This window comes from Serratia sp. CY47280 (assembly GCF_052168655.1).
Taxonomy (GTDB): Bacteria; Pseudomonadota; Gammaproteobacteria; order Enterobacterales; family Enterobacteriaceae; genus Serratia; species Serratia bockelmannii.
Genome location: NZ_JBJNMG010000009.1, coordinates 56751 through 113600 on the forward strand (window position 1 = coordinate 56751; position 56850 = coordinate 113600).

Consider the following 56850-nt stretch of genomic DNA (forward strand, 5'->3'; position numbering starts at 1 on the left):
ACTTCGCTGCGCCAACCTTCGACGCGCACCGTGTCCTTCCAGCCGCTGCGATGCGCCGCCGGCGGTTTGCCGTTTTCCGACAGGATACGGAACTGGGTGCCGTGAATGTGGAACGGGTGCAGCATCATGTCGCCCTCACCGGAAATGGTCCATTTTTCATACTGACCCCGTTTGGCGGCAAACATCGGTTTGTTCATGTCGAAGGCCTTGCCGTTGATCATGTTGCCGTGGCTGAAATCGAACGGTTTGGCTTTGCTCTGCGCGCCGCCGTGATCCATCCCGGCCATCTTGCCATGACCCATGCCCTTCATGTTGCCGTGGTCCATGCCCTGCATGCCGCCCTTCTCCATGCCTTTCATGTCTCCAGCGCCCGTCGCGCCATGATTCATGCTCATGCCGGCCATCGCCTGGTGACCATAACGATCCATCAGCGCCTGCATGCCGAGCATATCCAGCTGCGGATCCATCATCAGCTGCAGCCAACGCTCCTGGATACCAGTGGTGGCAGGCAATGTCGGCAGCTTCACCAGGCTGTCCGGCATGGTTTTGATACCCTGTGCCAACGACGGCTGAATGCGCAACACCGGCAGCGGCTGATCGAACGGAGCCAGCGTCATGCCCATCTGTTTCACCGGCAGCGTCACGATATCGAACGCTTTCCCGTCGGAGGCATCCACCAGCACTTCAAAGCGTTCGCCCATCAGCATCGGCAGCTCGGTCAGCTTCACCGGCTCAGCCAGGAAACCGCCGTCGCTGGCGATAACATACAGCGGACGGTTGTCACTGGCCGCCAGATTCAACGAGCGGGCGTTGCAACCGTTGAGAAAACGCAGACGCAGCCAGCCGCGTGGCGCCAGATGTTGCGGATACTGCGCGCCGTTGGTGAACATGCGATCGCCAAACCAGCCCACCGCCGCGCTCATCACGTCCAGGCGGTATTCGATCTGCGCGTCTTTGCCCAGCCGCTTATCCTGCAGGATCACCGGAATATCATCCTGCCCCCAGGTTTTCGGCAGCGGCAGTTTGGCGCTTTCATCGTCTTCCAGCAGCACCAACCCCGCCAGCCCCATCATCACCTGGCTGCCGGTTTTACCGTGCGTGTGCGGGTGGAACCAGCAGGTAGCGGCCGGTTGTTCGACGGTGAAATTCACCGTGCGCGTCGCGCCGGGGTGGATCAGCGCCTGCGGGCCGCCATCGACGTCGCCGGGAATTTCCAGCCCGTGCCAGTGGACGGTACTGGCCTCCGCCAGGCTGTTTTTGATATCGACCGTCACCGGCTGGCCACGCTGCAGCTTCACCGCCGGCCCGAGCAGCGCGCCGTTGAATCCCCAGGTTTTGGTGGCGGCACCGGGCAACCAGCGGGTTTCACCCGCCTGCAGCGCCAGCGCAATCTTTCCCTGCGCGTCCGGCATCAACAGCGGCGGTACCGGCAAGGCCGGCCGATCGGCCGCCCAGGCGGCCCGGCTCCATAACGGCAATGCGCTCGCCGCGCCCAGCGCAGCGGTTAATTTAATAAAATCACGGCGTAACATCGCTGACTCCCTTTTCTCAGTGACATAACTCAATGCCGTCAGCCTAAACCTTCCCCCAGGCGGAAGGTCAAGCCTTTCCTGGCGGTATTTTAAGCTATGCCTCACAATCAAGAGAGTAGGACCGGCACGCGCGACGCCGGCCCGGCAGCAATAAAATTTGGTGCCTTTACAGGCAAGTGTGGTAACGTCAGCAGACGACAAACAGGCCTATTTCATGATGAAAAAAACAACGTTATCGATGCTGTTGCTGGCGATGCTGGGCTTCTCCAACGCCAGTCTGGCGCTGAATGAATCCGAGGCGGAAGATCTGGCCGATCTGACGGCGGTATTTATTTATTTGAAAAATGATTGCGGCTACAACGATTTGCCAAATGCGCAAATCAAACGCGCCATTGTCTATTTCGCGCAACAAAACCGCTGGGATTTGAGCAACTACAACAGCTTTAACATGAAGGCGCTGGGCGAAGACAGCTATCGCGATCTCAGCGGCATCGCCATTCCAACGCCTAAGAAGTGCAAATCGCTGGCGCGCGACTCTTTGAGCCTGCTGGCCTACGCCAACTAATTCCGCCCCTCTCCCCCACCCGCCTTTCGCTCTCTCTGTCTGAAATTCAACCGTGCATCGCCAGACAGAGTTAGCTATGATGTTGCGCCGATTTTTCATGGCTGTTATTACGGAGTTTCCCGCACATGACCCAGAAAGAAATTTGGTACGAAACGCTGCATACGGGCTTCGGCCAGTATTTCTCGGTAGAGAAGGTGCTGTACCGCGAGAAGACCGATCATCAGGATCTGGTGATCTTCGAGAACCCGGTCCTGGGGCGCGTGATGGCGCTCGACGGCGTGGTGCAAACCACCGAGCGTGACGAGTTCATCTATCACGAAATGCTGACCCACGTGCCGCTGCTGGCGCATGGCCAGGCGAAGAAAGTGCTGATCATCGGCGGCGGCGACGGCGGCATGCTGCGCGAAGTCAGCCGGCATCCTGGCGTGGAGCAGATCACCATGGTCGAGATCGACGCCGGTGTCGTCGAGTTCTGCCGCCAATACCTGCCCAACCACAGCGCCGGCGCCTATGACGATCCGCGCTTCAAGTTGGTGATCGACGACGGCGTCAACTTCGTGAATCAAACCGACGAAACGTTCGATGTGATCATCTCCGACTGCACCGATCCGATCGGCCCCGGCGAAAGCCTGTTCACCTCGGCGTTTTATGAAGGCTGCGCCCGCTGCCTGAATGAGGGCGGCATTTTCGTTGCGCAGAACGGCGTCTGCTTCCTGCAACAGGACGAGGCAATCAACAGCCACGCCAAACTGAGCCGCTACTTTAGCGACGTCAGCTTCTATCAGGCGGCGATCCCGACCTATTACGGCGGCATCATGACCTTTGCCTGGGCGAGCCAGAACCCGGCACTGCGCCAGATCGATCTGCCGACTCTGCAACAACGCTTTAACCAAAGCGGCCTACACTGCCGTTATTACAACCCGGCAATTCACGTCGGCAGCTTTGCCCTGCCGCAATATTTGCTCAATGCCCTGAACGTAACACGTTAAGCGAGAAGATAAAGGAGGTGGCCTAAATTGCATAAGCTAAAACTGCACGGCTTCAACAACCTGACCAAGAGCCTGAGTTTTTGTATTTACGATATTTGTTATGCCAAAACCGCGGACGATCGCGACGGCTATATCGCCTACATAGACGAACAATATAACGCCAACCGGCTGACCGAGATCCTGAGCGAGACCTGCTCGATCATCGGCGCCAATATTCTGAACATCGCGCGTCAGGACTACGAGCCGCAGGGCGCCAGCGTCACCATCCTGGTCAGCGAAGAGCCCATCGATCCGAAAGACGTCGATACGTCGGAACACCCAGGCCCGTTGCCGAATACGGTCGTCGCGCACCTGGACAAAAGCCATATCTGCGTACATACCTACCCGGAAAGCCATCCGGAAGGCGGGCTATGCACCTTTCGCGCCGATATCGAGGTCTCGACCTGCGGCGTCATTTCGCCCCTCAAGGCGCTGAACTACTTAATTCACCAGCTGGAATCCGACATCGTCACCATGGACTATCGCGTGCGCGGTTTTACCCGCGACGTGAACGGCGTGAAACATTACATCGATCACGAGATCAATTCGATCCAGAACTTTATGTCGGAAGACATCAAGGCGCTGTACCACATGATGGACGTGAACGTTTACCAGGAAAATATCTTCCATACCAAGATGTTGCTGAAAGATTTCGATCTGAAGCACTACCTGTTTAACGCGGAGCCGGAGGCGTTGAGCGCAGCCGAACGCAAGCAGATCACCGATCTGTTATGGAAAGAGATGCAGGAAATCTATTACGGCCGCAATATTCCGCATCTGTGATGGAAAGGGCGCGGCACGCCGCGCCCTGATGCTTAGTACTTCAGCATGAAAGAACGATAGGCCTTCAACACCAGCAGGAAGTCCTCAACGCCGCAGAATGAGAGGCTTTCTTCGTCGTAGTAGTTCATCCCCTCTTCCATTTCATCGCCCTCAAACTCCAGCTGATTGGCGCGGATCATCACTTCTTCACCATCCATCAGCAGCGTATATTCATGGCCTTCCAGCTGCCATTGACGCTCGCTGCCTTTGACCTCGGCCGCACCGGCTTCAATCCGGTCCAGCAGGTTGAAATCGCCTTTAACTTCTTCGTTGATCCAGTGGCCAATCGCTTCATGCCCCATCGAAAATCTGACGATCACCTGACCGGTGACGTCACGCAGAAATTCGTAATCCATAGCATGCCCTCCTGAGCCCTTTTTCTTAGTGTAAACATAAATGGCGGACTAACTCAGTGAGCGCTCGCAAAGTTGGCAACTGAGCAAAATAAAACGGGAGGCCAAGGCCTCCCGTTAAACAGTTGCGCAATATAGCGGCTTACACGGCGGTTTGGAAGATCACGCCGTCGGCTTTTTCGGTGTACTGCCCCAGCTGGTCAAAGTTCAGGTAGCGGTAGGTATCCGCCGCCGTCTTGTCGACCTGCGCCATATAGGTCTGGTACTCGTCCGGCGTCGGCAGGCGACCCAACAGGGACGCTACCGCGGCCAGTTCGGCAGACGCCAGATAGACGTTGGCACCGGTGCCCAGACGGTTCGGGAAGTTACGGGTCGAGGTGGAGACCACCGTCGCGCCGTCCGCCACGCGCGCCTGGTTGCCCATGCACAGCGAGCAGCCCGGGATCTCGATACGCGCACCGCTCTTGCCGAAGACGCTGTAGTAGCCTTCTTCGGTCAGCTGAGCCGCATCCATCTTGGTTGGCGGCGCCACCCACAGACGGGTCGGCAGCTGGCCCTTGTGCTGATCCAGCAGCTTGCCGGCCGCGCGGAAGTGGCCGATGTTGGTCATGCAAGAACCGATGAACACTTCATCGATTTTGCTGTTGGCCACGTCGGACAGCAGGCGTGCGTCGTCAGGATCGTTCGGCGCGCACAGGATCGGCTCTTTGATCTCGTTCAGATCGATGTCGATCACCGCTGCGTATTCCGCATCCGCATCGCCTTCCAGCAGTTGCGGATCCGCCAGCCATTTTTCCATGCCCTGAATACGGCGCTCCAGCGTACGGCGATCGCCGTAGCCTTCGGAGATCATCCACTTCAGCAGCACGATGTTGGAGTTCAGGTACTCTTCAATCGGCGCCTTATCCAGCTTGATGGTACAACCGGCGGCGGAACGTTCGGCGGACGCATCGGTCAGCTCAAACGCCTGCTCGACCTTCAGATCCGGCAGGCCTTCGATCTCCAGAATGCGGCCGGAGAAGATGTTTTTCTTGCCCTTCTTCTCGACGGTCAGCAGACCCTGCTGGATCGCGTAGTAAGGGATGGCGTGCACCAGATCGCGCAGGGTGATGCCCGGCTGCATTTTGCCTTTGAAGCGCACCAGCACCGACTCAGGCATATCCAGCGGCATCACGCCGGTCGCGGCGGCAAACGCCACCAGGCCGGAACCGGCCGGGAAGGAGATGCCGATCGGGAAGCGGGTGTGGGAATCGCCGCCGGTGCCGACGGTGTCAGGCAGCAGCATACGGTTCAGCCAGGAGTGGATCACGCCGTCGCCCGGACGCAGCGAGACGCCGCCGCGGTTCATGATGAAGTCAGGCAGCGTGTGGTGCGTGGTCACGTCGACCGGTTTCGGGTACGCGGCGGTGTGGCAGAACGACTGCATGACCAGGTCGGCGGAGAAGCCGAGGCAGGCCAGGTCTTTCAGCTCATCACGGGTCATCGGGCCGGTGGTGTCCTGAGAACCGACGGAGGTCATCTTCGGTTCGCAGTATTCGCCAGGGCGAATACCGGCGACGCCGCAGGCGCGGCCGACCATTTTCTGCGCCAGCGAGAAGCCTTTGCTGCTCGCGGCAACCGGTTTGGCGATACGGAACACGTCGCTGTGCGGCAGGCCCAGCGCTTCGCGCGCCTTGGTGGTCAGGCCGCGGCCGATGATCAGTGGGATACGGCCGCCGGCGCGCACTTCATCCAGCAGCACGTCGGTTTTCAGCTCGAAGTTGGCGATCAGCGCGCCGGTTTCGTGGTTGCGCACTTCACCTTTGTACGGGTAAACGTCGATCACGTCGCCCATGTTCAGCTCGGACACGTCCACTTCGATCGGCAAGGCGCCGGCATCTTCCATCGTGTTGAAGAAGATAGGCGCAATCTTGCCGCCCAGCACCACGCCGCCGCCGCGCTTGTTCGGCACGTGCGGGATGTCGTCACCCATGAACCACAGCACCGAGTTGGTGGCGGATTTACGGGAGGATCCGGTGCCGACCACGTCGCCGACGTAGGCCAGCGGGAAGCCTTTCTTGTTCAGCAGCTCGATCTGTTTGATCGGGCCGACGCTGCCCGGCTGATCCGGCACGATGCCTTCACGTTCGTTTTTCAGCATCGCCAGCGCGTGCAGCGGGATATCCGGGCGCGACCAGGCGTCCGGCGCCGGGGACAGGTCATCGGTATTGGTTTCGCCGGTCACTTTGAACACGGTGACGGTGATCTTTTCCGCCAGCTCCGGGCGCGACAGGTACCATTCGGCATCGGCCCAGGACTGCATGATCTGCTTGGCGTGCGCGTTGCCGGCTTTCGCCTTCTCTTCCACATCGTAGAAGTTGTCGAACATCAGCAGCGTGTGGGACAGCGCTTTAGCGGCGATCGGCGCCAGCTTTTCGTTGTCCAGGGCTTCGATCAGCGGATGAATGTTATAGCCGCCCTGCATGGTGCCTAACAGTTCAATGGCTTTCTCGGGGGTAACCAGGGGGGATGTCGCTTCACCTTTGGCGATGGCCGCCAGGAAACCTGCTTTGACGTAGGCGGCTTCGTCGACGCCCGGTGGAACACGGTTAATCAGCAGGTCTAACAGGAATTCTTCTTCGCCTTTTGGCGGATTCTTCAGTAGTTCGACCAGCGCGGCCATTTGGGTGGCGTCTAGCGGCTTAGGGGCGATGCCCTCAGCAGCACGCTCGGCTACGTGCTTACGGTATTCTTCTAGCACGACGTTCTCCTCGCTCTCATTGTCATTTATTGTGCCTGGCGTATATGCAAACCGGGTTTATACCCTTGGGGTTTCACTCTGTGGCTAGGCGATCGGCCCGTAAAGGCCCCGAAACGGTGATTGGGGCAAACAAGCACGGTCAAACAGCGTTACAGCATGAAAGACTGATGGGTAGAGCGCACGGCGATATTGATGCCATCTATCCTGACGGGGCACTGCTGTCGATGTCCTGGACTGTAAGGTACAGTGCCCGGTTCCGCTCAGCCAGCATATCAGGATTTGAAACGGTTGTTAATTCGTTCACATAAAAGCAACATTAAATCTTTGCTGAATCGTTGAGCGCAGCGTAATCGGCTGCCGGACAAACAGGGCATTATATCCACATAATTAAAACGGATATAAGCATGAGGATCGGAATTTGGCGCAGCGGCCACAAAAAACCGCGTTCTGCATCTGAGCAAAAAAAAAACGGCCCCTTCTCAGGAGCCGCTTGTTAACCGGTCAAACCAGCAGAATTACTTCTTCTTGGCTTTCGGGTTAGGCAGGTCGGTGATGCTGCCTTCGTAGATTTCCGCCGCCAGGCCCACGGATTCGTGCAGGGTCGGGTGAGCGTGGATGGTCAGCGCGATGTCTTCCGCGTCGCAGCCCATCTCGATAGCCAGACCGATTTCACCCAGCAGTTCACCGCCGTTGGTGCCGACAATCGCGCCACCGATGATGCGGTGAGTTTCTTTGTCGAAGATCAGTTTGGTCATGCCGTCTGCACAGTCGGAAGCGATCGCACGGCCGGAAGCCGCCCACGGGAAGGTGGAGGTTTCGTAGCTGATGCCTTTCTCTTTCGCTTCTTTCTCGGTCAGACCCACCCATGCCACTTCCGGCTCGGTGTAAGCGATGGATGGGATCACTTTCGGATCGAAGTAGTGCTTCATGCCGGCGATAACTTCTGCGGCAACGTGGCCTTCGTGCACGCCTTTGTGCGCCAGCATCGGCTGACCGACGATGTCGCCGATAGCGAAGATGTGCGGCACGTTGGTACGCAGCTGTTTGTCGACGTTGATGAAGCCACGCTCGTCAACTTCAACACCGGCTTTGCCAGCATCCAGCAGTTTGCCGTTCGGCACGCGGCCGATCGCCACCAGCACCGCGTCGTAACGCTGTGGTTCTGCTGGCGCTTTTTTACCTTCCATCGTGACGTAGATGCCGTCTTCTTTGGCTTCTACCGCGGTCACTTTGGTTTCCAGCATCAGGTTGAACTGCTTGCTGATACGCTTGGTGAAGACTTTCACCACGTCTTTATCTGCCGCCGGGATAACCTGATCGAACATTTCAACGACGTCGATCTGTGAACCCAGTGCATGGTATACGGTGCCCATTTCCAGGCCGATGATGCCGCCGCCCATAACCAGCAGACGCTCTGGGACGGTTTTCAGCTCCAGCGCATCGGTGGAATCCCACACGCGTGGATCTTCATGAGGAATGAATGGCAATTGGATCGGACGAGAACCTGCAGCGATGATGGCGTTGTCGAAGTTGATGGTGGTTGGGCCGTTTTCGCCTTCCACAACCAGGGTGTTAGCGCCGGTGAACTTGCCCAAGCCGTTGACCACTTTCACTTTACGGCCTTTCGCCATGCCAGCCAGACCGCCGGTCAGCTGAGTGATGACTTTTTCTTTCCAGACGCGCACTTTGTCGATGTCGGTTTTCGGCTCGCCGAAAACGATGCCGTGTTCGGCCAGCGCTTTGGCTTCTTCGATCACTTTGGCAACGTGCAGCAGTGCTTTGGAAGGGATACATCCCACGTTCAGGCAAACCCCGCCCAGAGTGGAATAACGTTCAACCAGAACGGTTTCAAGACCTAAGTCAGCGCAACGAAAGGCTGCAGAGTAACCTGCCGGGCCCGCCCCAAGTACCACGACCTGAGTTTTAATTTCAGTACTCATCATGACCTCTTAATTGATTGTCCGGCGGGTCAGACGTCATTTTTATTGCTAATCGATCTCATAACGCCCTTCATCCACCGGGACGCTTACACCGCGAGCAGTTTACAGAATTGTTAATAATCTGCAAAGCGTGTTCGAGTGACCCGTGTCTCAACAATTTTGTCGAGTTGTGCAAAATCCGACAAAACTGCTACAGAATCATCAGGGGCGCAGCATGCTGCGCCCCTTTTGCATTACATCACCAGACGGCGAATGTCGGACAACATGTTGTTGATGATGGTGATGAAGCGCGCACCATCGGCACCGTCGATAACGCGGTGGTCGAAGGACAGCGACATCGGCATCATCAGGCGCGGCATGAACTCTTTACCGTTCCAGACCGGCTCCATCGCAGACTTGGAGACGCCCAGGATAGCCACTTCCGGCGCGTTGACGATCGGCGCGAAGTGAGTCGTCCCGATGCCACCCAGGCTGGAGATGGTGAAGCAGCCGCCCTGCATCTCGCCCGCGGTCAGCTTGCCGTCGCGCGCTTTCTTGGAGATGGCCATCAGTTCGCGAGACAGCTCGGTGATGCTCTTCTTGTTCACGTCCTTGAACACCGGAACCACCAGGCCGTTCGGGGTATCTACCGCCACGCCGATATTGATGTATTTCTTCAGCGTCAGCTTCTGGCCATCTTCGGACAGCGAGCTGTTGAAGCGCGGCATCTGCTCCAGAGCGGCAGCAACGGCTTTCATGATGAACACGACAGGCGTGAACTTCACGTCCAGCTTGCGCTTGGCCGCTTCTTCGTTCTGTTGCTTGCGGAACGCTTCCAGATCGGTGATGTCGGTTTTGTCGAAGTGAGTCACGTGCGGGATCATCACCCAGTTGCGGCTCAGGTTCGCGCCAGAGATCTTCTGGATGCGGCCCATTTCGACTTCTTCGATCTCGCCGAACTTGCTGAAGTCCACTTTCGGCCATGGCAACATGCCTGGCAGACCGCCGCCAGCAGCAGCCGGAGCTGCTTCAGCGCGTTTCACCGCGTCTTTCACGTAAGTCTGAACGTCTTCGCGCAGGATGCGGCCTTTACGACCGGTGCCTTTCACTTTCGCCAGGTTAACGCCGAATTCACGCGCCAGACGACGAATGACCGGGGTCGCGTGCACGTATGCCGCGTTCTCGGCGAACTCGCCTTTGTCGTCAGCTTTCGCAGCCGGAGCGGCGGCTTTAGCGGCGGCCGGCGCCGGCGCAGCGTCCGCTTTAGCGGCTGGAGCGGCGGCAGCGGCAGGCGCAGCGCCTTCCACTTCGAACACCATGATCAGGGAGCCGGTTTTCACTTTGTCGCCGGTCGCGATCTTGATCTCTTTCACGGTACCCGCGAACGGCGCTGGCACTTCCATGGAGGCCTTGTCGCCTTCCACGGTGATCAGAGACTGCTCGGCGGCAACCTTGTCGCCCACCTTAACCATCACCTCGGTCACTTCGACTTCGTCACCGCCGATATCCGGCACGGCGACGTCTTTGGCCGCAGAGGCCGCAGGCGCTGCAGCGGCGGCAGGAGCTTCAGCCGCAGCCGGGGCGGCAGCGGAAGCGGCGCCAGCCACTTCGAACACCATGATCAGGGAACCGGTTTTCACTTTGTCGCCGGTCGCGATCTTGATCTCTTTCACGGTGCCCGCGAACGGCGCAGGGACTTCCATGGAAGCCTTGTCGCCTTCCACAGTGATCAGGGACTGCTCGGCTTCCACCTTGTCGCCCACTTTCACCAGGATCTCGGTCACTTCGACTTCGTCGGCGCCGATGTCCGGCACGGCAACGTCTTTGGCCGCAGCGGCAGCCGGAGCAGCTGCTGCTGCCGCCGGTTTTTCTTCCGCTTTCGCCGCCGGTGCAGCTTCCGCTGCGCCTGCCGCTTCGAAGATCATGATCAGTTTGCCGGTTTCGGTTTTATCGCCGACCGCCACTTTAATCTCTTTCACCACGCCCGCCTGAGGGGATGGCACTTCCATGGAAGCCTTGTCGCCTTCCACGGTGATCAGCGATTGTTCCGCTTCAACTTTATCGCCGACCTTCACCAGAATCTCGGTGATTTCGACTTCATCTGCACCGATGTCCGGTACGTTGATTTCGATAGACATTATTCAGTACCTCTTAGGCCAGACGCGGGTTAACTTTTTCCGGGTTGATGTCGAATTTCTTGATTGCATCAGCAACCACAGAAGCTTCGATCTCACCGCGTTTAGCCAGTTCACCCAGAGCAGCAACCACCACGTAAGATGCATCGACTTCGAAGTGGTGACGCAGGTTTTCGCGGCTGTCCGAACGACCGAAGCCGTCGGTGCCCAGTACGCGATAATCGCTGGCCGGCACATAAGTACGAACCTGTTCAGCGAACAGTTTCATGTAGTCGGTAGACGCTACCGCTGGCGCGTCGCTCATCACCTGAGCGATGTAAGGCACGCGTGGCGTTTCGGTTGGGTGCAGCATGTTCCAACGCTCGCAATCCTGGCCGTCGCGCGCCAGTTCGGTGAACGAGGTCACGCTGTAGGTGTCGGAACCCACGCCGTAGTCCTTCGCCAGGATCTGCGCAGCTTCGCGCACGTGGCGCAGGATAGCGCCGGAGCCCAGCAGCTGTACCTTGCCTTTGCTGCCTTCCAGCGTTTCCAGCTTGTAGATACCCTTGCGGATACCTTCTTCCGCACCCTGCGGCATCGCAGGCATGTGGTAGTTTTCGTTCAGCGTGGTCAGGTAGTAGTACACGTTTTCTGGGTTGTCGCCATACATGCGCACCAGACCGTCGTGCATGATCACCGCCACTTCGTACGCGTAAGCCGGATCGTAAGAGATGCAGTTAGGGATGGTCAGAGACTGAATGTGGCTGTGGCCATCTTCGTGCTGCAGACCTTCGCCGTTCAGGGTAGTACGGCCCGAGGTCCCGCCGATCAGGAAGCCACGCGCCTGTTGGTCGCCCGCTGCCCAGCACAGGTCGCCGATACGTTGGAAACCGAACATCGAGTAGTAGATGTAGAACGGAATCATCGGCAGATCGTTGGTGCTGTAGGAAGTCGCTGCGGCCAGCCAGGAAGAGGCTGCGCCCAGTTCGTTGATGCCTTCCTGCAGGATTTGACCTTTCTCGTCTTCTTTGTAGTAAGCAACCTGCTCACGGTCCTGCGGGGTGTACTGCTGGCCGTTCGGGCTGTAGATACCGATCTGACGGAACAGACCTTCCATACCGAAAGTACGCGCTTCGTCGGCGATGATTGGCACCAGGCGATCTTTGATCGACTTGTTCTTCAGCATCACGTTCAGGGCACGCACGAAGGCGATAGTGGTGGAGATCTCTTTGTTCTGCTCTTCCAGCAGCGAGCTGAAATCTTCCAGCGCCGGCATTTCCAGCTTCTGGGTGAACTCCGGCAGACGGGTTGGCACGTAGCCTTTCAGCGCCTGGCGACGTTCGTGCAGGTATTTGTATTCTTCGGACTCTTTCTCGAAGGTGATGTACGGCAGTTTTTCGATGTCAGCATCGGCAACCGGCACATTGAAACGATCGCGGAAGTGGTGAACCCCTTCCATGTTCATTTTCTTCACCTGGTGAGCGATGTTTTTACCTTCCGCGGTTTCACCCATGCCGTAACCTTTGATGGTGTGGGCCAGGATAACGGTCGGTTTGCCTTTGGTGTCCTGCGCTTTTTTCAGTGCAGCGAAGATTTTCTTCGGATCGTGACCACCACGGTTCAGCGCCCAGATTTCGTCGTCGGTCATGTCTTTGACCAGCGCCGCGGTTTCCGGGTAACGGCCGAAGAAGTGCTCGCGCACGTAAGCGCCGTCTTTGGATTTGAAGGTCTGGTAGTCGCCGTCCAGGGTCTCGTTCATCAGCTGAACCAGTTTACCGCTGGTGTCTTTGCGCAGCAGCTCGTCCCAACGGCCGCCCCAGATCACTTTCAGCACCTGCCAGCCTGCGCCGGAGAAGATGCCTTCCAGTTCGTTGATGATCTTGCCGTTACCGGTGACCGGGCCGTCCAGGCGCTGCAGGTTGCAGTTGATGACGAACACCAGGTTGTCCAGCTTCTCGCGAGTCGCGATGGTGATGGCGCCTTTGGATTCCGGCTCATCCATCTCACCGTCGCCCAGGAAGGCGTAAACGGTCTGCTCAGAGGTGTCTTTCAGGCCGCGGTGTTCCAGGTATTTCAGGAACTTCGCCTGATAGATGGCGCTGATTGGGCCCAGGCCCATGGATACGGTCGGGAACTGCCAGAATTCCGGCATCAGCTTAGGATGCGGGTAAGAGGACAGGCCGTTGCCGTGCACTTCCTGACGGAAGTTGTTCATCTGTTCTTCGGTCAGGCGGCCTTCAAGGAAGGCACGCGCGTAAACGCCCGGAGAGATGTGGCCCTGGAAGTACACCAGGTCGCCGCCGTCTTTCTCGTTGCGTGCGCGGAAGAAGTGGTTAAAGCAGACTTCATAGAAGGTCGCGGAAGACTGGAAGGAAGCCATGTGGCCGCCCAGCTCCAGGTCTTTTTTGGATGCGCGCAGAACGGTCATGATCGCGTTCCAACGGATCGCAGAGCGAATGCGGCGTTCCAGATCCAGGTTGCCTGGGTAGGCCGGTTCGTCTTCTACCGCGATGGTGTTGACGTAGTTGTGCGCTGCAGCACCGGCCGCAACGTTAACGCCGCCTTTGCGGGCTTCTCCCAATACCTGATCAATCAGAAACTGAGCTCGCTCAACACCCTCTTCACGGATGACCGATTCGATCGCCTGCAGCCAGTCGCGGGTTTCGATCGGATCCACGTCATTGTTTAAACGTTCTGACATGGTGGTATTCCTTATCTGTCTAATGGTTTGTTTGGAGCCTGTCTTCCTGTGCTCTGTGCAAAAACACACGAAGACAGGCCCATCAGTTTAGTTGCCGCTTAAGTACTTAACTAAGTACCTCGAACTTAACCCCCGCAGGCTGGTGTACCCTGAAGAGGACAGCTCTTAATCCTTGCGTTGCTGGAGACGCCGTAGCGATCTCTCGCGCCGAGTATGCTCCCGGCTGAGATCCAGCAAGATTTCCTCGATAAACGCCAAGTGGCGATGCGAGGCTTCACGGGCCTTTTCCGGCTCGCGTGCCACAATCGCCTCAAAAATTCCGGCGCGGTGGCTGCTCACTTTTGCCAACATCTCACGGCGCGAGTAGAGCAATTCAAAGTTCTGACGCACGTTCTGTTCCAGCATCGGCCCCATGCAGCGTAGCAGGTGAAGTAACACAACGTTGTGAGCGGCTTCAGTCACGGCGATTTGATACTGCATGACCGCATCGGCCTCGGCGTCGAGATCGCCGCTGTCTTGAGCCTGTTGAATCACGATGTGGCAATCGCGGATGCGCGCCAGATCTTCATCGGTGCCGCGCAGCGCCGCGTAATAGGCGGCAATGCCTTCCAGCGCGTGACGGGTTTCCAGCAGATCGAACTGTGATTCGGGATGGTCGGCCAGCAGCTCGGCCAGCGGATCGCTGAAGCTCTGCCACAGATTAGTTTGCACGAAGGTGCCGCCGCCCTGACGGCGCAGGAGCAGCCCTTTCGCTTCAAGGCGCTGAATGGCCTCTCTCAGAGAAGGACGGGAGACATCAAATTGTTTCGCCAGCTCGCGCTCCGGAGGCAGTTTTTCGCCTGGGCGCAGTGTCCCCTCGAGGATCAGGTATTCGAGCTGTTGCTCGATAACATCTGACAACTTGGGTTGGCGGATTTTGCTGTAGGCCATGAGTGAATTCTTCTCTGCGAATGGCGCGGAGTCAATTGGTAATACCAATTTCAAAAACGTGACGGTAAAGTAACAAAGTATTCACCTCCTGTCCATACGGGCCTTGATCGAAATCAGGTTACCCGCACATTTTAACACCCCGCTGAAAACCCCGCTGCAAACCGGTAACGCCGTGATGGTATTACCATTTACGCGGCGGGTTGGGGATTTAACTTTTACCAAACCTTACGCAAGGCAGAGTGCAAACTTTTTGCCCGAGTTTTATTGCATGGTTATGACGCTTTAATGAATGGCTATTTGGCGAGCAGCGCAACGGCGGTTCGTTCATTATTTGAACGCACCCCACCGTTCAGATCTACGTTATTTTTGCGCATTATGTGATTTGTTGCTTATTTCATGCACTGAATCCCCCCCGCCGTCACACAACCCGCATTTTGTTTCCTAAACTGCTGCAATCTTAATCACTCACACGACAAAGCAGGTGCAAACCGACGCGCATAACATTATTCTCTGCCAAACGGTAGCGGCGCCGTGGAATTAATAGCTATAACGCCGTAAATAAAACAAAACACACATCGTAACCACTGCTTTACAGGCAGGTGGGCATTCACAACGACAGAGGGTTAGATTGATGGATGGTCAACAGCAGGGTGACCAGCTGAAACGCGGCCTGAAAAACCGCCATATTCAGCTCATCGCCTTAGGTGGCGCAATCGGTACCGGGTTATTTCTCGGTATCGCTCAAACAATAAAAATGGCCGGCCCGTCAGTGCTTCTCGGCTACGCCATCGGCGGCTTCATCGCGTTTCTGATCATGCGCCAGCTGGGGGAAATGGTGGTGGAAGAGCCGGTCGCCGGTTCCTTCAGCCACTTCGCCTACAAATACTGGGGCAACTTCGCCGGCTTCGCCTCCGGCTGGAACTACTGGGTGCTGTATGTCCTGGTGGCGATGGCGGAGCTGACCGCGGTCGGCATCTACGTGCAGTACTGGTGGCCGGAGATCCCGACCTGGGTCTCCGCCGCGGTATTCTTCCTGGCGATCAACGCCATCAACCTCGCCAACGTTAAAGTTTACGGCGAGATGGAGTTCTGGTTCGCCATCATCAAGGTGGTGGCGATTATCGGCATGATCGTGTTCGGCGCCTACCTGCTGTTCAGCGGCATGGGCGGCCCGGAAGCCACCGTCACCAACCTGTGGGCGCAGGGCGGGTTCTTCCCGAACGGCGTCATGGGCCTGGTGATGGCGATGGCGGTGATCATGTTCTCCTTCGGCGGCCTCGAACTGGTTGGCATCACCGCCGCCGAAGCCGACAACCCGCAAAAGAGCATTCCGAAAGCCACCAATCAGGTGATCTACCGCATCCTGATCTTCTATATCGGTTCGCTGGCTATTCTGCTGTCGCTGTACCCGTGGGGCAAAGTGGTCGAAGGCGGCAGCCCGTTCGTACTGATCTTCCACGCGCTGAACAGCAACCTGGTGGCGACCGTGCTAAACGTCGTGGTGCTCACCGCCGCGCTGTCGGTGTACAACAGCTGCGTCTACTGCAACAGCCGCATGCTGTACGGTCTGGCGCAGCAGGGCAACGGCCCGAAAAGCCTGCTGAAGGTCGACGGCCGCGGCGTGCCGGTGGTGGCCATCGGCATCTCCGCCCTCGCCACCGCGCTGTGCGTGCTGATTAACTACCTGATCCCGGGCCGTGCCTTCGAACTGCTGATGGCGTTGGTGGTGTCGGCGCTGGTGATCAACTGGGCGATGATCAGCCTGGCGCACCTGAAGTTCCGCGCCGCTAAAAACCGCGAAGGCGTGGTGCCGAAGTTCAAAGCGTTCTGGTACCCGTTCAGCAACTACCTGTGCCTGCTGTTCATGGCCGGCATCCTGGTGATCATGTACCTGACGCCGGGCATTCAAATCTCGGTGCTGCTGATCCCGGTATGGGTGGCGATCCTGGCCGTCGGTTACGCCATCAAACAGCGCAGCCAACGCGTCGACGGCGTCACCAGCCGTTGAATCCCGTGACCGCGCAATAAAATGGCCCGCAGATGCGGGCCATTTTTTTCGTCTGAACGCCGCTTACTTGCGCAGCGCTTTCACCTGCTCGGCGGTGACGTCCGCCGGCAAACCGCCCCAGGTCACCCGCAGGTAATTTACCAGTTCCGCCACGTCGGCATCGCTCAGACGCTCGCCGAAGCCCGGCATGCTCTGCATGCTTTCACCGTTCGGGAACTGCTGGGCCGGCAAGCCGTCCAGCACCGACACGATCAGGTTCTGGCCGTCCGCCTGGCGCAGCGTGGCGTTATCGCGCATCGCCGGTGCGACGTGCGGTTTGCCTTCGCCTTCGCGCGCATGACAGCCGGCACACTGATCCAGATAGGTCATGCGCCCGGCATCGCTGCCCTGCCCCATTTTCACCGGCACCGCCGCTGGCGGCTGCTCGCCCATCAGATAGAGCGCCAGCGCCTGATGGTCTTCTGGCGTCAAATGACGGGTGCTGAGATCCACCACCATATGCATCTCACTGAAGGCCGAACCCTGCGGCGCGAGGCCGGTGCCAAGGAAGCGGCTGACGTCCTGCGGCGTCCAGCCGCGCTGCGCCAGGCCGTGCGGCGTAATGTCCGGCGCCATGAAGCGGCCGAGATCGCCGCCCTGCATCGGCTTAGCGAGATCCATCTGCCCCAGTGCGCCGCGCGGCGTGTGGCATTCGCCACAGTGGCCCAGCACGTCGGCCAGATAGCGGCCGCGCTGCCATTGCGGCGAATTGCCCTGCGAACTGGCCGGCAGCGGATCCTGGCTACGGAACAGCAGGTTCCAGCCGATCAGCGCCATGCGCTGGTTGAACGGGAACGGCATCTCATTGGCCGGAATGGCGACGTCCACCGCCGGGCGCGTCATCAGGTAAGCGTAGATGTCGTCGGCATCCTGACGCGATATGCCCTTGTACGAGGTGTAAGGCATCGCCGGGTACAGGTGTCGCCCGCCCGGCGCCACGCCCTGCGTCAGCGCCAGGAAGAAGTCGTCCTTGGTCCAGCGCCCGATGCCGTGGTCGCCCGATGGCGTCAGGTTGCTGCCGTAAATCGTGCCGAACGGCGTGTCCAGCGGATAGCCGCCGGCCAACGGCGCCCCGCCGCTGGCGGTATGGCAGGCGGCGCAGTCGGCGGCCTGCGCCAGATAGCGGCCGCGCGCGATCTGTTCGGCGCTGGCGGTCACCTGCTGCACCGGGCCGTCGTAACGGCGGTTTTCCCGCCACCACAGCAGCGCAATCACCACGATCGCCACCAGCACAATCAACACTGCGAGACGTTTTTTCATTGCGCCGTCTCCTTCAGCAGGCCCGGCGTTTTCAGCACCACGTCGCGCACCGCTTCGTAGTAGCGCACGTAGCCGGTGCAGCGGCAGATGTGGCTGTCCAGCGCCTGCTCGATGGCGTTTTCCAGCTGTTCGCGGGCGATCGGCTCACGCTTGAGCTTTTCCACGAAAATGGTGGCGGCGTTGACGAAGCCCGGCGTGCAGTAGCCGCACTGGAAGCTGTAGTGCTCCAGAAACGCCTGCTGGATCGGCGACAGTTCAACCACCTCGCCCTGCTCGTCCACCTTGGCGTGGCCTTCGACGGTACGCACTTTCTTGCCGTTGAAGAAATGCGCGCCGGTGATGCAGGTGCGCACCTCTTCGCTGGTGCCGCTCGAGTGATCGACGATCGCCACGCAGGCGTGGCAAATGCCCTGCCCGCAGCCGAGGCGCGAACCGGTCAGATCAAGGTACTCGTGCAGGAAATCGATCATCATCAAGCCTTCCGGCACCTCGATCGGGCCGTATTGCTTCTCGTTGATGGTCAGGGAGATCGGCTGGGTTTTAATGCTCATTGTAATACCTCACGAATATTTTCTGCACGAACGGGCAAATCACGGAAACGGTGGCCGGTGGCGTCGGCGATGGCGTTGACCAGCGCGGCCACGATCGGGATCATCACCACCTCCGCCATGCCTTTCGGCGGATCGGTTTCCGACAGCGCCGGCAGGATGTCGCCGCTCTGTTTCCACACCGCCACGTCGCTGGCGCGCGGCAGGTGGTAACGGTTGAAGTTCCAGGTGCCGTTGCCCGGGCCGTCTTCGTACAGCGGTAAATATTCGTGCAGCGCATGGCCGATCCCCATCGCCAGCCCGCCCTGCAGTTGGCCGGAAACCAGTTCCGGCACGATCAGGTTGCCACATTCCATGATCGAATGGTGATTCAGCAATTCCACCTGGCCGGTGGCGATATCCACCGCCACTTCCGCCAGCGTGCCAACGGCGCTGTAGTAGGTCACCGCCGCATTGTTGCGCTGGGTCGGCGGATAATAGACCTGCCCGCGCGCCAGCGGTTTGAATTCGCCGCCGGCGTTGCGCAGCGCCATGCCGTCGACCGGCAGGCGCTCGCTTTTGCCGTTCAACGTGAAATCGGCCTCCGCCCACTGCCAGCGGTTAAACACGTGCACCGCCGCGCCGGTGACGCCGCCCATCTGATAAGCCGTCTTGGCCAGCAGCTCGAGGCTCAGCACCGACATGCCCGCCGCCGTCAGGCCGCCTTCGACCCAACGCGCATCTTCGCGCCGCACCACCAGCGGCGCCGCCTGGCCGCCGCCGATACCGGCCTGCCACAGCGCCATCGCCGCCGGCCACAGGCCGTGATCGAAGATCAGGCGCGCCGCTTCGCGGGTGCTGTGCGAGAAGTAATAGGCCGAATTGCTGGCGCTCGACGGCGAACAGTAGCTCGGCGTCCAGTTGGGGTTGGTTTGCAGCTTGTCCTGCTCTTCTTGCGACATCAGGTAAGGATCGCCGCTGGTGACCATCGGCAGTACCGACCAGTCGGTGACCGAGAAGTGCGCTTCGTCGGCCGGTTTGCCCAGCCACTGCGCGCACAGTACCGACTGCGAGGTCGACATGCCGGTGCCCATCTCCGCGCCGCTGTGATGTAGGGTGATGCGCCCGTCTTCGCTCAGCTCCACCCGGGCGAACGAGGTTTCCGCCCCGGTGCCGAAGTCTTTCTGCACGCAGCCGAAGCCAACGCCATAGCGCTTGCCGGGATAGCGACTCTCAAACTCGGCCTTGCGTTCGGCGCGCTTGAGCCACATCTCATGCTTCGCCGCCTTCTCCAGCACTTCATCGGCGCGGATCGCACCGGCCGGGATCGCCCCTTGGGTGTTTTTCATGCCGGATTTCAGCACGTTGCGCAGGCGGAACTCGATCGGGTCGATCTTCAGCTCGGCGGCCAGCTCATCCACCATCATCTCGGTGGCGGCCATGCTCTGCAGCGTGCCGTAACCGCGCGCCGAACCGGCGTCGATGGCGCGTGAGGCCAGCCCGACCGACGACAGATCGCTTTTTGGGAAGTAGTAAATCGACTGGGCGGCGGTCGCGCCGACCATCACCACCGAAGGGGTAAAGTTGCTGCGGCCGCCGCCGTCCGCCGTCATGTCACCGAGGAACGACTGCATAACGCCGGTCTGGCGATTCACCGCGATGCGATAGTTCATGTCGAACGCGTGGCGCTTCAGCGCCGTCTGGAACTGCTCGAAGCGGTCATTGGCCAGGCGCACCGGGTGGCCGTCGCCGTACATCGCCGCCACTGCGCCGTAATAGGGGAAGTTGTAGTGATCTTTCGAGCCGTAGCCCACGGTGTAGCACGGGTGCAGGATTAGCTGTTTCACCGGCGGGTTGCGCTTGGCCAGCATGCGCGGCATCTCGTCGGCCACTTCCTGCGGCGACTGGGTCGGCACCACCAGATGCAGGGTTTGCGTCTGCGCGTCGAACCAGCCGTTGGCGTTGTCCGGCTCCAGCGCCGAGGTATCGATCGACTGCGTGGTGTAGCGGCGTGACATCACCAGCCAGTCGGCCGGCGGGTTGGCCATCTCGTCGGCGATCTGGCCCGCATAGCGCATGCCTTCCTGATCCAGCTTGCCGCCCTCGCGCCCTTCCGGCCACACCGGCAGGTGCTTTTTCATCGATACCGGGAAGATTGGCGTGTCCTTCAGGCTGGAGAAGCGATCGTCGTCGAACGGTTGATCGCCCCCCACCCGCACATAGCGGAAGCTGCCCCAGGGATCGCGCTCCAGCGGGCCGGTGACCGCGCCGAATTTGATGGTCTCTTCACGGAATTTCAGCTTGTCCTTGGCAAAGCGGAATCGGGCGAAGTCGTGATAGATCAGGATCGCCACCGCCTGGCCGAGGTAGGCCGGGGTTTTGCCGCTCGGCAGCAGCATGTCGTCACCGTAGAACGCCGGGAAGGCCAGGCCATCGCGCGCCAGATCTTCCGCCGTCACCAGGCGATCCGGCTGCAGGTCGTCCCCCAACAGCGACAGATCGACCCCTTCGAACAGCCGGTCGGCTTTGGTGACGCGCAGAATGAAGGCGTGCGCCTGTTTCTGCGGCCAGTGCGGCATGTCCACCGCGCGGATATCGCGCGCGAACACCTTCTGCCCCATGACCTTGGCGCGGCCATCGATGCGGAAACGGACGCGTTTGGTCTGCGGATCCCAGTTGGGCGACTGGAGGATTTTTTGCTCGAACAGCGCGGCGTAGGCGCGGCTGTACAGGGGGGCGAGATACACAGACACCCCCGCAATCACGGCGCTTTTGATAAAGCGGCGCCGCGACGGGTTGAAATTGCTCATAAATAAGTCCTTCACGTCTTTCTTGTAATTGGTTTTTGTTCGCGGTGTTGTTGCGCAAACGCTGACGACCTTGCCGTAGACGTCATAAGCATATGCTTATAACTAAAATTATGTGATGATTAACAGGCTGTTTTCAACAAAAAAACATTTGCAAAACACAGGTAGTTTGTAGGCTAATAAATAATTTGCGCAAACGCGGACTTCAAGCATGACCACGGGCATTGTCATTACCGCCGCCGGACGCGGGGAGCGCTTTATCCAGGCCGGCGGCCAGGGCAACAAATTGAACGCCGGATTCGCCGATGCAGCGGGCGAGCAGCGATCGCTGTTCGAACACACTCTGCGCCAGGCGCTGGCTTCCGGCCTGCCGGTACAGGTGGTAACCCGGCCGGATAATCTGCCGGTGCTGGCAGCCTGCGCCGCCAAGCAAGTGCCGGTCACCCTGCTCGCCAGCGCGGGCCTCGGCGACTCGATCGCCGCGGGCGTTGCGGCCACGCCGCACTGGCAGGGCTGGCTGATCCACCTGGCCGATATGCCGTTCGTCGGCGCCGACGTTTTCCGACAGGTGGCGGATGCCTTACGGCAACACGCGATCGTGCGCCCCTGCTATGCGCAACAGCCCGGTCACCCGGTCGGCTTTTCCGCCCGATTGCGCAAACCGCTTTGCCAACTGCGCGGCGATAATGGCGCGCGTGAACTGCTGCAAGGCGCGGCAGTGCACCTGCTGCCGCTTGAGCACCCCGGCGTCGTGCAGGATATTGATCTTCCATCGCAACTCCCGGCCAGCGAGTAAATTCACCTATGCAACATCTTGATGTCACCGTGGTCAGCCAGGCGATAAGCTGGCTGCAGCAACAGCCGGTCTGGTTATGCACCGTGCTCAGTACCTACGGCTCTTCGCCGCGGTCGCCGGGCGCGTTGATGGCCGCGACCCGAGACGGCCGCTACAGCGGTTCATTGTCGGGCGGGTGCGTGGAGGAGGACTTTCTACGGCGCGTAGCCGCCGGGGAGTATCAGGCGGCCAGCCAGGTGATCCGTTATGGCGAAGGCGGCATGACGCCCAACGTGGCGCTGCCCTGCGGCGGCGTGCTGGACGTGCTGATCGAGTATCTGCCGGCGGGAGAAGCCAGCGTCGCTTATATGCAACGCATCGCCGGCGCGCTGGAAGGGCATCACGCGTTGATCAAACACCTGACGCTGCCCCACGCCTGCCACAGCCTTGAGCAGAGCCACTTCACCAGCGCCACCCAGGTCGAACGCCGGCTCGAGCAGATCACCCTGCACATCGCGGCCGCGCCGCGCCTGCTGATCGCCGGGTTGTCCAGCGTGGCGCTGTACTGCGCCGACTTCGCCGTGGCGCTGGGGTTTGAGGTGCTGGTGTGCGAGAGCCGCCCGGAGGCGCTGGATAACTTCGCCGCCGAGCTGAAACCGGGCGTGACGCTGCTGCGCCAGTTTCCGGCCAAGTTCATTGAGGACGGCGGTTGCCACGCCAATACCGCCGTCGTGGCGCTGACCCACGATCCGCGTATGGATGACCTGACGCTGATGGAAGCGATCCACACTCCGGCGTTTTACATCGGCGCCATGGGCTCGCTGAGAAACAGCGCGCGGCGGCGCCAGCGGTTGCAGCAGATTGCCGAATTCACGCCGCAGGAGTTGAAACGCATTCATGCGCCGATCGGCCTGCCGCTGGGCAGCAAAACGCCGGCGGAGATCGCCCTGGCAGTGATGGCGGCGATCGTGCAGCAGAAAAACCGGCGGCCGGCCGCCGACGGGATCAGTGCAACGGCACCACCGGCACCAGATGCTGCAGCTCCAGATACAGCTCCTCTTTCCCGCTCAGCGAATAGCTGAATACCGTCATGTCCGGCCCGTCACCGCGGGCCAGCCCCATTTCGGGCAGTACCTGCGTGTAAATTTTAATGATGTGATCATTGAGCGCCACCGGCTTGCCGGAATAGCGAAAACGGCAAAACTCGCCGTGGATCTCCGGCAGCGGCTCCAGCGCCACGCCTTCGCGCAGCGGGTAGTCCGTCGTCACGCCCAGGGTATAATCGACCCTGACCCGCTCGCCGTCCGGCACCAGCTGGGTAAACGAATAGGTTTGTGCCGGGCGCTCACCCAGCAAGGTATAGAACTGCCCTCGCAGCGCGCTGCGCTGCGGCAGGTGCGACTTGTCCAGCTTCTCGATATCCAGATGGTACGCGTAATGTTTGCCGTGAAAAGCGTACTGCCCTCTGGCGATGCTGACGCGTTCGACCTGAATATCGCCGGGCTGGCTGGCCGCCAGCGAACGCACCAGATTGCTGAAGTCCTGCTTGCGGGCATGACGATACACGCTGGGCGATTCGGCGAAGTGCTTTTTGAAACAGCGCGAGAATGTCTGCTGATTATCGAATTGATATTCAACCGAAATGTCTAAAATGCTCTTCTGCGTGAAGCGCAAGGCGAAGGCGGCGAGGTAGAGGCGGCGAGCGCGGATATACGAGGCTAACGATAATCCAGTCTGCTTTTTGAACATGCGCTGCAGGTACCATTTCGTGTAGCCTGACTTGGCAGAAACGATATCCAACGACAGCGGATTGGTCAGGTTATCTTCAATCCAGACCAGCAATTCCTTGATGTGACTTTCCTGCGTTCCCATGTGCTTGCCGAACCTTCTGTTGCCGATATTCCATTAGTCGAATTTTAGTGCTATCCGCGTAGGGTATACAGGTTAAAACTCGACGTCCAGCAAGCTACAGGACTTTACACACTCCCCTTCACCGCCGGCAGGCGGCGAAGGGGGCCGCGATTATTTCAGGCAGCTGGAGCACTGACCGGCCTGGATCTTCTGGAAGAAGTCATTGCCTTTGTCATCCACCAGGATAAACGCCGGGAAATCTTCCACTTCGATTTTCCAGATCGCTTCCATGCCCAGCTCAGGGTACTCCACGCACTCCAGGCTCTTGATGCTCTGCTGCGCCAGCACCGCCGCCGGGCCGCCGATGCTGCCGAGGTAAAAGCCGCCGTGCTTGTGGCAGGCATCCGTCACCTGCTGGCTGCGGTTGCCTTTCGCCAGCATGATCATGCTGCCGCCGTGGGATTGCAGCAGATCGACGTAGGAGTCCATACGCCCAGCGGTGGTTGGCCCCAAGGAACCGGACGCGTAGCCTTCCGGCGTTTTGGCCGGGCCGGCGTAGTAGATCGGGTGATCCTTGACGTACTGCGGCAAGCCTTCACCGCGATCCAGGCGCTCTTTCAGCTTGGCGTGCGCGATATCGCGGCCGACGATGATGGTGCCGCTCAGCGACAGGCGGGTGGAAACCGGGTACTGCGACAGCTGTTTGAGGATCTCGGCCATTGGACGGTTGAGATCGACTTTGATCGCCTCGCCTTCCCCGGCCTGGCGCAGCTCCTGAGGAATGAATTTACCCGGATTGTGCTCCAGTTTTTCCAGCCAGATGCCGTCGCGGTTAATCTTGCCTTTGATGTTGCGGTCTGCCGAGCAGGAAACGCCCATGCCGACCGGGCAGGACGCGCCGTGGCGCGGCAGGCGCACCACGCGGATATCGTGCGCGAAGTATTTGCCGCCGAACTGCGCGCCCAGCCCCAAGTTCTGCGCTTCTTGCAGCAGTTCCGCTTCGAGTTCCAGATCGCGGAACGCCTGACCATGCTCGTTGCCTTCGGTCGGCAGGCCATCGTAATACTTGGTCGAGGCCAGTTTGACGGTTTTCAGCGTCGCTTCCGCCGAGGTGCCGCCGATGACGAACGCCACGTGGTACGGCGGGCAGGCCGCAGTGCCCAGCGTGCGCATCTTGTCGACCAGGTAGTTTTTCAGCTTGCCCGGCGACAGCAGCGCCTTGGTTTCCTGATACAGATAGGTTTTGTTGGCAGAACCACCGCCCTTGGCGATGCACAGGAATTTGTATTCTTCGCCGTCCACGCTGTAGAGATCGATCTGCGCCGGCAGGTTGCTGCCGGTATTGACCTCTTTGTACATATCCAGCGCGGCGTTCTGCGAATAGCGCAGGTTCTCTTCGATGTAGGTGTTGTACACCCCGCGCGACAGCGCTTCTTCATCGCCGCCGCCGGTCCAGACGCGCTGGCCCTTTTTGCCGACGATGATCGCCGTACCGGTATCCTGGCAGGTCGGTAAAATACCCTTGGCGGCGATTTCTGAGTTACGCAGAAATTGCAGCGCAACGTATTTGTCGTTTTCGCTGGCGTCCGGATCGTCGAGGATATCGGCCACCTGCTGTTGATGCGCCGGGCGCAGCATGAACGAGGCGTCGTGGAACGCATGCTGGGCAAGCAGGGTTAACGCTTCAGGGGCAACTTTCAGTATTTCCTGGCCTTCAAACTCGCTCACGGAAACGTGGTCGCGGCTCAGCAGATAATATTCGGTATCGTCTTTCTTCAGCGGGAACGGATCTTGATAGTGGAACGGTTTATTCGACATTGATCTCTCACTTGCAACATCAGCTGCGTTAAATTCACACTTGTGGTGGCGCGCGAGGCGGCGCCTTATCAAAAAACTGCCTCCACCTTACGTATTTTTAATCAGTCAGTTATTGCGCCAAATCGCAAAATAACCGCTCTTTGCGTAAGGGATTACCACAGGCGGCGTTTCAACCTTGCTCGGTGAGAACTGCGGGTACAGGCTCATCATGCACGCTTTATTATCCCGCAGTTAACACATTGATTACAATCCATCGACGGCGATCGCTTTATCAATGTGGCGAAAAAACGCGGATGCGGATTTGCGTCGGAGCATATTGTCAGCCGCCGTGCCATTGCTTAAGCTAGCCGCAATGAACAAACCAAGAATCCCCATCGCGCTGCAACAAGCGGTGATGCGCTGCCTGCGAGAAAAGCTGCAGTTGGCACGCCAGCATTTTGCCGTCGAGTTCCCCGAACCCAGCATCGTCTATCAGCAACGCGGCACCAGCGCGGGCACCGCCTGGCTGCAAAGCTGGGAAATCCGTCTGAACCCGGTGCTGCTGCTGGAAAACCAACAGCCGTTTATCGATGAGGTGGTGCCGCATGAGTTGGCGCACCTGCTGGTGTTTCGCCAATTCGGCCGGGTGGCGCCGCACGGCCGCGAATGGCGCTGGATGATGGAAAGCGTGCTACTGACCCCCGCCAGCCGCACTCACCGTTTCGAAACCGCCTCGGTGCAAAGCAAAACCTTCCCCTACCGCTGCGGCTGCGGGCAGCACCAGCTCACCATTCGCCGCCATAACCGCGTGCTGCGCGGCGAAAGCGAATACCGCTGCCGCCGGTGCGGCGAAAAACTGAAATTTCTTGCTAGCGAGAACCTTTAGTTAAACGATTTATACGTTAAAACAAGCAAATATCGCCATTTGCCACTGCCGGCAAGTTCCGTTACCCTGCCTGCTTTTCCAATTTTGAGCTGTTTTGGAATATGCTTCGCAGAATTTTGTTTATGGCGGTTTTCGCCGCAGGCGCCGTACAGGCGCACGGCATCAATAACTTCTCTCAGGCCAAAGCGGCGGCGGCCAAGATTAATCAGGATGCGCCGGGCAGCTTTTACTGCGGCTGCCGCATCGACTGGCAAGGCAAGAAGGGTATCCCGGATCTCGCCGGCTGCGGCTATCAGGTGCGTAAAAACGTCCAGCGCGCACAGCGCATCGAATGGGAACACGTAGTGCCGGCCTGGCAGTTCGGTCACCAGCTGCAGTGCTGGCAGGACGGCGGGCGCAAAAATTGCAACAAGGACGCCACCTATCGCCAGATAGAAACCGATCTGCACAACCTGCAGCCGGCGATCGGCGAAGTGAACGGCGACCGCAACAACTTCATGTACAGCCAATGGAACGGCGGCGCAGGCCAGTACGGGCAATGCCCAATGAAGGTGGACTTCAAGAATAAACAGGCGGAGCCGCCCGCCCGCGCCCGCGGCGCCATTGCCCGCACCTACTTCTACATGCGCGATCGCTACCAGCTGCGGCTGTCACGCCAGCAAACCCAGTTGTTCGAGGTGTGGAACCGGCAATATCCGGTGAGCCAATGGGAATGTCAGCGTGAAGCACGTATCGCCAAGGTGCAGGGCAACCACAACCCCTATATTCAACAGGCTTGTCAGCAGCGGAAAAGCTAACCTACTATAGCCTTTATCTTTCATGGCGCCGCCAACCCGCGGCGCCGTTTCGTCAGGATCAGACTACCCATGCGCATACCCCGCATTTACCATCCGCAGCCGTTGACCGATCGGGCGGAGATCGCCCTCAGCGAGGACGCCGCCAACCACGTCGGGCGCGTGCTGCGCATGAGCGCCGGCCAGGCGCTGCAGCTGTTCGACGGCAGTAACCAGGTGTTCGACGCCGAGATAGTCCGGGTGGACAAAAAGAGCGTGCTGGTGCGCCTCGGCGACGGCCGCGTGGAGGACATCGAATCGCCGCTCAACCTGCATCTGGGCCAGGTGATCTCGCGCGGCGAGAAGATGGAGTTCACCATCCAGAAATCCATCGAGCTGGGCGTCAACGTCATCACCCCGCTGTTTTCCGAGCGCTGCGGCGTCAAGTTGGACGGCGAGCGTCTGGCGAAGAAAATCCAACAATGGCAAAAAATCGCCATCGCCGCCTGCGAGCAGTGCGGCCGCAACCGCATTCCCGAAATCCGCGAGGCGATGTCGCTGGAGGCCTGGTGCGCCGAGCAGGACGGCAGCCTGAAGCTCAACCTGCATCCGCGCGCCAGCCACAGCATCAACACGCTGCCGCAGCCGGTAGACCGCGTCCGCCTGCTGATCGGCCCGGAAGGCGGTTTGTCCGCCGACGAAATCGCCATGACCACCGACCACGGATTTACTGATATTCTGCTGGGACCACGCGTTCTGCGTACCGAAACCACAGCGCTCACCGCCATTACCGCTCTGCAGGTCCGCTTCGGCGACCTGGGTTAAAGGAGAAAAGATGATTAAGCTCGGCATCGTGATGGATCCTATCGATTCCATCAACATCAAGAAAGACACCAGCTTCGCCATGCTGCTCGAAGCGCAGCGCCGCGGTTACGAATTGCACTACATGGAGATGAACGATCTCTATCTGCACGCCGGCGACGGGCGCGCCCGTACCCGCCTGCTGAGCGTGAAGGAAGACAAGGAGAGCTGGTTCAGCTTCGGCGCCGAGCAGGATCTGGCGCTGCACGATCTGGACGTGATCCTGATGCGCAAGGATCCGCCGTTCGATACCGAATACATCTACGCGACCTACATTCTGGAACGCGCCGAAGTCAAAGGCACGCTGGTGGTCAACAAGCCGCAAAGCCTGCGCGACTGCAATGAGAAGCTGTTCACCGCCTGGTTCTCGGAACTGACGCCGGATACGCTGGTCAGCCGCAGCGCCGCACACATCCGCAAATTCCACCAACAGCACGGCGACATCATCCTGAAACCGCTGGACGGCATGGGCGGCGCGTCTATCTTCCGCGTGAAGCAGGACGATCCTAACCTGTCGGTGATCATCGAAACCCTGACCGAACACGGCAGCCGTTTCTGCATGGCGCAGAACTTCCTGCCGGCGATCAAGGACGGCGACAAGCGCATCCTGGTGGTGGACGGCGAGCCGGTGCCTTACTGCCTGGCGCGCATTCCGGCGCAGGGCGAGACCCGCGGCAACCTGGCGGCCGGCGGCCGCGGCGAAGCGCGTCCACTGAGCGAGAGCGACTGGAAAATCGCCCGTACCGTCGCCCCGACGCTGAAAGAGAAAGGGCTGATCTTCGTTGGTCTGGACGTGATCGGCGATCGCCTGACCGAGATCAACGTGACCAGCCCAACCTGCGCACGCGAGATCGAGGCGGCATTCCCTATCTCGATTACCGGCATGCTGATGGACGCGATTGAAAAGCGCCTGGCGGCGAAGTAATGCGTCATGCGGGCGGCATGCCGCCCGCTATCCTGTATCGCGCCCGCCAAAGCCCGCCTTTCCGGCAGCGGCTTGAAAGGCGGCGGGTATAGCCGCATACTGGCGGCTGTTTATTTTCTCACCCATTGATTACCTTATACTAACGCCATGAATTTACAGCACCATTTTCTGATCGCCATGCCAACGCTGCAGGATCCTCGCTTCAAGCGCTCGGTGATTTACATTTGCGAGCACAATGAAGAAGGCGCCATGGGTTTGGTGATCAATAAACCGGTGGAGCAGTTCACGGTAGCCACGGTGCTGAGCAAGCTGAAGATCATGCCGCCTGCGCGCGATCCGGCCATCAGCCTGGACAAGCCGGTGTTCGCCGGCGGCCCCCTGGCGGACGATCGCGGGTTTATCCTGCATACGCCGCGCCACGGCTTCGGCGCCAGCATTCAAATTTCGCCCAACACCATGATCACCACCTCGAAAGACGTGCTGGAAACGCTCGGCACGCCAGAGCAACCGGACGACGTGCTGGTGGCGCTGGGTTATGCGGGCTGGGAAAAGGGCCAGTTGGAGCAGGAAGTATTGGAAAACGCCTGGCTGACCATCGAAGCCAACACCGACATTTTGTTCCGCACGCCGATCGCCAGCCGCTGGCGCGAGGCGGGGAACCTATTGGGTATCGACATTCGCAGCATCGCCAACCACGCAGGACACGCCTGATGAGCAACCGCACCATTATCGCCTTCGACTTCGGCACCAAAAGCATTGGCGCGGCCATCGGCCAGGAGTTGACCGGCAGCGCCCGCGCCCTGCCGGCCTTCAAAGCGCAGGACGGCTCGCCGGACTGGCTGAAAATTGAAAAACTGCTAAAGGAGTGGCAGCCGGATTTGGTGGTGGTCGGCCTGCCGCTGAACATGGACGGCACCGAACAACCCGTTACCGCCCAGGCGCGCAAGTTCGCCAACCGCCTGCACGGCCGCTTCGGCATCCAGATCGATCTGCATGACGAGCGCCTGAGCACCGTGGAAGCGCGCGCCAACCTGTTCGACCGCGGCGGCTTCCGCGCCCTTGATAAAGGCAGCGTGGATTCCGCCTCCGCGGTAGTGATCCTCGAGAGCTGGTTCGAACGGCAGCTGGGCTAAACACCCGTTCCCTCCCCCGCACAGTCCCCCAACACACCGGCGTCAATCCGCTGCTGCAAACCTTGCTCAAAGGTTTGCATGCCGGACTGTGCGCCGGTTTGCAACACGCTCGCCAACTGATGCGTTTTCCCTTCGCGGATCAGGTTGCTGACCGCCGCCGTCGCCGTCAGCACTTCGAAGATCGCCACGCGTCCGCCGCCGGGCCGCCTCATCAGCTTTTGCGCGATCACCGCCTGCAGACTGCCGGCCAGCTGGGCGCGCACATAGGGTTTTTCTTCCGCCGGAAACACGTCCACTAACCGTTCCACTGCCTGCGACGCGCTGCGGGTGTGCAGCGTCGCCAGCACCAGGTGGCCGGTCTCCGCCGCGGTGAGCGCCAGCCGGATGGTGGTGGTATCGCGCAGCTCGCCCAGCAGGATCACATCAGGATCTTCGCGCAGCGCGGCGCGCAACGCCGCATCAAAGCTGTGGCTGTCGCGGCCGATCTCCCGCTGCTGGATCAGCGATCGCCGGCTGCGGTGCAGGAATTCAATCGGATCCTCCAGCGTCAAAATGTGCCGCTGCTGGTGCCGGTTGATCTCGTCGATCATCGCTGCCAGCGTGGTGGACTTGCCGCTGCCGGTGGCGCCGGTGACCAGGAGAAGCCCATCGTCGCGCCGCAGCAGCGCCGGCACGATGGCCGGCGCTGCCAGCTCGGCAAGCGAAGGCGATTGCCTGGCAATACGCCGCAACGCGAGAGACATCCCCGCGCTTTGTTGAAAAATGTTGGCGCGCAACCGCTCCCCGCCCGGCCTGTGCAACGCCAGATCGACCTGCCCCAGCCGCCGCAGGCTCTCGCGCTGCTGCGCATTCAGCAATCCATCGCAGAGGGCCTGCGCGCCTTGCGCCGTCAGCGTTTGCGCCGCCGCCAGCGGCTGCAGTTCACCGTCGATGCGCAACATCGGCGGATGACCGGCACAAAGGTGCAGATCGGAAGCATTATGCTTTACACTAAGGGCCACGAATTCATCGATATCCATATCACTCTCCCGGGTCAATAATGAGCACTATCCAACAGAACCTGCAGGATGTCAGAAACCGCATCGCGGCCGCCGCGCAAAACTGCGCACGGGCGCCGGAAGAAGTTGCTCTGCTTGCAGTCAGCAAAACCAAACCTGTGGCGGCGATCGAAGAAGCCATCGCCGCCGGCCAGCGCGCCTTCGGCGAGAACTACGTGCAGGAAGGGGTAGACAAGATCCGGCATTTCGCCGAGTCGCCTCAGGGCGGTGAGTTGGTGTGGCACTTTATCGGCCCGCTGCAATCCAATAAGAGTCGGCTGGTGGCGGAACACTTCGCCTGGTGCCATACCGTGGATCGGCTGCGCATCGCCCAGCGCCTGAGCGATCAGCGCCCGGCCGACCTGCCGCCGCTCAACGTGCTGATTCAAATCAACATCAGCGATGAGCAGAGCAAATCCGGCATTGCATTAAGCGAACTGCCGGCGCTGGCCGAGGCGATCGCTGCGCTGCCGAACCTGACGCTGCGCGGCCTGATGGCCATCCCGGCGCCGGAAACGGATTATCAGCGGCAGCTGGCGGTATTCAGCCGGATGAACGACGCCTTTCTCGCCCTGCGTCAGCGTTATCCGCAGGCCGATACGCTGTCGATGGGCATGACGGACGATATGGCGGCGGCGATCGCCGCAGGCAGCACCCTGGTGCGCATCGGCACCGCAATTTTTGGCGCCCGCGACTACTCGCAGGCCTGACAAACAGACGAGGGATTTGATGCAACATCGCAAGATTACCTTTATCGGCGCCGGCAACATGGCGCGTGCAATCATCGCCGGCCTGGTGGCGGGCGGCTATCCGGCCAAATCCATCAGCGTCTGCGCCCCTTCGCCGAAAAACCGTGACGCGCTGGCGGCGGACTACGGCATCGTCAGCAGCGGCGACAACGTCGCCTGCGCGCGTGAAGCCGAGGTGGTGGTGCTGGCGGTCAAACCGCAGATGATGGCCGACGTGTGTCAGCCGCTGCGCGAACAGGTCGATTTCGGCGGCAAACTGGTGCTGTCGATCGCCGCCGGTATTCAGGTCAGCCGTTTCTATCAGCTGCTCGGCGACCAACTGGACATCGTGCGCATCATGCCCAACACCCCGTCGCTGGTCGGCAAGGGCATGAGCGGGCTGTACGCGCCGGCGCAGGTCAGCCAGCGGGATCGCGACTACACCGGCGATTTAATGGCGTCGGTCGGTAAAGTTTGCTGGGTAGATGACGAAAATGGCATCAACGGCGTGATCGCCGCAGCGGGCAGCGCCCCGGCTTATTTCTTCCTGTTTATGGAAGCGATGCAAAAAGAGGCCGAACGCATGGGCTTCGACAGCCAGACCGCACGCGATCTGGTGCAGCAGGCCGCTTCCGGTGCTGCCGCCTTGGTGGAAGCCAACCCGGATACGCCGCTGGGCACGCTGCGCGAGCAGGTGACTTCCAAAGGCGGCACCACCGCCGAAGCGCTGCGGGTGTTCAACGAACGCCAACTGCCGGAAACCGTGGCGCAAGCAATGCAGGCCGCCGTTTCTCGTGCGCAAGAAATGGAAAAATTATTTTAAATAACCATGAGTTAAGGAGAAGGACCACTTCATGCTAACGCTGACTTTCCTGGTCAAGACCGTTATTGATCTGTACGTGATGGTGCTGTTGCTGCGCATTTGGATGCAATGGACGCGCACCGATTTTTATAACCCGTTCTCGCAGTTTGTGGTGAAGATCACCCAACCGGTGGTCGGCCCGCTGCGCCGCATCATCCCATCGCTGGGGCCTATCGACAGCGCTTCTCTGCTGCTGGCGTTCCTGTTGATGACCATCAAGTACCCGCTGCTGCTGCTGATCCAGGGCGGCGCGATATCGCTCAGCCCGTATAACCTGCTGTTCGGTCTGATCTCGCTGGTCAAGTCCGCCGGCTACCTGATCTTCTGGGTGATGATCATTCGTGCGCTGATGAGCTGGGTAAGCCAGGGCCGCAGCCCGATCGACTACGTGATGTACCAGCTGACCGAACCGTTGATGGCGCCGATCCGTCGCATCATTCCGGCGATGGGCGGTATCGACTTTTCCGCCATGGTGGTGATCCTGATCCTCTATCTGATCAACTACCTGGGCATGGATCTGTTCGGCGAGATCTGGTTCCTGCTGTGAGTGCCGTCACTCCAGTGCTGGACGGGCTGGCGATCAGGCTATATATTCAGCCGAAAGCCAGCCGCGACCAAATTATCGGCTTGCATGGCGACGAACTAAAAGTCGCCATCACCGCCCCGCCGGTCGACGGCCAAGCCAACGCCCATTTGATCAAGTTTATCGCCAAGCAGTTCAAAGTGGCGAAAAGCAACGTCACCATCGAGAAAGGCGAACTGGGGCGGCATAAACAGTTACGCATCGTGAATCCGCAACAGATCCCCGCCGTGGTCGCGGCGCTCATCGAATAATTTTCAAGGTAGTCATTATGCAAAAAGTCGTTCTTGCCACCGGTAACCCGGGCAAAGTGCGCGAACTTGCCGACCTATTGGCCGATTTCGGCCTGGACGTGGTCGCGCAAACCGATCTGGGCGTGGAATCCGCCGAAGAAACCGGACTGACGTTTATTGAAAACGCCATTCTCAAAGCGCGCCATGCGGCACAGGTCACCGGCCTGCCGGCGATCGCCGACGACTCCGGCCTGGCGGTCGACGCGCTGGGCGGCGCGCCGGGCATCTACTCTGCACGCTATGCCGGTGAAGACGCCGACGATCGGCAGAACCTCGATAAGCTGCTGGCGGCGTTGGAAGACGTGGCGCCGGGCAAGCGCGGCGCGCAATTCCATTGCGTGCTGGTCTATCTGCGCCATGCGGCAGACCCGACGCCGCTGGTGTTCCACGGCAGTTGGGCCGGCGAAATCACCGAACAGGCCGCCGGTGAAGGTGGCTTCGGTTACGATCCTGTCTTCTACGTACCGGAGCTGGGCCGCACCGCCGCCGAGCTGAGCCGCGACGAGAAGCGGGCGATTTCGCACCGCGGCAAGGCGCTGAAGCTGATGTTGGAAGCCATGCGCAATGCTTAAGCTGCCCCCGCTGAGTCTCTACATCCACATCCCGTGGTGCGTGCAGAAATGCCCGTACTGCGACTTCAACTCCCATGCGCTGAAGGGTGACGTGCCGCATCAGGAGTACGTCGATCATCTGTTGGCGGATCTGGATGCCGACCTGCCGCTGGCAGGCGGCCGGGAGATAAGCACCATCTTCATCGGCGGCGGCACCCCCAGCCTGCTGAGCGCCGAGGCGATGCAAGCCTTACTGGACGGCGTGCGGGCGCGCATTCACGTCGCCGACGACGCCGAAATCACCATGGAGGCCAACCCCGGCACCGTGGAAGCCGATCGCTTCAGCGGCTACCAGCGCGCCGGCGTCAACCGCATCTCCATTGGGGTGCAAAGCTTCAGCGCCGAGAAGCTGACCCGCCTGGGGCGCATCCACGGCCCGGAAGAAGCCAAACGCGCGGCGACGCTGGCGACCGGCCTTGGCCTGCGCAGCTTCAACCTCGATCTGATGCACGGCCTGCCGGATCAGTCGCTGGAAGAGGCGCTGGACGATCTGCGCCAGGCGATCGCCCTCAATCCGCCGCACCTGTCGTGGTATCAGCTGACCATCGAGCCGAACACCCTGTTCAGCTCACGCCCGCCGGTCTTGCCGGACGACGACGCGCTGTGGGACATCTTCGAGCGCGGCCACCAGCTGCTGAGCGCCGCCGGATACCAGCAGTATGAAACCTCGGCCTACGCCAAGCCGGGCTACCAATGCCAGCACAATCTCAACTACTGGCGCTTCGGCGACTATCTGGGGATCGGCTGCGGCGCGCACGGCAAGGTGACCTTCAGCGACGGACGCATCCTGCGCACCGCCAAGACCAAGCACCCGCGCGGCTTTATGCGCGGCGACTACATGGACAAGCAGCATGAGGTGGCGGCGGCGGATCGGCCGTTCGAGTTCTTCATGAACCGCTTCCGCCTGCTGGAAGCCGCGCCGCGCGCCGACTTCGTCAACTACACCGGGCTGGCGGAAAGCGTTATTCGCCCGCAGCTGGACGAAGCGCTGGCCAAAGGCTATTTGGAAGAAACCGCGGAGCATTGGCAAATTACCGAGAAGGGCAAGCTGTTCCTCAACTCGCTGCTGGAACTGTTCCTGGCGGACGACGAGTAAAAAAAAAGCGCTGAATGATCAGCGCTTTTTTTCATGTTCAGGCGGCATTATGAGGGCGGTGCGTCACGTCGCCACGCCCCTTCAGCAATCCCTCAACGGAAACATCCTCGTCCAACGCGTCCCAATGGATGCCGCGAGCGCTGAGCTCATACCCCGCCCGCTGTTCTTCCGTCGCGTTCAACAAACGGGGAAACCAGGCCAGCGGCACGCCAATAATTCTGGCGTCACTTAGTTCGACCCACATCGTCGTATCGTCAAAGCTGACGCGTTTAGCCGAAATACTCATGCCAAGCCTCCAAAAACAATGCCTGATAGGTATCAACCAGACCAGCCAACTCTTTTAGCGTTCTGGCGTTAAAGCCATCATTACGCGCCAACTGCACGCCAGGAACCAACCAAAATTTCGCTTCAGCCTCAGCGTCTCTGATATGAACATGCGGCGGCTCAAGCGGGTCACCCTCATTTGAATAAAAAAAGAACCTATAGCCTTTATAACGGAATATCACTGGCATCAATGCAAAATCCTTTTGCCCATTGATTATAGTTTAGCCAGTTTCTCAGATAGCCGTCGTGAGGTCAAAGAACGCACGGCGGCTATGCCTATCCGTTACTTCAACGCCTTCAGCAGATCCTTGCGCTGGGTTTCCAGTGCGGTGACGCGGTTGCACACGTCATGACCGAAGTTCTGGAAGTCCTGCTCCTGGTTGTTCCATTCGTTCTGGATCGCCTTCTGCAAGCCGCCCAGGTTGCCCATGATCGCCTGCAGCGGGTTGCCGCCGCTGTTGGCGGCCTGTTTGACGCCCATCTCGTTCAGGCTGTCCTGCAGCACCCCGCCCATGCTCTGCTGCACGATGTTGCGGCCGTCCTGTTCCACCTGGTCAATCGCCTGGTGGTGGAAGGTCAGACCGTCGCTGCGGTGTTCGATGATGCGGTTCATCTGCTGTTTCAGTTGGCCATTCAGGGTGGTCAGCCGGTTGCGCACGTTACTGTTGCTGCCCAGCTCTTTAACGATCACCTTATCCAGCGCCGAGCGGGCTTTCTCCAGGTGTTTCTGCGCGCCGTCGTCGATCCACGGCAGCTGCTTGCGCAAGGCGCTCTGGTAACTGAAGGCTTTCTGCCGCTGGCTGTCGTTCAAGCTTAGCGCCTGGCCGTTGCGGATCACGTCGCCATCCGGCGATATTTGCAGGTCGCCACTGGCGCCTTTCACCTGCACGCTCTGCGGGCTGATGATCACATCATCCTGGGGTTTAACGCTGCATTGGTACTCAGCGTGGGCCTGTGCGGCAGTCGCCGCCAGCAGCAGTAAGGCTAACCCGGTTTTCTTCAACATAGCTTCTCCTGACTCCCATCCAGATTGGGATTAAAAAATCGAACGACCGATACGTTGAGACAACAGTTCCAGCGCCGCAGTTCCCGCCAGTGAGTTGCCGGAGGCATCCAGCTCCGGCGACCAGACGACGATCGACAGCTCGCCCGGCACGATGGCCACGATGCCGCCGCCCACGCCGGACTTGCCCGGCATCCCCACCCGATAGGCGAATTCGCCGGCGCCGTCGTACATGCCGCTGGTCATCATCAGGGCGTTGATCTGCCGGGCCTGCAGCGGGCTGATCACCGCCTCGCCGCTGAGATCGCGGCCGTGATTGGCCAGATAGACGAAGCTGCGCGCCAGCTCCACGCAGCTCATGCGCAGCGCGCAGTAGTGGAAATAGGTTTGCAGCACGGTAATCACATCGTTCTCGAAGTTGCCGAACGACTTCATCAGATAGGCGATGGCCGCATTGCGATCGGAGTGTTCGAACTCGGAGCGCGCCACCCGCAGGTCATAGGCCAGGTCGTCTTCACCGGCCAACTGACGCACCACCTCCAGCATGCGCTGTTTGGGGGCGCTGAGCCGGGTTTGCAGCATGTCGCACACCACCAGCGCGCCGGGGTTGATAAACGGATTGCGCGGTTTGCCCTGCTCCATCTCCAGCTGCAGCAGCGAGTTGAACGGCAGGCCAGAAGGCTCTTTGCCGACGCGCCGCCAGATCTCAGGCTCCTGATAGCGCGTCAGCGCCAGCGTCAGGCTCAGTACTTTGGAAATCGACTGGATGGAGAAGCGCTCCGCGGCGTCGCCGGCCTGGAACAGTTCGCCGTCCACCGTGCAGACGGCGATCGCCAGCCGATCGGCAGGCACTTCTGCCAACGCCGGGATGTAGTCGGCCACTTTCCCCTGGCCAATCAACGGGCGCACCTGTTGCAGGATCTCCTCCAGCAACGCGTTATCCAATGTTGTTACCACCTCGGTCACACTCCGGGCAAAACAAAGGCGCCGTTAAGGCACCTTAAATCCATCCCCGTCATACTTGAATCCGCATCTGTGTTGGCTGCGAGCGCTCACCCCAGTCACTTACTGAAGTAAGCTCCTGGGGACTCACACTCTTGCCGCCGTGATGCAAATCCAATTATTTAGGGGGAAATAAGCGGCGCGAAGCCGCGCTCATCGGGCAAACGCGATCAATCCCACCAGATATCGAACAGATCGCTGACCTTCACGTCGGTCAGTTTGCGCGCTTCCAGCCAGTTTTTCACCAGTTCGCGATGCTCGTCGGTGCAGTGGCCGATCTTCTGCAGGCAGATCAGACCTTCCCACTGCAGGTAGCCGCTGCCGTCAAACGCCAGACCGTTCGGCTCGATCACTTCATCGATGAAGGTATCGAGCGTGCTGTCGATATCTTCCACCGACGTGCCTTCGGCGAAGCGCCAGGCTACGGAGAAACCCAGCTCCTGAAATTCTTCAATGTGCAACTTTTTACGTAAACGACGACTGCGGTTCTTAGCCATTATTCTTTCCTCTCAAACATCAAGTCCCAAACGCCATGTCCCAGGCGCTGGCCGCGTAATTCAAATTTCGTCAGTGGGCGCGAATCCGGACGCGGCACATAATCATTATCGCTGGAAAGATTACGGTAGCCTGCGACCCCGTTCATAACCTCTAACATATGTTCCGCATAAGGTTGCCAATCGGTGGCCATGTGGAAGACCCCGCCGGTCTTCAGCTTGCGCAGCACCAGTTCGACAAACGGCGTTTGCACGATGCGGCGCTTGTTGTGGCGCGCCTTGTGCCACGGATCGGGGAAGAAAAGCTGCACCATGTCCAGCGAGCCGTCCGGGATCATGTTTTCCAGCACTTCAACCGCATCGTGGCACATCACGCGCAGGTTGCTCAACTTCGCCTCGTGGGCGTCGGCCAGGCAGGCACCCACGCCCGGCGAGTGCACTTCGATCCCTAAAAAGTTCTGCTGCGGGTTGTTGCCCGCCATGGTCACCAGCGAGGCACCCATGCCAAAACCGATCTCCAGCACCGTCGGCGCTTCGCGGCCAAACAGCGCAGCGAGATCGACAGCGTCAGTCTGATACTCCACGCCCATCACCGGCCAATAGTTCTCCAGCGCGTGCTGCTGGCCTTTGGTCAGCCGCCCCTGGCGGCGGACAAAACTGCGGATACGGCGCATCGCGCGGCCGTTCTCATCAAATTCCGGGGAGATGACGTCATTAATCATAGTGCTTTCTGTCTGTTTGGCTGCCAATTAGGGAAACGCGCATTATGCAAAGATACATTGGTTTAGCAAGTGTTCATCTTCTGTACCCGCCGTGCGGCGTCGGAAAGTTCCGGTTTACAGCATCATGACTCTATGCTGCAATCTCGCTTCATTTTCTGCCGGATAACGACGCTGCTCATGATGCAAGCACAACAATTCGCACAGGTGGTGCTTGACTGGTACCAGCGCTACGGCCGCAAGACCCTGCCATGGCAGCTGGAGAAAACCGCCTATCAAGTATGGCTCTCCGAGGTGATGTTGCAACAGACCCAGGTTGCCACCGTCATTCCTTATTTTCAGCGCTTTATGGCCCGTTTTCCTAACGTGCGCGCGCTGGCGGAGGCCCCGCTGGACGAAGTGCTGCATCTGTGGACCGGTCTCGGCTATTACGCCCGCGCCCGTAACCTGCACAAGGCGGCGCAGACCATTGTCTCACAGCACGGCGGCGAGTTCCCGACAACCTTCGCAGAAATCGCCGATTTGCCGGGCGTTGGCCGCTCTACCGCCGGCGCGGTGCTGTCGTTGGCGCTGGGCCAACACTATCCGATCCTCGACGGCAACGTGAAGCGCGTGCTGGCCCGCTGCTACGCGGTGGAAGGCTGGCCGGGCAAGAAAGAGGTCGAAAACCGGCTGTGGAAAATCAGCGAAGAAGTCACCCCGGCCCAGGGCGTCGGCCAGTTCAACCAGGCGATGATGGATCTGGGTGCCATGGTCTGCACCCGCTCCAAGCCCAAGTGTGAACTCTGCCCGCTCAACGTCGGCTGCCTGTCTTACGCCAATCACAGCTGGGCCAACTATCCCGGCAAGAAACCCAAGCAGACCCTGCCGGAAAAAACCGCCTACTTCTTATTGCTGCAGCACGGCAACCGCGTGTGGCTGGAGCAGCGCCCGGCGGTGGGCCTGTGGGGCGGCCTGTTCTGCTTCCCGCAGTTCAGCGCGCGCGTGGATTTGGAACTCTGGCTGCAGCAGCGCGGTCTGAAAGGCAAGCGCCTGGAACAGCTGACCGCGTTTCGCCACACGTTCAGCCATTTCCATCTCGATATTGTGCCGATGTGGCTGTCGCTCGACGCGGCGGGCAGCGGCATGGATGAGGGCGCGGGTCTCTGGTATAACTTAGCGCAGCCGCCGTCGGTCGGGCTGGCAGCGCCGGTAGATCGCCTGTTGCAACAGCTGGCGAAGCAGCCCCCGATCCAACAAAACTTATATGGCGATAGCGCCATCGATGAGGAATTAGCATGAGCCGCACCATTTTTTGTACTTTCCTGCAGCGCGACGCCGAAGGCCAGGACTTCCAGCTTTATCCCGGCGACGTCGGCAAGCGCATCTACAACGAGATCTCCAAGGAAGCCTGGGGCGAGTGGATGAAGAAGCAGACCATGCTGATCAACGAGAAGAAGCTGAACATGATGAACGTGGATGACCGCAAGCTGCTGGAAGAGGAAATGATCAAGTTCCTGTTCGAGGGGCACGACGTACACATCGAAGGCTATACGCCGCCGAGCGAATAATGCTGTTGGGGCCAGGCGCTGGCCCGCTTCAATCCTCTTATACTTCTTCCAAACGGCTTTAAGATGAAGAAAATTTTAGCTTTGCTCGTAATAGCGCCTTTGCTGATCTCCTGTTCCGGCAAAAAAAGTGAAGAAATCAACGAAGCCTGGATCAAAGATACCAACGGCTTCGACATTCTGATGGGCCAATTTGCCCACAACATCGAGAACATCTGGGGTCTGAATGAAGTTCTGATCGCCGGGCCGAAAGACTACGTTAAATATACCGACCAATACCAAACCCGCAGCCACATCAACTTCGACACCGGCGCCATTACCATCGAGACCATCGCCACCACCGATCCGGCTGCGCACCTGCGCCAGGCGATCATCAGCACGCTGCTGATGGGTGACGATCCGGGTTCGATCGACCTCTATTCCGACGCCAACGATATCCAGATCAGCAAAGAGCCGTTCCTGTACGGCCAGGTGCTGGATAACAAGGGCGCGCCGATCCGCTGGGAATGGCGCGCGGCGCACTTCGCCGATTACCTGCTGCAGACCAAGCTGCAAAAACGCACCTCCGGCCTGCACGTGATCTACTCGGTCACCATCCAGCTGGTGCCGAACCACTTGGACAAACGTGCGCACAAATACCTGCCGATGGTGCGCAAGGCGTCGGAAAAATACGGCGTGGACGAGTCGCTGATCCTGGCTATCATGCAGACCGAATCGAGCTTCAACCCGTATGCGGTGAGCGGTTCGGACGCACTGGGCCTGATGCAGGTGGTGCAGCACACCGCCGGTAAGGATGTGTTCCAGATGCGCGGCAAGTGGGGCACCCCGAGCCGCAGCTACCTGTTCGATCCGGAGAACAACATCGACACCGGTACCGCCTATCTGGCTATCCTGCAGAACAACTACCTGGGCGGCATTCAGAACCCGACCTCGCGCCGCTATGCGGTGATCACCGCTTACAACGGCGGCGCAGGCAGCGTGCTGCGGGTGTTCTCCAGCGACAGAACGCGTGCGGTGGGCATCATCAACGGCATGCAGCCGGGCGACGTGTACCAAACGCTGACCACCAAGCACCCGGCCGCCGAGTCGCGCCGCTATCTGGTGAAAGTAAATACCGCGCAGAAGAGCTACCGCAGAAAGTAACGCTTCCCGCATGGATAAATGAGAAGGGCCGGTGCGAACCGGCCCTTTTTCTATGGCTTGATCATATAGCCGAAGATGCGCTTCCAGCCGTGATCTTTTTTCTCGATGTAGACCCCCTGCAGCTCCGGCGAGAAGCCCGGCAGGCGGTTGATGCCCTCTTCCAGCGCCAGGAAATAGCGCTGCACCGCGCCGCCCCACACTTCGCCCGGCACCACGCACAGCACGCCCGGCGGGTACGGCAAGGCCCCCTCCGCCGCGATGCGCCCTTCCGCCTGGCCGATCGGCACCAGCTCGACGTTGTCGCGGATAAACTCCACGTTGGCGTCCTGCGGGTTCATCACCACCGGCGGGAAATGATCCTGGCGGAACATCTCTTTTTGCAGCTGCTTGACGTCGAAGCTGACGTACAGATCGTGCATCTCCTGGCACAGCCGGCGAATGCTGTAGCCACGGTAGCGCTGCTCGTTCTTGCGGTACACCGTTGGCAGCACCACGCTCAGCGGCGCGTCTTCTGCAACATAGCGCTCGAACTGCGCCAGCATCTCCACCAGCTGTTCCATCTTGGCCGGGTTTTCCGCCGGAGTCAGCAGGAACAGGATCGAGTTGAGATCGCACTTCTCCGGCACGATGCCGTTCTCGCGCAGGAAGTTGGCCAGAATGGTGGCCGGCACGCCGAACTCGGTGTATTGGCCAGTCGCGGCGTCAATCCCCGGCGTGGTCAGCAGCAACTTGCACGGATCCACCAGATACTGATCCTGGGCATAGCCTTCGAAGCCGTGCCACGTTTCCCCCGGTACGAAGGTGAAGAAACGCGCGTCGTTGGCAATCAGATCGGTATCGTAATCCTGCCAGTCCTTGCCCGCCACCTGCAGCGGAATAAACGGCTTCAGCTGCGAGCAGCGCGTGAGCAGCTGTTTACGCGTCTCGATGCCCAGCTTGACGCAGTCCATCCACATGCGACGTCCGGCGGCGCCGGCATGCATCTTGGCGTTGACGTCCAGCGCGGCGAACAGCGGATAGAACGGGCTGGTCGACGCATGCAGCATGAACGCATTGTTCAGATGCTTATGGTTGCAGTGGCGCTTCTGCCCTTTGATATGGTCGTCTTTCTTGTGGATCTGCGAGGTCTGCGAGAACCCCGCCTGCTGTTTATGCACCGACTGGGTGACAAAAATGCCCGGATCGTGCTCGTCCAGCTCCAGCAGCAGCGGCGAGCACTCTTTCAGCATCGGAATAAAGCCTTCGTAGCCCACCCAGGCGGAGTCGAACAGGATGTAATCGCACAGGTGGCCGATGGTGTCGATCACCTGGCGAGCGTTGTAAATCGTGCCGTCGTAGGTACCGAGCTGAATGATCGCCAGCCGGAACGGCCGTGCCGCTGCGGCTTTCTCCGGCGCCACTTCGCGGATCTGCTCGCGCAGGTAGCGTTCGTCGAAGCAGTGCGCATCGATACCGCCGATAAAGCCGAACGGGTTGCGGGCGGTTTCCAGATAGACCGGCGTAGCGCCGGCCTGGATCAGCGCCCCGTGGTGGTTGGATTTATGGTTGTTGCGATCGAACAGCACCAGATCGCCACGGGTCAGCAGCGCGTTGGTCACCACCTTGTTGGCCGCCGAGGTGCCGTTGAGCACGAAGTAGGTTTTATCGGCGTTGAACACCCGCGCCGCGTGCTTTTGCGCATCCTTGGCCGATCCTTCGTGGATCAGCAGATCGCCCAGCTTGACGTCGGCGTTGCACATATCGGAACGGAACAGGGTTTCACCGTAGAAATCGAAGAACTGCCGGCCGGCCGGGTGTTTGCGGAAGAACTCTCCGCCCTGATGCCCCGGGCACGCAAAGGTCGAGTTTTCCATCTCGACGTAGGTCTTCAGCGTTTTGAAGAACGGCGGCAGCAGCGCCTGCTCGTAGGCGTCGGCGGCGGCCTCCAGCTGCGCCATGTAGAATGGCTTGCTGGCGCCGGCCAGCAGCGCGAAGACCCCGCTGACAAACGGCAGATAATCCGGGGAAAGATGCTCGTCCCCTTCCACCGCCACGAAGGTCGGAATATCGAACCCCGTCGCCTGCAAGCGCGCCAGAATGCCGGCGTCCACGTCGGCGACCGACACCACCACCGCCGCCACGTCGGTGTAGTCCGTCTGCTCTACGCGCACGATCTGGCGCAGCGTCTCAATGGTGGCGACCAGGCTGGCGCTGGTCGCGATTTTCAATTCTTTCATCATGCTGACTCTCAAACGGTGAAGGATGAGGGTGTGCCACCGGCACGGTAATGAGATAACGCGGTTATCCCGGTAAAAGCGATACCCGGGCACGGCAGCATAAGCGGCGTGCGTGACCGGCTCATGATCGGGGGATCATCAGGCGGCTATCGGGGGAACTGGTCTTGGCAGCATCCGACAGGCATCAGTAAAATCAGGGCAGAAGCGCTGGCTTTACGCATGCCTAACAGCGAGCATCAGGCGGCCTTACCGCATGGCCGGCAGGCGTATTCGGGCGGAGGACGTGCGGAGGAAACAACGACGGAACGGTGACGGCGTCAGATGTCTGGTGCGCAGCAGCGCTTGAGCAACAAAACCAGTCATGCCAATAACCCTCTGGCTTATAAGAAGCGGGAACACCGTCAGGGAACGGAGAGTGCTAAAATTTGCGCAATGATTGCATGATTCGTTGCGGGGTTCAAGCAAGAATCGTCTTGATTGAACGCCTATTGAACCAAGCATAACTAATTGTTATTTAATTTAAAAACAAGAAATCACGCATTTTAAAGTGGTATAAATACACGTTTTATATGCATATTTATTGAGTGGCGTTGGCTCCCAGCGCCACTCCCCTTTTGGTTATCTGCCTGAAAATAGAGCAACCGATCGGTTTTGTGACAGAAAGCGATTGACGCCATCCGGCCAATACGGTTTAATGCGCCCCGTTGCCCGGATAGCTCAGTCGGTAGAGCAGGGGATTGAAAATCCCCGTGTCCTTGGTTCGATTCCGAGTCCGGGCACCATATTCAGAAGAACCCGCCTATGGCGGGTTTTTCGCTTTCTGGAGTACGGACTCTCCATCGAACTGCGTTCGATTATTCGGCCTAAAGGCCTCACCCTGCGGGCCAGCGCTGAAGCGCTGTTCAACACGGCGCCAGCGCCGGTTGTCCGAGTCCGGTCGCCCTATTCAGAAGAACCCGCCTATGGCGGGTTTTTCGCTTTCTGGAGTACGGACTCTCCATCGAACTGCGTTCGATTATTCGGCCTAAAGGCCTCACCCTGCGGGCCAGCGCCGAAGCGCTGTTCAACACGGCGCCAGCGCCGGTTGTCCGAGTCCGGTCGCCCTATTCAGAAGAACCCGCCTATGGCGGGTTTTTCGCTTTCTGGGGTACGGACTCTCCATCGAACTGCGTTCGATTATTCGGTCTGAGACCTCACCCTGCGGGCCAGCGCTAAAGCGCTGTTCAACACGGCGCCAGCGCCGGTTGTCCGAGTCCGGTCGCCCTATTCAGAAGAACCCGCCTATGGCGGGTTTTTCGCTTTCTGGGGTACGGATTCCCCATCGCTTCATCCGATGGGGTGTAACTTCGCATTACAGGTGGACTCTCTCGAAAGAGCGCCCCTAATCCCCGACTATCCGAACGTCAAACGAACGCGCTCATATTCCGTGTTTATTGAGTGTTTTATTGTCGAACGGTGATGGGAGACAGTTACGAACATATAACCGCACCCCATTGTTAAATAATAATATATTGCACAAAAACTAGGAACATTCCGAATAAAAACGACATTACTGTCAATTCATTCATATAGGGCTATGCTGAATTTTACCCATTGATAAGGCATTTTTAACCTATTCCGCTGCCAACACGAAATAATGGAGGATCCGGCGACAATGGCCATTGATATGTATATGAAAGTTGAAGGAGTGACGGGCGAGTCCCAAGACAGCAATCATAAAGGATGGACCGACGTACTTTCGTTTAACTGGGGCGCTTCACAGCCAGGAAATATGGCTGTTGGCGGCGGGGGTGGCTCCGGAAAAGTGAATTATCAAGACCTCCGTATTCAAGCCCTTATCGACAAATCTACGCCCGCTATTCTCAAATATTGTTCCAGTGGAAAACATGTCGCGAAAATCGAGCTTTCCGTATGCAAAGCGGGCGGCAACCAGGTGGAGTATTCCAAAATCGTTCTCGAAGACGTTCTGGTGACGCAAACCGTTTTTAACGGTGTAGGCCAAAATGATGCGATCGTGGTTGATTACGCCTTCCAGGCGTCAAAAGTCACCATGAGTTACTGGGAACAAGGCAGCAGCGGCACTAAAGGCGCGGAAAGCAAATCTGGTTGGGATATCAAGCAGAATAAAGAGAGCTAAGCGCATTCTGGCACCTAACAATACGTTAATGATCGGGTGATAAAATCATGGCAATGGATATGTTTTTAAAAGTTGAAGGCATTAATGGTGAATCGAAAAATGCGAATCACAAGCAATGGATCGATGTCTTTTCCTTTAACTGGGGCGCGCGACAGCCTGGCAATATGGCCGTTGGCGGCGGCGGCGGTGCGGGTAAAGTGAACTTTCGCGATCTGACCGTACAGGCTCTGATAGATAAAGCAACACCTGCCTTATTGAAATACTGCTCGGCCGGTAAACATCTCGCCAAGGTGCAGTTGTCTCTTTGCAAAGCCGGTGGGCAGGAAGTGGAATATACCCGCATTACCCTGGAAGATGTATTGGTGACTCATACCGACTTCATCGGTGTCGAGCACGGTTCCACGCTAGGCATTGAGTACTCTTTTCAGGCCGGTAAAGTGTCGATGGAATACTGGGAGCAAGCGAAGCAAGGTAATAAAGGGGCTTCGGTGCAGATGGGCTGGGATATTAAGCAAAATAAAGAAAGCTAATCACATTACGGTGCATATCGTAATGACGGGGGCATTATGGCATTTCCTAAGTCACATGAAATTTTAGCTCTGACATCGCAACACGAATCGAATAATCGGGTGTCGGCCAACTTTTTGACCCGCGAGATTTTAAATGAGGCGCTGATCCTCGTCAGGTCTCTGTCACCAGAAGAAGTCTTTCGATTAACAAAAACGGAGACCGGCCAGATCGCGTTTACGCTGGGTGAACTCAAAGATGAAAACAACCGCCGGTTGACAGCCAATACTATTGAGTCAGGACAACGACCAGGCGGAAGAATTAATCACCTGGATAACCGAATTAATGTCTCTTTTCCCGGAACCTCATGGCAAATGGGAGCCCGTGTTCAGCATTTTGAGAATATCGCATCGAGTACCGTAGGCGGGGCCGGTCTGGTTTTGATCGCGGGATTATGGACGGGAGCCGGTTCTGGCGTTGGCAGCATTTTAGGCCGAAATGCCGCCCAGCTCGCTGTAGTGACAGGCACTTATTTGGGTAAACGCTTCGTGACCAATAAAACCATGGTCGTGAATCAGATGGCGGCGCATATCAAAAACCTTGCCGATATGTTTAACTCTACCCACAATGCCTTTAATGATTTCAAGTTTGAAAGCGCAGCCAAACGCGCACAATACAGCCCCGATCCTCAAGCAGAGTACCCTATTACATTTGAACAAAAAGTCACGGATAATAATGCAGTTCCTGCTAACTATGCCGAGGCCATTCAGGCCATCGTGCGCCGTTTTGTAACGGGAACCTACGAGCGTGTAGATATCGTCGGCCAGGGCGATATGTTTATAAAAGTTTTTTTCAGCGATGGGGAACTGGACATTTCGAAAGCCCAGTATGACTATCTCAGCAATTTGAAGCTCCCGTGATTGATCAACCTGGCAGGTCTTCACGCTTGTGGCGCAACGGTAGCCATTCAGTCCAGGGGGCAAAAATGCCTCGAGCTGACCAAAAGATTTTTATTGTCGGTAAGAATGGTCAATGATGATGACAAGGCAGATTGCCGGATCGGATTCAACCGTTGCGCCAGCGTGGCCAGGTTTTTCACACTCGCCTCGAGCAAGCGTCCTCTCCGGCCAGCCTTTGCCCGGCATTAATTAAACGAACCCTAACACCGGTAGTTAACGCGAACCATCCGCGCCCATAGGGTGATGCAACTCGGGGTAAAATATTGCCGTTCGGGGGGCAACAAGAAGAGATAAAGGTACAGAAGTGTGCGTATCACCTTAGTGAAAGAGTGTGATACCCTGCCGCAAAAAACAAAATAACACATTGAATTTAATGATAAAAACTAAATCACAACGCGCAGATTTCATAATTTCACTTCCGATTTCATCTTTGCAAAAAGCATCCTGCCTCTAATATCACGTTATTTCACCTTCCCCGTGCCTATTTTAAGGCTATTCTAAGCAACGAATACACCGATCCCGGCAATGCAATGGCATAGACACCAGATAAGCAGATAAGAACTCATACGGTGGGCATCCTCCCTGGTGGCCGTTTTCATGGCTTGATGAATCAGGGAGAGATCGGATTTTTACTTAGGAATATTCATTAAATACACGCGCAAAACCTTCATAGGAATTTTCATGGAAAGAAATACACCCGTAGCCTTTACCTAATGCGCTACCGAATTCTAAACGGGCATTTAAAAGTGCGGTATTTTTGGCCTGCACACCGTTTAATTACATTTAATTCGTGAAGCTTACTTATAAGAAAAAGGCAGCCTGGTTGCTATAAGCCACCCTATCTGCGGCCGTATTTCTGGGTATTATTCTCATTATACTGGAGCTTATTAATGAATCAGCATTTGGATATCATCGGTATTGGCCTTGGCCCGTCGAATCTTAGCCTGGCAGCCTTAGGAAGTGAAATAGAGGGATTTACGGGACAATTCCTTGAACGCAAACCTCATTTCTCCTGGCACCCAGGGATGATCCTGGCGGACTGCAGTATGCAGACCAACTTTTTAAAAGATTTAGTGAGCGCGGTTGCCCCAACCAATCGCTACAGCTTTCTCAACTATCTGGTAAAAAACAGAAAATTTTATCGTTTCCTGACGACGGAGCAGCGCACCGCATCGCGCGAAGAGTTCGCCGATTACCTCACCTGGGCCGCCGCCGGGATGGGATCATTGGCATTCAATCAAGACGTTCAGCGGGTCGAATTTGACGATCGGCAGCGCCAGTTCGTGGTGACCACCTCGAATAAGGTCTTCCACGCCAGGCACGTAAGTATCGGTATTGGCAAGAAAATAAAGCTGCCTGATTGCGTGACGACGCAAAGCGATCGCTGTTTCCACGCCAGCGAAATGATGCTGCGCAACCCCGATCTGACCGGCAAACGCGTGGCGATCGTCGGTGGCGGCCAGAGCGGCGCAGACCTGTTCCTCAATATTTTTAAAGGGGAATGGGGGCAACCGGAGCAGCTCGACTGGATATCGCGCCGCAACAACTATAATGCGCTCGATGAAGCGGCCTTTGCCAACGAATACTTCACGCCCGATTACGTCGAGAGCTTTTACTCACTGGATAGCGCGGCCAAACGGCATATGCTGGCCGAACAGAAAATGACCTCAGACGGCATCACCAGTGAGTCGCTGCTAGCGATTTATCGCGCCATGTACCACCGCTTCGACGTCCTGCGCGAGAAATTATGGGTGCGCCTGCTGCCCAGCCGTTCGCTGACGGCCGTGAAACACACGCTGGATAACGCCTACCAACTCGAAACGCGTCATCATCTCGATCACGGCGAAGAAGCCTTCAAGGCGGACGTGGTGATCTTTGCCACCGGTTATCAATCGGCCACGCCAGAGTTCCTTGAACCTTTGGCCCACCGCTTACTAACCACTGCGGAGGGCGAATACCGCATCGCCCCAGACTTTACCTTTGAGTGGGAAGGCCCGGCGGAGAACTGCTTATTCGCCATGAACGCCAGTATGCACAATCACGGCATTGCCGATCCGCAGTTGAGCCTGATGGCATGGCGGTCGGCTCGCATTCTTAATCGGGCGTTAGACCACAAGCCATTTGATCTGGGAACAACGCCGACAGCCATTCAATGGCGCAGTGAAAGCGCACCACCCGCGTTTTAAATACAAGAACGACTTAATCATTGTCACTACGCTTTGATGGAATTACGTATATGAAAAGACAAGTCATTAAATTTATTACGAAGCAGCTGGCCGTATTGGCCCCCGAATTCAAGGCCAGATTGCTCTACAAAAAAGCATTTGGCAAACCGTTAAACTTGCAGGCGCCGTCCACCTGGAATGAAAAGATCAATCACCTGAAATTGAATGGCTATAGTCACAATGCGTTGGTGAAGCAGTGTGCAGATAAATATGCGGTAAGACAGTACATCAAAGATCAAGGGTGCGAAGAGATCCTTAATGAATTGTACTTTGCCTGTGATTCAGTAAACGATATTCCGTGGGACGCATTGCCGGATAAGTTTGTGATCAAAGGGAATCACGGTTCCGGGTATAACCTGATTTGCCAGAATAAAAAATTGCTGAATATCAAGAGCGCAAAAAAATTGATCGACGGTTGGATGAAAGACGATTATTGGAAAACTTATGTAGAGCTCAACTACAAAGGGATACAAAAAAAGATCATTGGGGAGAAATATATCGAATCGGCCAATGGTCACGGACCTGAAGACTATAAAATCTATTGTTTCCGCGGTGTACCTTACTGCACGTTGCTGTGTGTCGGCAGAGAAACCGGGTCGCCGAAGTATTACTTCTTTGACAAAGATTTCAAGTTTCTGTGCTACAGCGATGACTGCATGGCCTTGAGCCAGGAAGAAATAGACGCCTTCGTGAAGCCAGAAGGCTACGATGAGCTGTTTGAGTACGCCTCACGCTTGTCCGCGCCCTTCGAGTTTGTTCGCGTTGATTTCTACATCTCCAAAGGCCAGATCATTTTCGGCGAATTGACCTTTACCCCATCCGCCGGGCTGGATACGGATATTCTGCCGCCAACCGATGTTTTGCTTGGCGAGATGTTGACGTTGCAACAGCACTGATTTTCACCTGGTCCCACATCCCACAGTGAAGATCGGCTGCGCCTGAGGATAAATACCGGCCGGCCTTTTTGCAGCCCGCGGGCCGGTATTGCCCTGAGGGATATCGGGCCGATGACCTCGCCTGTTCATGCCACCGTTACAGCAAAATCTCTGCTGCCTATCCCTGGCAGCCCACACCCGACCCAAGTGCAATACGCCAGTCAGATCACATAACCATTTGAAAAACAATGGTATTAAATGATTAATAAGAATCACTTACATATTTATAATAAAATGTTCTATATGTATAGGAAGCTATAATATAAGATACAGGAAAGTTTCCCTGGTGTTGTTGTGTGTCTTTGCCCTATTTTATAGGGCTTTTTTCGCTAAAAATCGTTGATAACCGTGTGTTTTTACCTACCTTCACCATTTCCCCCTCCATAAAAACCATAACCATTTCTAATTAATTGTAATCCCTCTTATTCCTGACTTACCAATAATAACAATGAGTTGCTATTAACCTGGCAAAGCAACGGCTGGCAGCGCTTCGCGACCGGAATGCCCGCCCTAAAGGTAGGTTTTTACCGGGCGCGAACGGATGCTACTATCGGCCTTTTTCGAGGATGTTGATCCGCATGTTATTGTCCAACCGGCATTTTATCTCCGCGCTTCTGGCGCTCGCCATCGGCCTTTGGCTGCCGGGCTCCGTGATGGCCAGGCCCGATTTGGAACGCAAGATCGGCACTACCGTAGCCGATAGCGATACTGCGGATTACCGCTTCAGCGATCTGCGATTCACCTCCGCCGATGGCCAACGGCATTATCGTGTTCGCATCGCCCAACCGCGTCAGGCGCCTGTGCCAGACGGCTATCCAACGGTTTATTTCCTCGACGGCAATGCGGTGCTGATGGAGTTGAACGCCGCCTTACTGGCCAAATTGGCAGCAACGAAGCGGCCACCGGTGCTGGTGATGATCGGCTATGACAACGATCTGCGCATCGATGCCGCCGGCCGCACCTACGACTATACGCTCCCTCTGCCGGCAGGCATGAAGAAACCGCCGCGGGCCGTCGGGGGCGCGGATGCGTTCCTGCAATTGATTGAGACCCAGATCAAACCGGCGATCGCCGCCAAACTGGCGGTCGATCCTCAGCGGCAAACGCTGTGGGGGCACTCCTACGGCGGGCTCTTCGTTCTGCATACGTTGTTCACCCATCCCACCGCCTTTCAGCGCTACATCGCCGTGGAACCCTCGCTGTGGTGGGGCGACGGCATGATCCTGCAAGAAGCACAGCAGATGACAGAACGGCGCGCGGCGCCGGCGGCCAGGTTGCAACTGTGGGTTGGCCTGGCAGAACGCGATCGGGCTGCCCCGCCCGGCGTGAAGAGCCCCGCTCTGCCGGCGGACGCAACGCGTTTATTGGCCGAACACCTGGCACAGCTCGACGGTCTCACCGTCGGCTATCGCGAATGGCCTGCCCTGGGACACGGCGCCATGCTGGGTGCGGCCATCGAGCCGGCGCTGGGCAGCGTCATTGCAGAGGACTAAATCAGCGGATCAGAAGCTATCGGCCATATTTTCATCTGCGGCGCATATCTTCTGATAAGAAGAGTGTTTACTATCTGAGACAGAGAATGGCGGGTGGGGGCGTCAAAAAACAAAGTGGCTCCCCCGTCGGCAAGTGAGCTTGCTCTATCCGGTGGAGCCATACAGTACTGCAGTTTTCCCGGTGGGGCCCTGGTGAGGCGCAAGTAGGAAAAGATGGTGTTAGCAGGGCATTTCAGCGTTTTAATACCGCCTGTTTCACTATTTTCTTCTCCCTGTGGCACCTACTATAAGCGGCCTCTCACCTGGCGGAAAAGGGTGAAAACCACCCTTGAAATACATTAATGAAAGTGATATTAGAAGCGGTTAGGGCGAAAGCGCCTAGTTCAGTTTTGAATAATTAAATCAGGGAATTATATTAAAAATGAATATTAATATCACCGACAAACCCAACCCGCAGGATGAAGAGTTCGTTATCGACAGCCTCTGGGCTCACAACCATAAAACCCAGCCCGTAGACATTCACCCACTGTTCCTGACCGTCACTGACGACAACCAGCAGATCGTCGGTGGCCTGGTCGCACGCACCTGGTGGGGCGGCCTGGAAGTGCAGTATCTGTGGGTCGGCGATCAATGTCGCAAAAGCGGTTACGGCCGCCAGCTGATGCAACTGGCCGAAGAAGAAGCCCGCAAGCGCGGTTGCCATATGGCCTATGTCGATACTTTCGATTTCCAGGCCCGAGGCTTCTACGAAAAACTGGGCTACCGGGTCTACGGCGAGCTGGGCGACTACGCGCATCGCCACACCCGCCATTACCTGGCTAAAAGCCTGTAACGCGGCCTGAGCGGCGCAGAGGTAGGTATGGATTCATCGCATAAAAATAATGAATCTTATTTTAAGGGCCTCATCACCATGATGGAGCACCTGAGCGAGCCCTGGGGCATCAAAGACCAGCTGTCCCGCCACCTCTATATGAACCGTGCCGCTTATCTCTATACCAATACGCCGCTGAATTTCGACGTCGCCGGCAAATATGACCACGAATTCCCCGCCGACTGGGCCGACTCCGCCGCCGACTTTATCGAGCATGACAAGATGACCGAAGCAGCGCGCGATCGGGTCACGGTCATAGAAACCCACTACTGGTACGGCAAAGACAGCCTGACGCCGTTTATCAGCGAAAAGCTACCGGTGTACAACGATGACAAACAGGTGATTGGCGTGATCTGGAACGCCAAGCCGATGAACAGCCTGTCACCGCTGAAATACATCAATCAGCAAAAACCCAGCGTGTTGACCACCGAAGTCAATAACGAGCTGTTCACCCGTGCCGAACTCGATGTCATTTTTCTTATGCTGCAACGATTTACGGTAAAAGAGATCGCAAAAATCTATAACGTCAGCAATAAGACCATCGAAAACCGCATTTATAACATTTACCAGAAGGCCAACGTGCATACTCAGCAACAATTTGAGGAATACTGCAAATACGCCAATCTGGATAACTACATTCCCGATCGCCTGATAACCAAAGGCATTCAGTTTATTTGAACCGCAAGGAAGATCTCACCGTGATAAAGATCGAAGATTATCCGCTCACCCGGGTGCCGCAGGATAAAAGAGTCTCGTTTTTAAGCGTGGCCATCGTGCATATGGGCATGTTGACCGCGCTGGACCAGTTCATGCTCGGCGCCGTACTCGGCAACTCCATGACGCTGATTGACGCTTTCACCGCCATTTTCGTCGGCAGCCTGATCTTCGGCGTGGTGACCTACGGCCTGGGGCTGGCGGGCATGCGTGAAGGCATTTCCGGCAGCCTGCTGGCGCGCTGGTGCGGCTTCGGCCGTCTGGGCTCGGTGCTGATCGGCGTGGTGGTGGCCGTCAGCCTGCTGGGATGGTTCGGCATTCAGAACGCCATTTTCGCCAAGTCGCTCGACTTCGCGCTCGGCAATAAGCTGGGCTTTGGCTTGGCCGCCGGGCTCTCGGGCACGCTGTTGACTATCCTGGTGGCATTCGGTTTCAAGGCGCTGCGCATCGCCGCACGTATCGCGGTGCCGATGTTCATCATGCTGGTGGCCTTTATTTCAGTGACCGCGCTTTCCGGGCATAACCTGCAGGAGATCATCCAGCTGGCGCCGCCGGGTGAACCGCTGACCATCAGCGCCGGCATCACCATCGTCGTCGGCGGCGCCATCGTGGCCAGCCTGATGACCCCCGATCTGACCCGTTACTCCAAAAACGGCAAGCACGTGCTCGGCGTCACGCTCTTCACCATCATCGCCGGCGAGTTCGTGGTAAACGGCCTGGCGATCCTGATCGCCAAAACCCTGGGCACCGCGGATGTAGTCACCATCATGTCACAAGCGGCCGGCGGCGCCGGTTTGCTGGTAGTGGTGTTCTCCACCCTGCGCGTCAACGATCTCAACCTGTATTCCTCTTCGCTGGGCATCGTCAACGCGGTGGAAGGCATCACCGGCAAAAAGCTGAAGTACACCTACACCACGTTGGTGATCGGGATTCTGGGCACTACGCTGTCGGTGCTGGGCATTCTCGACCGCTTCGTCGACTTCCTGACGGTGCTTGGCGTGGTCTTCCCGCCGATTATCGGCATCATGTTGGTGGACTATTACCTGCTGCGCAGCCACCGCAAGATCCTGGACGAGAGCCGCCGCACGGGCCAGTTGCCGAACGAAACGCCAACCATCGGCTGGGCGGCGATCGTCGCCAGCATCGCCGGCGGCGCCGTTGGCCTGGCGACCGAATGGGGCGTACCGACCATCAATTCCCTGGTAGCGGCCAGCCTGCTGTATTGGGTGCTTAAACTGGCCTTCAGTCGGGCGCAAAAACCGCTGGCCTCGCAGAAGTCTCTCTGATTTTCGCGCACGCGGTAATGCACTCCTCCGGTATCGGGGGAGTGTTTGACGCTCGAAAAGGGGATTCAATGCAAAAGATGGGGCCGATCGCGCAGACAAACGGCCGTGGTGTTTAGGGTCCCTGGTGTCGGTAGCAAGCTATCCATTTATGCTCAGAGTGTGGCAATGCCCCCTCTGAGCTTTTTATTATAAAAACTGTCGGCTTCCGTATTTTGATCGTAAAGAAAAACTTCAGCTTGCATGAACAGTAGCCCATGAAATCGGCTTTGGTCAACATAAAAGTAAACATAAAACCGGCTTTTGTGTTCACTTTTCTATAAGTAAAACCTAATCAATTGATTTGCACGGCTTTATCTTTTTCGCAGAGGAAGCAGGCTACCCCCGCTGACATCACTGCGCTAAACGGCTGACGGTAAACAATAATTACCGCTAATAATCAGTTCGTTACCCGCTCGTCTGCGCCTTTTTATCTGGACAACGCCAATGCGTAAGATATAGTGAAGCCTGCGTAATGTTTGTAAGGACAGCCAATGAAAACCACCAACGCACAGCGCAAAATCAACATCATTAAAAATATTGAATATCTGATGCGTACCCGCGGTGAAACCAAGGCTTCCTTTTCCAATCGCAGCGGCCTGACGCGCACTACCCTCTACAAAATTCTTGACGGAAGAGTGAACAACGTTCAGCAATCCACCGTGAATCGGATCTCCGACTTCTTCGGTGTCTCCTGTGAAGAGATCGAAGACTACGATCTGGAAAAACTGGAGCTGCTCAACGAAACGCTGTCCACCGAAGGCAACAAGAACCCTTCCGCCATTCCGGTGATCCCCCAGTCGCGCTATCTGGCCGTCTCGCAGCGCAAGATCGGGCAGCTGGTCACCGAGTTTCCTCTGACTTATTTCTTCGGCGATGAGTCGAACATGTTGGCAATGAAAATAGAGACCGAAATTAAAGGGTCATTTATTCCCGGCGAGGTCATCATCATCAAAAGGCCGCCGGTACTGATTTGCGATTCACCTTTGCTGTATCACTCGGGAAAACGCGGCTTCTTTGTGGTTGACGACAAAGACAGCGAAAGCATGGACAAACGCCCTCAGGACACCGTGCAATTCCTGGGTTACATCGTTGGAGAAAGGTTATAAATGGAACCGAATCAGAAGTTCAAGCTGTTGGGCTTCACCCGGCATGGCACCATCGCGGCCAATGTCATGGTATTGGCCACCGGCAAAACCATTACCATGGGGCTGAATGAGCTGGCCGACAGCGAAATATCAGAAGATCTGAGCCGGCACGAGCTGCAGGCGCTGTACCGCAAACTCTATGGCGACAACCAACAAAAAACCGCCTACGAGCTCAGCGATCGCCACGAACGCTCCTGGTACGCCTACCTGATTATTACCGTGGCGCTCAGCGTGATTTATATTTTCTCAACGCTGTGCGGCGTCAAGCCGATCCAAATCCCGGTGCTGAATCTCATCACGCCGCCGGCGATCTTCATCTACCCGCTCACGTTCATTCTGGTGGATATCCTCAACGAATTCTACGGGTTGCGGCTGGCACGGCGCACGATTATCATCTCGTTTATCGCCAATCTGACCTTCGTCCTGGGGGTCTGGGTAACAACGCTGGTGCCGAGTATTCCGCAGTGGGAGTACAGCGAGACCTACAACGGTATCGTGCACAGCATCATGGCGGTGCTGGTGGCCTCGTCGGCGGCCT

At 58.0% G+C, this 56850-nt stretch carries 52 protein-coding genes and 1 tRNA gene (2 of these 53 running past the window's edge); 33 read left to right on the plus strand and 20 right to left on the minus strand.

Going from position 1 to position 56850, the window contains the following annotated elements:
• A protein-coding gene (cueO, locus tag ACJ8J4_RS23110; RefSeq protein ID WP_264383746.1) for a multicopper oxidase CueO crosses the window boundary here: on the minus strand, window positions 1-1532 show its 5' portion. The gene continues 112 nt to the left of window position 1, outside the view; the window shows 1532 of its 1644 coding nt (coding positions 1-1532); it begins with the start codon at window positions 1530-1532; the stop codon falls past the left edge of the window.
• Window positions 1533-1749: 217 nt separating this feature from the next.
• Here cueO and ACJ8J4_RS23115 point away from each other — a divergent pair, with 217 nt between their 5' ends.
• The 3 genes from ACJ8J4_RS23115 to speD all read left to right on the plus strand — a co-directional run bounded on the left by ACJ8J4_RS23115 (window position 1750) and on the right by speD (window position 3908).
• On the plus strand, window positions 1750-2097 hold the full coding sequence (locus ACJ8J4_RS23115) for a YacC family pilotin-like protein (RefSeq protein WP_004937515.1): 348 nt from the start codon (window positions 1750-1752) through the stop codon (window positions 2095-2097).
• 125 nt (window positions 2098-2222) lie between these two features.
• A complete protein-coding gene (gene speE, locus ACJ8J4_RS23120; protein ID WP_043141308.1) occupies window positions 2223-3086 on the plus strand; it encodes a polyamine aminopropyltransferase in 864 nt (287 codons plus the stop codon).
• Window positions 3087-3113: 27 nt separating this feature from the next.
• Window positions 3114-3908, plus strand: a complete 795-nt coding sequence (gene speD / locus ACJ8J4_RS23125) for an adenosylmethionine decarboxylase (protein WP_004937510.1) — start codon at window positions 3114-3116, stop codon at window positions 3906-3908.
• Between the two features lie 32 nt (window positions 3909-3940).
• On the opposite strand, the gene yacL is transcribed toward speD, so the two are convergent.
• The 6 genes from yacL to pdhR all read right to left on the minus strand — a co-directional run bounded on the left by yacL (window position 3941) and on the right by pdhR (window position 14704).
• Complete coding sequence (yacL, locus tag ACJ8J4_RS23130; protein ID WP_004937507.1) at window positions 3941-4303, minus strand: protein YacL; 363 nt, start codon at window positions 4301-4303, stop codon at window positions 3941-3943.
• 139 nt (window positions 4304-4442) lie between these two features.
• On the minus strand, window positions 4443-7040 hold the full coding sequence (gene acnB / locus ACJ8J4_RS23135) for a bifunctional aconitate hydratase 2/2-methylisocitrate dehydratase (RefSeq protein WP_043141310.1): 2598 nt from the start codon (window positions 7038-7040) through the stop codon (window positions 4443-4445).
• Window positions 7041-7555: 515 nt separating this feature from the next.
• A complete protein-coding gene (lpdA, locus tag ACJ8J4_RS23140; RefSeq protein ID WP_004937500.1) occupies window positions 7556-8980 on the minus strand; it encodes a dihydrolipoyl dehydrogenase in 1425 nt (474 codons plus the stop codon).
• Between the two features lie 233 nt (window positions 8981-9213).
• Window positions 9214-11097, minus strand: a complete 1884-nt coding sequence (gene aceF, locus ACJ8J4_RS23145; protein WP_043141312.1) for a pyruvate dehydrogenase complex dihydrolipoyllysine-residue acetyltransferase — start codon at window positions 11095-11097, stop codon at window positions 9214-9216.
• Between the two features lie 13 nt (window positions 11098-11110).
• On the minus strand, window positions 11111-13774 hold the full coding sequence (gene aceE, locus ACJ8J4_RS23150) for a pyruvate dehydrogenase (acetyl-transferring), homodimeric type (protein ID WP_025304233.1): 2664 nt from the start codon (window positions 13772-13774) through the stop codon (window positions 11111-11113).
• 165 nt (window positions 13775-13939) lie between these two features.
• Complete coding sequence (gene pdhR, locus ACJ8J4_RS23155) at window positions 13940-14704, minus strand: pyruvate dehydrogenase complex transcriptional repressor PdhR (protein ID WP_004937490.1); 765 nt, start codon at window positions 14702-14704, stop codon at window positions 13940-13942.
• A gap of 631 nt (window positions 14705-15335) precedes the next feature.
• On the opposite strand from pdhR, the gene ACJ8J4_RS23160 reads away from it, so the two are divergent.
• Window positions 15336-16712 (plus strand): amino acid permease, encoded by a 1377-nt coding sequence (locus ACJ8J4_RS23160; protein ID WP_025304234.1) that lies wholly within the window; start codon window positions 15336-15338, stop codon window positions 16710-16712.
• A gap of 63 nt (window positions 16713-16775) precedes the next feature.
• On the opposite strand, the gene ACJ8J4_RS23165 is transcribed toward ACJ8J4_RS23160, so the two are convergent.
• The 3 genes from ACJ8J4_RS23165 to ACJ8J4_RS23175 are packed head-to-tail and all read right to left on the minus strand — an operon-like array spanning window position 16776 to window position 21348.
• Window positions 16776-18011, minus strand: coding sequence for a cytochrome c (locus tag ACJ8J4_RS23165; RefSeq protein ID WP_264383747.1), 1236 nt, complete (start codon window positions 18009-18011; stop codon window positions 16776-16778).
• Window positions 18008-18562 (minus strand): (2Fe-2S)-binding protein, encoded by a 555-nt coding sequence (locus ACJ8J4_RS23170; protein ID WP_197828501.1) that lies wholly within the window; start codon window positions 18560-18562, stop codon window positions 18008-18010. Before ACJ8J4_RS23170 ends, ACJ8J4_RS23165 begins: the two co-directional genes overlap by 4 nt.
• Entirely contained in the window at window positions 18559-21348 is a 2790-nt protein-coding gene (locus tag ACJ8J4_RS23175) for a xanthine dehydrogenase family protein molybdopterin-binding subunit (RefSeq protein WP_060434526.1), read from the minus strand. Before ACJ8J4_RS23175 ends, ACJ8J4_RS23170 begins: the two co-directional genes overlap by 4 nt.
• A gap of 208 nt (window positions 21349-21556) precedes the next feature.
• Between ACJ8J4_RS23175 and ACJ8J4_RS23180 the strand changes: the two genes are divergently transcribed.
• Window positions 21557-22141: a nucleotidyltransferase family protein gene (locus tag ACJ8J4_RS23180; RefSeq protein ID WP_049204219.1), complete on the plus strand. Its 585-nt coding sequence runs from the start codon at window positions 21557-21559 to the stop codon at window positions 22139-22141.
• 8 nt (window positions 22142-22149) lie between these two features.
• Window positions 22150-23202 carry an XdhC family protein gene (locus tag ACJ8J4_RS23185; protein WP_197836018.1) on the plus strand — a complete coding sequence of 351 codons (1053 nt, stop codon included), beginning with the start codon at window positions 22150-22152 and terminating at the stop codon, window positions 23200-23202.
• Here ACJ8J4_RS23185 and ACJ8J4_RS23190 read toward each other — a convergent pair.
• Together ACJ8J4_RS23190 and fumA are read right to left on the minus strand one after the other, a co-directional pair.
• A complete protein-coding gene (locus ACJ8J4_RS23190) occupies window positions 23126-23992 on the minus strand; it encodes a helix-turn-helix domain-containing protein (RefSeq protein WP_089181284.1) in 867 nt (288 codons plus the stop codon). The genes ACJ8J4_RS23185 and ACJ8J4_RS23190 overlap by 77 nt on opposite strands.
• 150 nt (window positions 23993-24142) lie before the next feature.
• Window positions 24143-25789 carry a class I fumarate hydratase FumA gene (fumA, locus tag ACJ8J4_RS23195; protein ID WP_025304241.1) on the minus strand — a complete coding sequence of 549 codons (1647 nt, stop codon included), beginning with the start codon at window positions 25787-25789 and terminating at the stop codon, window positions 24143-24145.
• A gap of 352 nt (window positions 25790-26141) precedes the next feature.
• Here fumA and ACJ8J4_RS23200 point away from each other — a divergent pair, with 352 nt between their 5' ends.
• The 6 genes from ACJ8J4_RS23200 (at window position 26142) to ruvX (ending at window position 30346) form a co-directional block, all read left to right on the plus strand.
• Window positions 26142-26654 (plus strand): SprT family zinc-dependent metalloprotease, encoded by a 513-nt coding sequence (locus ACJ8J4_RS23200; RefSeq protein ID WP_004937462.1) that lies wholly within the window; start codon window positions 26142-26144, stop codon window positions 26652-26654.
• A 101-nt stretch (window positions 26655-26755) separates the two neighbouring features.
• The gene (gene endA, locus ACJ8J4_RS23205; protein ID WP_089196263.1) at window positions 26756-27451 is read left to right on the plus strand and encodes a deoxyribonuclease I; all 696 of its coding nucleotides are present in this window, start codon (window positions 26756-26758) and stop codon (window positions 27449-27451) included.
• A 69-nt stretch (window positions 27452-27520) separates the two neighbouring features.
• Window positions 27521-28252 (plus strand): 16S rRNA (uracil(1498)-N(3))-methyltransferase, encoded by a 732-nt coding sequence (rsmE, locus tag ACJ8J4_RS23210; RefSeq protein ID WP_025304244.1) that lies wholly within the window; start codon window positions 27521-27523, stop codon window positions 28250-28252.
• Between the two features lie 10 nt (window positions 28253-28262).
• On the plus strand, window positions 28263-29213 hold the full coding sequence (gene gshB, locus ACJ8J4_RS23215) for a glutathione synthase (RefSeq protein ID WP_043141334.1): 951 nt from the start codon (window positions 28263-28265) through the stop codon (window positions 29211-29213).
• A 147-nt stretch (window positions 29214-29360) separates the two neighbouring features.
• The gene (locus tag ACJ8J4_RS23220; protein ID WP_004937452.1) at window positions 29361-29924 is read left to right on the plus strand and encodes a YqgE/AlgH family protein; all 564 of its coding nucleotides are present in this window, start codon (window positions 29361-29363) and stop codon (window positions 29922-29924) included.
• Window positions 29924-30346 (plus strand): Holliday junction resolvase RuvX, encoded by a 423-nt coding sequence (gene ruvX / locus ACJ8J4_RS23225; protein WP_025304246.1) that lies wholly within the window; start codon window positions 29924-29926, stop codon window positions 30344-30346. Before ACJ8J4_RS23220 ends, ruvX begins: the two co-directional genes overlap by 1 nt.
• On the opposite strand, the gene ACJ8J4_RS23230 is transcribed toward ruvX, so the two are convergent.
• On the minus strand, window positions 30343-31365 hold the full coding sequence (locus ACJ8J4_RS23230) for a type IV pilus twitching motility protein PilT (protein ID WP_043141339.1): 1023 nt from the start codon (window positions 31363-31365) through the stop codon (window positions 30343-30345). The two genes, ruvX and ACJ8J4_RS23230, sit on opposite strands and share 4 nt — an antisense overlap.
• Before the next feature lie 20 nt (window positions 31366-31385).
• Between ACJ8J4_RS23230 and ACJ8J4_RS23235 the strand changes: the two genes are divergently transcribed.
• The 6 genes from ACJ8J4_RS23235 to hemW are packed head-to-tail and all read left to right on the plus strand — an operon-like array spanning window position 31386 to window position 35553.
• Window positions 31386-32093 carry a YggS family pyridoxal phosphate-dependent enzyme gene (locus ACJ8J4_RS23235; protein WP_197836019.1) on the plus strand — a complete coding sequence of 236 codons (708 nt, stop codon included), beginning with the start codon at window positions 31386-31388 and terminating at the stop codon, window positions 32091-32093.
• A 19-nt stretch (window positions 32094-32112) separates the two neighbouring features.
• Window positions 32113-32934 carry a pyrroline-5-carboxylate reductase gene (gene proC, locus ACJ8J4_RS23240; RefSeq protein ID WP_049296238.1) on the plus strand — a complete coding sequence of 274 codons (822 nt, stop codon included), beginning with the start codon at window positions 32113-32115 and terminating at the stop codon, window positions 32932-32934.
• Between the two features lie 31 nt (window positions 32935-32965).
• Window positions 32966-33520, plus strand: a complete 555-nt coding sequence (locus ACJ8J4_RS23245) for a YggT family protein (RefSeq protein ID WP_025304250.1) — start codon at window positions 32966-32968, stop codon at window positions 33518-33520.
• Window positions 33517-33807, plus strand: coding sequence for a DUF167 family protein YggU (yggU, locus tag ACJ8J4_RS23250; RefSeq protein WP_004948014.1), 291 nt, complete (start codon window positions 33517-33519; stop codon window positions 33805-33807). The genes ACJ8J4_RS23245 and yggU overlap by 4 nt, the downstream gene beginning before the upstream one ends.
• Window positions 33808-33824: 17 nt before the next feature.
• Complete coding sequence (locus ACJ8J4_RS23255) at window positions 33825-34418, plus strand: XTP/dITP diphosphatase (RefSeq protein ID WP_197836021.1); 594 nt, start codon at window positions 33825-33827, stop codon at window positions 34416-34418.
• On the plus strand, window positions 34411-35553 hold the full coding sequence (gene hemW, locus ACJ8J4_RS23260; RefSeq protein WP_164064284.1) for a radical SAM family heme chaperone HemW: 1143 nt from the start codon (window positions 34411-34413) through the stop codon (window positions 35551-35553). Before ACJ8J4_RS23255 ends, hemW begins: the two co-directional genes overlap by 8 nt.
• 37 nt (window positions 35554-35590) lie before the next feature.
• Here hemW and ACJ8J4_RS23265 read toward each other — a convergent pair whose 3' ends face one another.
• From ACJ8J4_RS23265 to trmB, 6 genes are all read right to left on the minus strand, one after another.
• Complete coding sequence (locus ACJ8J4_RS23265; protein ID WP_025304253.1) at window positions 35591-35839, minus strand: DUF2442 domain-containing protein; 249 nt, start codon at window positions 35837-35839, stop codon at window positions 35591-35593.
• Window positions 35823-36065, minus strand: coding sequence for a DUF4160 domain-containing protein (locus ACJ8J4_RS23270; protein ID WP_004937418.1), 243 nt, complete (start codon window positions 36063-36065; stop codon window positions 35823-35825). Before ACJ8J4_RS23270 ends, ACJ8J4_RS23265 begins: the two co-directional genes overlap by 17 nt.
• 95 nt (window positions 36066-36160) lie before the next feature.
• Window positions 36161-36883, minus strand: coding sequence for a DUF2884 domain-containing protein (locus ACJ8J4_RS23275; RefSeq protein WP_043141352.1), 723 nt, complete (start codon window positions 36881-36883; stop codon window positions 36161-36163).
• Window positions 36884-36913: 30 nt separating this feature from the next.
• Complete coding sequence (gene glsB, locus ACJ8J4_RS23280) at window positions 36914-37837, minus strand: glutaminase B (RefSeq protein WP_044031973.1); 924 nt, start codon at window positions 37835-37837, stop codon at window positions 36914-36916.
• A gap of 215 nt (window positions 37838-38052) precedes the next feature.
• A complete protein-coding gene (locus tag ACJ8J4_RS23285) occupies window positions 38053-38379 on the minus strand; it encodes a YggL family protein (RefSeq protein ID WP_004937412.1) in 327 nt (108 codons plus the stop codon).
• Entirely contained in the window at window positions 38379-39098 is a 720-nt protein-coding gene (gene trmB, locus ACJ8J4_RS23290; RefSeq protein WP_049204213.1) for a tRNA (guanosine(46)-N7)-methyltransferase TrmB, read from the minus strand. The genes ACJ8J4_RS23285 and trmB overlap by 1 nt, the downstream gene beginning before the upstream one ends.
• A 177-nt stretch (window positions 39099-39275) precedes the next feature.
• Here trmB and mutY point away from each other — a divergent pair, with 177 nt between their 5' ends.
• From mutY to mltC, 3 genes are all read left to right on the plus strand, one after another.
• Window positions 39276-40376: an A/G-specific adenine glycosylase gene (gene mutY / locus ACJ8J4_RS23295; RefSeq protein WP_170311447.1), complete on the plus strand. Its 1101-nt coding sequence runs from the start codon at window positions 39276-39278 to the stop codon at window positions 40374-40376.
• Window positions 40373-40645 carry an oxidative damage protection protein gene (locus ACJ8J4_RS23300; protein WP_004937404.1) on the plus strand — a complete coding sequence of 91 codons (273 nt, stop codon included), beginning with the start codon at window positions 40373-40375 and terminating at the stop codon, window positions 40643-40645. Before mutY ends, ACJ8J4_RS23300 begins: the two co-directional genes overlap by 4 nt.
• A 63-nt stretch (window positions 40646-40708) precedes the next feature.
• Window positions 40709-41785 (plus strand): membrane-bound lytic murein transglycosylase MltC, encoded by a 1077-nt coding sequence (gene mltC, locus ACJ8J4_RS23305; protein WP_004937402.1) that lies wholly within the window; start codon window positions 40709-40711, stop codon window positions 41783-41785.
• Window positions 41786-41835: 50 nt separating this feature from the next.
• Here mltC and speF read toward each other — a convergent pair whose 3' ends face one another.
• Window positions 41836-44001: an ornithine decarboxylase SpeF gene (gene speF / locus ACJ8J4_RS23310; RefSeq protein ID WP_049208424.1), complete on the minus strand. Its 2166-nt coding sequence runs from the start codon at window positions 43999-44001 to the stop codon at window positions 41836-41838.
• A 706-nt stretch (window positions 44002-44707) separates the two neighbouring features.
• Between speF and ACJ8J4_RS23315 the strand changes: the two genes are divergently transcribed.
• From ACJ8J4_RS23315 to ACJ8J4_RS23370, 12 genes are all read left to right on the plus strand, one after another.
• Window positions 44708-44783: transfer RNA gene (locus tag ACJ8J4_RS23315), tRNA-Phe, on the plus strand.
• 872 nt (window positions 44784-45655) lie between these two features.
• Window positions 45656-46138 carry an Hcp family type VI secretion system effector gene (locus tag ACJ8J4_RS23320; protein WP_442516110.1) on the plus strand — a complete coding sequence of 161 codons (483 nt, stop codon included), beginning with the start codon at window positions 45656-45658 and terminating at the stop codon, window positions 46136-46138.
• 47 nt (window positions 46139-46185) lie between these two features.
• A complete protein-coding gene (locus ACJ8J4_RS23325) occupies window positions 46186-46668 on the plus strand; it encodes an Hcp family type VI secretion system effector (RefSeq protein WP_025304261.1) in 483 nt (160 codons plus the stop codon).
• 36 nt (window positions 46669-46704) lie between these two features.
• Window positions 46705-47565: a hypothetical protein gene (locus ACJ8J4_RS23330; RefSeq protein ID WP_230201426.1), complete on the plus strand. Its 861-nt coding sequence runs from the start codon at window positions 46705-46707 to the stop codon at window positions 47563-47565.
• A 929-nt stretch (window positions 47566-48494) separates the two neighbouring features.
• Window positions 48495-49790 (plus strand): lysine N(6)-hydroxylase/L-ornithine N(5)-oxygenase family protein, encoded by a 1296-nt coding sequence (locus ACJ8J4_RS23335; protein ID WP_025304263.1) that lies wholly within the window; start codon window positions 48495-48497, stop codon window positions 49788-49790.
• Between the two features lie 50 nt (window positions 49791-49840).
• Window positions 49841-50725, plus strand: coding sequence for an ATP-grasp fold amidoligase family protein (locus ACJ8J4_RS23340; protein WP_442516111.1), 885 nt, complete (start codon window positions 49841-49843; stop codon window positions 50723-50725).
• Window positions 50726-51342: 617 nt separating this feature from the next.
• Window positions 51343-52257, plus strand: a complete 915-nt coding sequence (locus ACJ8J4_RS23345) for an alpha/beta hydrolase (protein ID WP_025304265.1) — start codon at window positions 51343-51345, stop codon at window positions 52255-52257.
• 421 nt (window positions 52258-52678) lie between these two features.
• Window positions 52679-53089: a GNAT family N-acetyltransferase gene (locus ACJ8J4_RS23350; RefSeq protein WP_019453029.1), complete on the plus strand. Its 411-nt coding sequence runs from the start codon at window positions 52679-52681 to the stop codon at window positions 53087-53089.
• Window positions 53090-53116: 27 nt separating this feature from the next.
• Window positions 53117-53806: a helix-turn-helix transcriptional regulator gene (locus ACJ8J4_RS23355; protein WP_025304266.1), complete on the plus strand. Its 690-nt coding sequence runs from the start codon at window positions 53117-53119 to the stop codon at window positions 53804-53806.
• A gap of 20 nt (window positions 53807-53826) precedes the next feature.
• A complete protein-coding gene (locus tag ACJ8J4_RS23360; protein ID WP_025304267.1) occupies window positions 53827-55128 on the plus strand; it encodes a cytosine permease in 1302 nt (433 codons plus the stop codon).
• A 530-nt stretch (window positions 55129-55658) separates the two neighbouring features.
• Window positions 55659-56273 carry a helix-turn-helix domain-containing protein gene (locus ACJ8J4_RS23365; RefSeq protein ID WP_025304268.1) on the plus strand — a complete coding sequence of 205 codons (615 nt, stop codon included), beginning with the start codon at window positions 55659-55661 and terminating at the stop codon, window positions 56271-56273.
• Window positions 56274-56850, plus strand: the 5' portion of a protein-coding gene (locus ACJ8J4_RS23370) for a queuosine precursor transporter (protein ID WP_004937338.1). Its footprint extends 320 nt past the window's final position; 577 of the gene's 897 nt are visible here — the first part of the coding sequence; it begins with the start codon at window positions 56274-56276; its stop codon lies off the right edge, out of view. It begins immediately after the preceding gene.

Excerpts from the sequence above, each read along its gene's own strand:
- ACJ8J4_RS23115 (WP_004937515.1), top strand. The coding sequence starts at position 1,750 with ATGAAAAAAACAACGTTATCGATGCTGTTGCTGGCGATGCTGGGCTTC.
- speE (WP_043141308.1), top strand. The coding sequence starts at position 2,223 with ATGACCCAGAAAGAAATTTGGTACGAAACGCTGCATACGGGCTTCGGC.
- yacL (WP_004937507.1), bottom strand. The coding sequence starts at position 4,303 with ATGGATTACGAATTTCTGCGTGACGTCACCGGTCAGGTGATCGTCAGA.
- lpdA (WP_004937500.1), bottom strand. The coding sequence starts at position 8,980 with ATGAGTACTGAAATTAAAACTCAGGTCGTGGTACTTGGGGCGGGCCCG.
- aceF (WP_043141312.1), bottom strand. The coding sequence starts at position 11,097 with ATGTCTATCGAAATCAACGTACCGGACATCGGTGCAGATGAAGTCGAA.
- aceE (WP_025304233.1), bottom strand. The coding sequence starts at position 13,774 with ATGTCAGAACGTTTAAACAATGACGTGGATCCGATCGAAACCCGCGAC.
- pdhR (WP_004937490.1), bottom strand. The coding sequence starts at position 14,704 with ATGGCCTACAGCAAAATCCGCCAACCCAAGTTGTCAGATGTTATCGAG.
- ACJ8J4_RS23160 (WP_025304234.1), top strand. The coding sequence starts at position 15,336 with ATGGATGGTCAACAGCAGGGTGACCAGCTGAAACGCGGCCTGAAAAAC.
- ACJ8J4_RS23165 (WP_264383747.1), bottom strand. The coding sequence starts at position 18,011 with ATGAAAAAACGTCTCGCAGTGTTGATTGTGCTGGTGGCGATCGTGGTG.
- ACJ8J4_RS23170 (WP_197828501.1), bottom strand. The coding sequence starts at position 18,562 with ATGAGCATTAAAACCCAGCCGATCTCCCTGACCATCAACGAGAAGCAA.
- ACJ8J4_RS23175 (WP_060434526.1), bottom strand. The coding sequence starts at position 21,348 with ATGAGCAATTTCAACCCGTCGCGGCGCCGCTTTATCAAAAGCGCCGTG.
- ACJ8J4_RS23180 (WP_049204219.1), top strand. The coding sequence starts at position 21,557 with ATGACCACGGGCATTGTCATTACCGCCGCCGGACGCGGGGAGCGCTTT.
- ACJ8J4_RS23185 (WP_197836018.1), top strand. The coding sequence starts at position 22,150 with ATGCAACATCTTGATGTCACCGTGGTCAGCCAGGCGATAAGCTGGCTG.
- ACJ8J4_RS23190 (WP_089181284.1), bottom strand. The coding sequence starts at position 23,992 with ATGGGAACGCAGGAAAGTCACATCAAGGAATTGCTGGTCTGGATTGAA.
- fumA (WP_025304241.1), bottom strand. The coding sequence starts at position 25,789 with ATGTCGAATAAACCGTTCCACTATCAAGATCCGTTCCCGCTGAAGAAA.
- ACJ8J4_RS23200 (WP_004937462.1), top strand. The coding sequence starts at position 26,142 with ATGAACAAACCAAGAATCCCCATCGCGCTGCAACAAGCGGTGATGCGC.
- endA (WP_089196263.1), top strand. The coding sequence starts at position 26,756 with ATGCTTCGCAGAATTTTGTTTATGGCGGTTTTCGCCGCAGGCGCCGTA.
- rsmE (WP_025304244.1), top strand. The coding sequence starts at position 27,521 with ATGCGCATACCCCGCATTTACCATCCGCAGCCGTTGACCGATCGGGCG.
- gshB (WP_043141334.1), top strand. The coding sequence starts at position 28,263 with ATGATTAAGCTCGGCATCGTGATGGATCCTATCGATTCCATCAACATC.
- ACJ8J4_RS23220 (WP_004937452.1), top strand. The coding sequence starts at position 29,361 with ATGAATTTACAGCACCATTTTCTGATCGCCATGCCAACGCTGCAGGAT.
- ruvX (WP_025304246.1), top strand. The coding sequence starts at position 29,924 with ATGAGCAACCGCACCATTATCGCCTTCGACTTCGGCACCAAAAGCATT.
- ACJ8J4_RS23230 (WP_043141339.1), bottom strand. The coding sequence starts at position 31,365 with ATGGATATCGATGAATTCGTGGCCCTTAGTGTAAAGCATAATGCTTCC.
- ACJ8J4_RS23235 (WP_197836019.1), top strand. The coding sequence starts at position 31,386 with ATGAGCACTATCCAACAGAACCTGCAGGATGTCAGAAACCGCATCGCG.
- proC (WP_049296238.1), top strand. The coding sequence starts at position 32,113 with ATGCAACATCGCAAGATTACCTTTATCGGCGCCGGCAACATGGCGCGT.
- ACJ8J4_RS23245 (WP_025304250.1), top strand. The coding sequence starts at position 32,966 with ATGCTAACGCTGACTTTCCTGGTCAAGACCGTTATTGATCTGTACGTG.
- ACJ8J4_RS23255 (WP_197836021.1), top strand. The coding sequence starts at position 33,825 with ATGCAAAAAGTCGTTCTTGCCACCGGTAACCCGGGCAAAGTGCGCGAA.
- hemW (WP_164064284.1), top strand. The coding sequence starts at position 34,411 with ATGCTTAAGCTGCCCCCGCTGAGTCTCTACATCCACATCCCGTGGTGC.
- ACJ8J4_RS23265 (WP_025304253.1), bottom strand. The coding sequence starts at position 35,839 with ATGAGTATTTCGGCTAAACGCGTCAGCTTTGACGATACGACGATGTGG.
- ACJ8J4_RS23270 (WP_004937418.1), bottom strand. The coding sequence starts at position 36,065 with ATGCCAGTGATATTCCGTTATAAAGGCTATAGGTTCTTTTTTTATTCA.
- ACJ8J4_RS23275 (WP_043141352.1), bottom strand. The coding sequence starts at position 36,883 with ATGTTGAAGAAAACCGGGTTAGCCTTACTGCTGCTGGCGGCGACTGCC.
- ACJ8J4_RS23285 (WP_004937412.1), bottom strand. The coding sequence starts at position 38,379 with ATGGCTAAGAACCGCAGTCGTCGTTTACGTAAAAAGTTGCACATTGAA.
- trmB (WP_049204213.1), bottom strand. The coding sequence starts at position 39,098 with ATGATTAATGACGTCATCTCCCCGGAATTTGATGAGAACGGCCGCGCG.
- mutY (WP_170311447.1), top strand. The coding sequence starts at position 39,276 with ATGATGCAAGCACAACAATTCGCACAGGTGGTGCTTGACTGGTACCAG.
- ACJ8J4_RS23300 (WP_004937404.1), top strand. The coding sequence starts at position 40,373 with ATGAGCCGCACCATTTTTTGTACTTTCCTGCAGCGCGACGCCGAAGGC.
- mltC (WP_004937402.1), top strand. The coding sequence starts at position 40,709 with ATGAAGAAAATTTTAGCTTTGCTCGTAATAGCGCCTTTGCTGATCTCC.
- speF (WP_049208424.1), bottom strand. The coding sequence starts at position 44,001 with ATGAAAGAATTGAAAATCGCGACCAGCGCCAGCCTGGTCGCCACCATT.
- ACJ8J4_RS23320 (WP_442516110.1), top strand. The coding sequence starts at position 45,656 with ATGGCCATTGATATGTATATGAAAGTTGAAGGAGTGACGGGCGAGTCC.
- ACJ8J4_RS23325 (WP_025304261.1), top strand. The coding sequence starts at position 46,186 with ATGGCAATGGATATGTTTTTAAAAGTTGAAGGCATTAATGGTGAATCG.
- ACJ8J4_RS23330 (WP_230201426.1), top strand. The coding sequence starts at position 46,705 with ATGGCATTTCCTAAGTCACATGAAATTTTAGCTCTGACATCGCAACAC.
- ACJ8J4_RS23335 (WP_025304263.1), top strand. The coding sequence starts at position 48,495 with ATGAATCAGCATTTGGATATCATCGGTATTGGCCTTGGCCCGTCGAAT.
- ACJ8J4_RS23340 (WP_442516111.1), top strand. The coding sequence starts at position 49,841 with ATGAAAAGACAAGTCATTAAATTTATTACGAAGCAGCTGGCCGTATTG.
- ACJ8J4_RS23345 (WP_025304265.1), top strand. The coding sequence starts at position 51,343 with ATGTTATTGTCCAACCGGCATTTTATCTCCGCGCTTCTGGCGCTCGCC.
- ACJ8J4_RS23350 (WP_019453029.1), top strand. The coding sequence starts at position 52,679 with ATGAATATTAATATCACCGACAAACCCAACCCGCAGGATGAAGAGTTC.
- ACJ8J4_RS23355 (WP_025304266.1), top strand. The coding sequence starts at position 53,117 with ATGGATTCATCGCATAAAAATAATGAATCTTATTTTAAGGGCCTCATC.
- ACJ8J4_RS23365 (WP_025304268.1), top strand. The coding sequence starts at position 55,659 with ATGAAAACCACCAACGCACAGCGCAAAATCAACATCATTAAAAATATT.